This window comes from Ruegeria sp. CG4 (assembly GCF_056537185.1).
The window spans coordinates 621,365-679,035 of sequence record NZ_JBQFRB010000001.1 but is presented as its reverse complement, the minus strand read 5'-3'; the positions used below and the strand labels follow the sequence as shown (position 1 = coordinate 679,035).

Below are 57,671 nucleotides of genomic sequence, written 5' to 3'. Positions count from 1 at the left end.
TCATTGTTTAGGATGCGGTGAATGCAGAGGCAATCGCCCGCGTCAATCTGCCTAAAAATTAGGCATGTGATGATTTTGCAGGCTTGTGGCATGCGGATTTCTTGGTCATATGCGCAGAATTCGATATTAAATGCGCAACTGCCCAAGGAATAAGCACTTTGACCCTGCATCTTGCTGACAAGCCTTTGTACCCGCCGGTTTTGCTGGCGCCGATGGCCGGAATCACCGATCGCCCGTATCGCGATCTGGTGATGCGCTTTGGCGCGGGCATGGTTGTCAGCGAAATGGTCGCCAGCCAGGAAATGGTGCAGGCAAAACCGGGCGTGCGCGAACGGGCCGAGCTTTCGGCGGATGTCGAGAATACCGCCGTTCAGCTTGCCGGGCGCGAAGCACACTGGATGGCGGAAGCCGCGCGGCAGGTCGCTGATCGCGGCGCGCGGGTGATCGACATCAACATGGGCTGCCCGGCCAAGAAGGTGACCAACGGGTATTCGGGTTCGGCCCTGCTGAAAACGCCCGACCATGCCCTGACACTGATCGAGGCGGTGGTGGAGGCGGTGGATGTCCCAGTGACGCTGAAGACCCGGCTTGGTTGGGACGACAGCCTGCTGAACGCGCCGGATGTGGCGCGCAGGGCGCAGGATGCCGGTATTCGGATGGTCACGATCCACGGTCGAACACGGTGTCAGTTCTACAAGGGACACGCAAACTGGCAGGCCATCCGTGCGGTGAAAGAGGCAGTGACCATTCCGGTCATCGCAAACGGTGATATCGTTGACACGCAAACCGCACGGACCGCCTTGGATCACTCGGGCGCCGACGGCGTGATGGTCGGACGTGGGGCGCAGGGAAAGCCCTGGTTGCTGGCGCAGTTATGTCACGACCTGTTTGGTGCCGACGCGCCGGACGTTCCGACAGGGCTTGATCTGAGTGCGATGGTGCAGGAGCACTATCAGGCCATGCTGGACTTCTATGGACCCGACCTTGGTCTGCGCGTCGCGCGCAAGCATCTTGGGTGGTACATGGATGAAGCAGGAACGCCCGTCGGCTTGCGCCGCGCGATACTGACATCGCGTGATACATCCGAAGTTCTGCGTTTGATCGCGGATGCAATCCCGCATCAGGGGGAAGCGGCGGCATGACCTCGGACCAGAGCATTTGGGCCTCATTGCCGGTTCCCGCATTCATCATCGACGGTGACGACCGGATCGCCGACGTCAATTCGGCGGGTGAGGGGTTCCTGAACGCCTCGCGCCGTTCGGTTGTCGGGCATCCGGTGTGGGATCAGATAGCCGTCGACGCACCCCTGGAGGAGGCGTTTCTGAGGGCACGGCAGAATGGTTCGCCGTTGTTCGTCAATGATGTGGATGTTGGATCGGGCAGTCGTGCCCCGCTGCAATGTGCGCTGCAGATCGCGCCGTTGATGGGTCATCCGGGATCAATGATCATGATCCTTTCTCCGCGCGAACTGGCCGGACGGATGACTCGCGGGAACACGGTGAAATCCGCCGCGCAATCGGCTATCGGAATGGCCGAAATGCTGGCGCATGAGATCAAAAACCCGCTGGCTGGCATCACTGGAGCTGCCCAGTTGCTTAGCATGAATATCTCTCAGCAAGATATTGAGTTAACAGACTTAATTGTCGAAGAAAGCCGCCGGATCGTAAAGCTGTTGGAGCAGGTGGAGCAGTTCGGAAACCTGTCGCAGCCGGACTTCCAGCCGGTCAACCTGCATGACGTGCTGGACCGTGCGCGTCGTTCGGCGCTGTTGGGGTTCGGCGCACATATGAAGATCGTCGAGGATTATGATCCGTCGCTGCCGCTGGCTTATGGCGATCAGGACCAGATCCTGCAGGTCATTCTGAACCTTCTGAAAAACGCATCCGAGGCAGCCGGGCCGGAAGGCGGGACCATTCGCCTGCGCACCTATTTCGAACATTCATTTCGTCTGCGGCGCAACGATGGGTCCGGCCATTCCCTACCGCTGCAGATCGAAATCATCGATGACGGCCCCGGCTTGCCCGAAGACATCCTGAGCGACATTTTCGATCCCTTTGTCTCTGGCAGGGAAAACGGCACGGGTCTTGGTCTGGCGCTGGTCAGCAAGATCGTCTCCGACCACGACGGCTGGGTTTCGGCCGAGTCGGTTCCGGGCCGGACGGTTTTTCGCCTGTCACTCAGGCGGGCGCCACGGGACGCGCAATGAAATTGAAACCGGCGGCAAATGGCATAGCAAGGAGAACAGCAGATGGATGGCACAGTTCTGGTCGCAGATGACGACCGCACGATCCGGACGGTTCTGACGCAGGCACTGACCCGTGCGGGATGCAAGGTGCACGCAACTTCTTCTTTGACGACGCTGATGCGCTGGGTCGGAGAGGGCAAAGGCGATGTGGTCATCTCGGACGTGGTCATGCCGGACGGCAACGGGCTTGAGATGCTGCCGAAGATCGCGCAGGACAGGCCGGGATTGCCGGTTATCGTGATCTCGGCCCAGAACACGATCATGACGGCAATTCAGGCGGCTGAGGCCGACGCTTATGACTATCTGCCGAAGCCTTTTGATCTGCCGGATCTGATGAAAAGAACGGCCCGGGCGCTGGATCAGAAGCAACGCCCGCAGTCTGGTGCCCCGGAATTGGTTCGGGATCGCCCGGAAGAATTGCCTCTGGTCGGGCGTACGCCGGTTATGCAGGCGCTGTACCGGCTGGTGGCGCGGGTCATGAACACCGATCTGCCGGTTATGATTTCCGGTGAAAGTGGAACCGGCAAGTCATTGATTGCGAAGGCAATACATGACTTCTCGGATCGTCGGACATTGCCCTTTGTGTCCGTCACCGCGTCTGAGTTGCGGGATCTGGAAGGACCCGCCCGCGTCATGGCGCGGGTTCGGGGCGGCACCCTGCTGATCGACGAAATCGCAGATATCGAAGACGACATTCAGGCCCGGATCGTGCGGATGATGGACAGCCCGGGCGATCATCTGCCGCGCTTCATGGCAACCAGCCAGTCGGACCTGACCGAAGCAATGGAAAGCGGGCGCGTGCGCCAGGATCTGTATTATCGTCTGTGTGGCGCGACGATCCACGTTCCGGCCCTGCGTGAAAGAATGGACGACATTACTTTGCTGGCCGATCACTTTCTGGCACGGGAAGAGCGTGAGACCGGCACGAAACGCTGGCTCAGCGCCGAAGCGGTTGAACTGGTGCGCCGTTATTCGTGGCCCGGGAATGTGCGGCAACTGGAAAACGCGGTGCGCCGCCTTGGGCTGACCAGTCAGGCGGATGAGATATCCAAAACCGAAGTCGAGATGGTTCTGGGCAGCCAGCCTGAGGTCGAACCGGTTCTGGGGGGCGGAGAGCGTGAGAAACTGTCGGCCTCGGTCGCGCGGCATCTGCGGCGGTATTTCGATCTGCACGGCAACATGTTGCCGCCTCCGGGACTGTATCAGCGTATCCTGCGCGAAGTTGAGGCGCCGCTGATCGAAATCGCGTTGGACGCAACCGGCGGAAATCAGGCAAAATGTTCGGATTTACTAGGGATTAACCGAAATACGCTGCGAAAAAAGATCATCGACCTCGATATTGAGGTGACACGCCGTCGCAAACTGATGTAATATCGCCACACAAACCGTGGCATTCGGGTTTCTACCTGGCAAGGACCACGACATATGGCGGTAAGCCGCACAAGCGGCACATCAGGATGAGGGCAGACGGTGGCAACCCGGGCACAGAGCGGGCCAATACCATCGATTAATCGATGGCGAAAATCCCGAAAACTGCGCAATTTCGGCACCTTGGGGCTGGTTCTTCTGGGGCCAGCACTGGCGCTTGCCACCTATCTTGTCATTGGTCCGTTCGATCTGGGTTCGGCCGCGCCGACATTGCGCCTGATCCTGTTGGCCGACCTTGTCTATGTGCTGGTCGTGGCCGCACTTGTACTGAGTCAGGTCGGCAGTCTGATCGCGGCCCGACGCGCCAAGTCAGCAGGTTCCCGTTTGCATTTGCGCCTGATCGGCGCGTTCACGCTGCTGGCGCTGGTGCCGACTGTGACCGTGGCGATTTTTGCCGGACTGACCGTGAATATCGGTCTGGAGGGTTGGTTTTCGGATCGTGTGCGCGAAGTTGTCGGGTCGTCGCTCAGTGCGGCCGAAGCCTATGAACAGGAACACCGTCAGGGCCTGACACAGGACGCGACCGTTCTGGCCCGGTTTTTGGATAATGCTCGGTCTCTGGATTATTATATTTCTGACGCTGAGTTGCGCGAGGTTCTGGCCCAGGGCCAGTCGCAGATTCAGCGTGGCCTGCGTGAAGCTTATGTCATTGACGGTAGCGGCGATATCCGGGCCCGGGGCGACAGGTCTTACCTGTTCAACTACGAAGAACCCACGGCTGAGCAACTGGCGAACGCGACCCACCGGGGCCTGCTGATCATCGCGGACTGGCAAAACAGCGAATTCAGGGCGCTGGTCCCTCTGCGGGCGTATCTGGACCGTTACCTTTATGTCAGCCGTGACGTGGACGGGCAATTGCTGACCCTTTTGGATGACACCAAGGAAACAGCGCAGTTCTATCAGCAGCTTGAAAGCGAACGGGGCAGGGTGCTGTTTGAATTCGGCCTGTTGTATCTGGGTTTCGCGGTGATCCTGATCCTGGCGGCGATGTCGTTGGGCATGTGGTTTGCTGAACGCTTGTCTCGCCCGGTGGGCCGCCTGACCACAGCAGCGCAGCGTGTTGGCGCGGGTGACCTGAGCGTTCAGGTTATTGAAGAGGCCAGCGATGACGAGATCGCGATGCTGGGTCGGTATTTCAACCAGATGACCCGCCAGTTGAAAGGCCAGCGGGACACGCTGTTGGAAAACACTCGCCATATCGAACACCGTCGGCGCCTATTCGATTCAGTGCTCAGTTCTGTAACCTCAGGGGTCGTCGGAGTTGATCCTGACGGGTGCGTTACATTTGTGAACCGATCCGCCCAGCGTCTGCTGGACTGGTCGCGGGGCGAAGAACTTTTGGCGATCGGTATCGCGGTACCCGAGTTCCTGCCTTTGTTCGAGAACCTTAAGGAAAGCGGGCAAGAGGCTGTTCAGGAAGAGATAAAAGTCACCCGCAAGGGCCAGTTGGAGAACCTTCTGGTCCGCATGGCTACTCGGCGCGGTGAGGATGGCGGGTTGGAAGGTTATGTGGTTGCCTTTGACGACGTGACCGACCTGGTCAGCGCGCAGCGGATGGCAGCCTGGGGCGACGTGGCGCGCCGGATCGCGCATGAGATCAAAAACCCTCTGACACCGATTCAGTTGAGCGCCGAGAGGATCAAGCGGAAGTTCTCGCGCAAGCTGGACGAGGAGGACAGCAGCAGCCTGGAATCGATGACGGATGTCATTGTCCGGCAGACGAACGACCTGCGGCGCATTGTTGACGAATTCTCGAAGTTCGCTCGCATGCCTGAACCGGAACGGCGCGAGGAAAACATCGTTGATCTGGTGCGCGAGGCCGTTTTGCTCCAGCAGGCCGGGCAGCCGGATGTGCAGATCGATGCAGATCTGCCCAATCACGCGATTCCGGCGGATGTGGATGCGACGATGTTGAATCAGGCCCTTACCAACCTGATAAAGAACGCGGGCGAAGCTATTGGAACCTTGAAGGAAAAAGGTGCATCTGAAAACCTGAAACCGCAGATCAAGGTTAAGGTGTCGACAGATGATGCTGGGACGCAGATCACCATCGCGGACAACGGGGTCGGACTGCCGGAAGACCGGGCGCGTCTGTTTGAACCCTATGTGACCACCCGCGACGAGGGCACCGGCCTTGGCCTGCCCATCGTGAAGAAGATCATCGAAGAACATGGCGGAGCGCTGACTTTGGAAGACGCGCCCGTATTTGACGGACAGGACCATTTTGGCGCAATGGCCGTGATCCGGTTACCTGGGGGCAGTGATTCCCCGTCAGTCGCGCCACAGAAGCAGGCTATTAAAACCAACAAACTGAAAGCAGGCCAAAGATGAGCGACATTCTGATCGTAGATGACGAACGCGATATTCGCGAGCTGGTGTCCGACATTCTGGAGGACGAAGGCTATTCAACCCGACTTGCTGGCAATTCGGACGATTGCATGGCGTCGATCAACGCTGAACCTCCGGGTCTTTTGATCCTCGACATTTGGCTCAAGGACAGCCGAATGGACGGGATCGACATCCTGAAAGCGGTAAAGCGCGACAACCCGGACGTGCCCGTTGTGATTATTTCCGGTCACGGGAATATCGAGATTGCCGTAGCAGCCATCAAACAGGGCGCTTACGACTTTATCGAAAAGCCATTCAACATTGACCAGTTGATGGTGGTGATCCGGCGCGCGATGGAAACCTCGCGTTTGCGTCGCGAAAACGCGTCGCTCAAGCGCAAGGAAGTCAGCTGCTCGGACATGATCGGCAAATCGGCATCGTTCCGTGCGATGCAGGGCCAGTTGGACAAGGTGACGAAGTCCAATGGCCGCGTGATGCTGAGCGGCCCTGCCGGGTCGGGCAAGGAAATCGCGGCACGCTATATCCACGCACATTCCAATCGTGCCAATGCGCCTTTCGTGACCGTGAATTGCGCCGGGGTCGAGCCCGAGCGGATGGAAGAGGTGCTGTTTGGCCGCGAGACATCGGAACGCGGTGTTGAATCAGGCCTGCTTGAGGAAGCCCATGGCGGCGTGATCTTCTTTGATGAGGTCGCCGATATGCCATTGGGCACGCAGTCCAAGATTCTGCGGGTTCTGGTGGATCAGCAGTTTCAGCGGGTTGGCGGAACCGACAAGGTCCGGGTTGATCTACGCGTCATATCTTCGACCAATCGGGACTTGGAGGAAGAGATCACCGCTGAACGGTTCCGGGAAGAGTTGTATCACCGCCTGAATGTTGTTCCGATTGCGGTGCCGTCTCTAGAAGACCGGCGTGAGGACATTCCGGTATTGGCGCAGCACTTTATCGAAATGTGCAACGAAGCGCAGGGCTTGCCCGTTCGCGAATTGTCGGACGAGGCAATTGCACTGCTGCAGACCATGACATGGCCGGGCAATGTGCGTCAGCTCAAAAACCTGATCGAACGTGTGCTGATCCTGGGGGATGGAACCGGCCCGATCGAGGCGCGGGAACTGCCCAACGACGAGGAAAAGGCCGAAGATTCTGGTCGCGTGGTTCTGTCCGGCGCGCTGGCAACATTGCCGCTGCGCGAGGCGCGCGAGGCGTTCGAGCGGGAGTATCTGCTGACACAGATTAACCGTTTCGGCGGCAATATCAGTCGCACCGCCAGTTTCGTCGGGATGGAGCGCAGTGCGCTGCACCGCAAGCTGAAGTCGCTTGGCGTGGTCACATCGAACAAATCCGGCGCGCGTGTCGCGCAACTGGATGAACCGGAACCGGCGGAATAACCCGCCGGTTCAGCCGGTGTGGCCCGGCGTTATGATCTGAAACGACCCGTCGTCGAACTTCACGAAACAGGACTCGGTGCTTAGCGGCGGCAGGGTTGTCGTACGGGTCAGCGATACCCGGGATTTCACCGCTTGTTTGCAAGGTGGCAGGCTGACCGGGCGAAAACCCTTTTTGGCCATGCATTGCGCCTCGACCGTGTTGCGCAGGTCCTGATTCACATCAACTGTATAGACGCGTCCGGGTTCCCACCATCCGGGTGAACGGTAGCAGTGGCCGCGACCATCGCAATAGGTGCGCCCCGGCCAATAGACGGGTGGGCTTTGGCGGACCTGGTTGGCAACAGGCACTTCATTCAGGGCCTTTACCTGGCATTGCGTGGTCTCCTGCTGCAATCGCGCCACGCTGGCACCTTCGCGGTAATAGAGTGACAGAGGCCCGCAAGAAGACAGCAAGAACAAAGGAATAAAGGCGCGTAGCATTGTTTTCATGCGCATATCTTGCCTCACTCCCTGTTCCATGACAATTCAATTGACCGCTTTGGGGGCATCTGTCATTCAAAGATTTCAGGCAGAAGGGCCAGGAACATGAAGGTCATCATTTGCGGTGCGGGTCAGGTCGGCTGGCAAATTGCACGGCACCTTTCGGGCGAACTGAACGACGTGACAGTGGTGGACAACAATCCTGATCTGGTGCGACGCGCGACCGAAACGCTGGACGTGCAGGGTATCGCAGGCTTCGCCAGCTATCCGGATGTGTTGGAACGGGCCGGGGCCCGCGATGCAGACATGATCATCGCCGCGACCCACTCGGATGAGGTGAACATGGTCACCTGCCAGATGGCGCATTCGGTGTTTTCGATACCGCGAAAAATCGCTCGTCTTCGGTCCAAATCCTATCTGACAGCGATTCATGCGGACCTGTTTCGCCGGGACCATCTTCCCATCGACGTGGTGATCAGCCCGGAACGCGAGGTCGCCGCCGCCGCCATGCGCCGCCTGTCGGCCCCGGCGGCTTTTGACACCGAGATTTTCATGGATGGCAAGGCGCAATTGCTGGGCATCCGAGTGGATGAAGATTGTCCGATCATCAACACGCCGCTCAGACAGCTGACCGACCTGTTTTCGACGCTCAGCTCGATCGTAGTCGGTGTACGCCGGGACGGCACGCTGTTTGCACCGGAATCCGAGGATCAGCTGTTTATAGGTGACGAATGCTATGTCTTCACCAGCGTCAACGACGTCGAGCGCACGATGGAGGTGTTCGGCAAAGCACAAAAGAAACAGGACCGAGTCGTCATTGTGGGTGGCGGCAATGTCGGCCTTGAAGTGGCTCGCACGCTGGAAGAACGCGAAAGCCGCGTGCGCGCCAAGATCATCGAACGCGACCGCCGATGCGCCGAACTGGCCGCAGAAGCGCTGGAGCGGACGATTGTTCTGAACGGCGACGGGCTGGATGCGGCATTGCTGCGGGAGGCTGGCATTGAACGGGCCGACGCGATGCTGGCCGTCACGGATGACGACCGTGCCAATCTGTTGGCCGCGGTACGTGCCAAGGCCGAGGGTTGCGCGATGGCGATCGCGCTGATCAACGATCCCAGCATGGTGGCGCTCATGGGGCCATTAGGGATCGACGCCTATATCAACCCGCGCGCGACCACCGTCAGCTCGATCCTGCGCCATATCCGTCACGGCCGGGTGCGGCAGGTCTATTCCATCGGCGATGCCGAGGCCGAAGTGATCGAGGCCGAAGTGCTGTCAACCTCTCCCATGGCGGGGCAGAGACTGCGCGACATCGATTTCCCCGAAGGCGTTCTGGTCGGCGCGGTGCGCAAGGGCGACGAGTTGCTGCGCCCGACCGGCAGCCTGCGGATTGATGAAAAGGATGTGGTGGCCATCTTTGCCATGGCCAAGGACGTGCCCGAGGTCGAGCGCTTGATGCAGGTTTCGATCGATTTCTTCTGATGGCACACGCGCGGACACAACGGATCGGGCTTTTGCGGCGTTTGCCGCTGTTTCTGTTGATTTGGGGAATAACCGCGTTCTCGATGTGGGTGCCCGCAGTCTACGCGCTGGTATTGGATGACCACGACACGTCGCGATCGTTCTTCTACTCGGGCCTGCTTGGACTGTTTCTTGTGGCGAGCATCGCGCTGGCCTCGTCCAACAGGATACCTCGGCGCGGCACATTGGGGCAGTTGGCCGTTCTGCTGGGCTGTTTTACCGTTCTGCCCGTGTTTTTGGCGATCCCGTTTCACGATGCGCTTGGCAACACCACCTTCCTGAACGCGTATTTTGATATGGTCAGCGCGATGACCACAACCGGCGCCGACCTGTTTCCGAACCCCGACCGCCTGACTGCGCCGCTGCATCTGTGGCGGGCGTTTGTGGGCTGGATGGGTGGTTTGCTGATGTGGATTTCCGCAGCGGCGATTCTGGCGCCGTTGTCCTTGGGCGGGTTTGAGATTACCGCGCAGGGTCAGCCGGGACGACCGGTTTCCGGTGTTGCGCAAAGCGAAAAGGTTGATCCAAGGGGACGCCTGCTGCGTGTGACGCGAACCCTGACACCCGTCTATGCAGGGCTGACTGCGGTGGTCTGGATATTGCTGCTGATTGCCGGTGAGGTTGGCCTGACCGCCGTAAGCCACGCGATGTCGGTCATGGCGACCTCCGGCATTTCCCCGGTGGGCGGGATGGAAGGGGCTCAGGCAGGTTTGACCGGTGAGGCGATCCTGTTCCTGTTCCTGTTCTTTGCATTGTCAAGGCTGACGTTTTCGGCAGATACGGCGACCTCGGGCTACTCCCGGCTGGATAAGGACCCCGAATTCCGCATCGGATTGTTGATCGTGGTTGCCGTAGCAGCCCTGCTATTCTTTCGCGTGTTGGCTGGTGTGAACGAAATCGACGGCCAGATGTCGGTGCTTCAGGGCCTTAAGGTGATATGGGGCATGACATTTACAGCCTTGTCTTTTCTGACAACGGCAGGATTCGAAAGCAGCAACTGGGACGATGCGCAACAGCTTTCGGGGCTGGGAACACCGGGTCTGATCCTGATGGGGCTGGCCCTGATCGGGGGAGGGGTCGCCACCACGGCCGGCGGGGTCAAGCTGTTGCGTGTGTTTGCGCTATACCTCAATGGCGCGCGCGAGATCGACCGGCTGATCTATCCGTCATCGGTCAGCGGCGTTGGCGGCGGGAACCGGCGCATTCAGACCAATGGCGCCTTCATCGCCTGGATCTTCTTGATGATGTTCGCGCTTACGGCGGCGGTGTTCAATCTGTTGCTCGCCGCCATGGGGGCCGGGTTCGAACAGGCAATGGTTCTGACTGTTGCCGCGCTGAGTACGACCGGCCCCTTGATTGAACTGGCAACTGACGTTCCGATCCGGCTGATCGATATGACTGCAGGTGCAAAACTGACGATGTGCGCAGCAATGGTAATCGGCCGGCTTGAAACACTGGCGATCATTGCCTTGATCACCCCGGCCCTCTGGCGGGACTGACGTGGGGTCAGCAAAAGGAATTAGTGCCTGATTTTTAATCTGGAATATCTGTGAACTCCGCTCCATACTCACCCGGAGGGAGCGCGTTGGTCCGCAGCGCGTAGCAAGAACAATGGCGAGATTATAAAAATATGGCTTCGGACAGACAGAATCTTCAGGACGCGTTCCTGAATAATGTACGGAAAGCAAAGGTTCCGGTCACGATTTTCCTGATCAACGGTGTGAAATTGCAGGGTGTGATCACCTGGTTCGACAATTTCTGCGTATTGTTGCGCCGCGACGGACAGTCGCAGCTTGTCTACAAGCACGCGATTTCGACGATCATGCCGTCGCAGCCGATCAGCCTGTATGAGGGCGAAGACGCCTCTTGATGGAACATGAGAGGGCGCGCACCCGGGCCTGGGTGCTGCATCCTGAAATCAAATCAGATGAACAGCGCCGTGTCCCGGGACCGGCGCTGGAAGAAGCGGTGGCACTAGCCGCTGCTTTGCCCGATCTGGATGTGGTCGGGTCGGAAATCGTTCGCCTGCCACGGGCCCAGCCGGGGCTTTTGTTCGGCAGCGGCAAGATCGAAGAACTAGGCGGGCGACTGCACGAGCACGAGGTCGAACTGGTTCTGATCGATGGCCCGGTGACGCCGGTTCAGCAACGCAATCTTGAGAAAGCGTGGAAGGTCAAGATCCTTGACCGGACCGGATTGATCCTGGAGATCTTCAGCGATCGGGCACGTACCCGCGAAGGTGTGTTGCAGGTCGAGATGGCCGCGCTCAGCTACCAGCGGACGCGGCTTGTTCGGGCCTGGACCCACCTGGAACGCCAGCGGGGCGGCCTGGGGTTTGTCGGTGGACCGGGCGAAACCCAGATCGAGGCCGACCGGCGTGCGATTGACGAACAGCTTGTGCGCCTGCGCCGCCAGTTGCAGAAGGTGGTCAAGACCCGCACGCTGCACCGCGCCGCGCGGGCCAAGGTTCCGTATCCGATTGTCGCGCTGGTTGGCTATACCAACGCCGGAAAATCGACCCTGTTCAACCGCCTGACGGGTGCGGAAGTCATGGCCAAGGACATGTTGTTCGCTACGCTGGACCCGACCATGCGGCGGGTCGAGTTGCCCGACGGCCCCGAGGTGATCCTGTCGGATACCGTTGGTTTTATCTCGAACCTGCCCACCGAACTGGTCGCCGCATTTCGCGCCACGCTGGAGGAGGTGCTGGGTGCCGATCTGGTCGTGCATGTCCGCGATATCAGCCACGAGGACACCGAAGCACAGGCACAGGATGTCGAGGCCATTCTAACCTCGCTGGGGGTCGATGATGAACGGCCCCGGCTGGAGGTCTGGAACAAGATCGACCTGATGACTGACGACGAACGTGAGGCCGCTTTGGCGCGTGCGGAACGTGATGCTTCGATCTTTGCCATCTCGGCAGTGACCGGCGAAGGCGTCGAGGCGCTGCTGGCCGAGATTGCAACCAAATTGCAGGGCGTGCGGCATAAGGAAACTTTGACGCTGGGGTTTGCCGATGGCGGCAAGCGCGCGTGGCTGTTTCGGCAGGATGTGGTCCGGTCCGAGCAACAGACCGAAAACGGGTTCGAGATCACGGTGCTTTGGACCGCGAAGCAAGCGGCGCAATTTGCTGCTCTTTGATCCGGGGTCTGGTTTTGACGAAGGAAGACAGCAAGAAGGTCTATTTGAGTGGGCACATCGCTGTGCCTGCCGAAAGGCTTGAACAGGTCCGTGCCGCGCTTTCAGAACATATCGCGCTGACGCGCGCCGAACCCGGTTGTGTCACCTTCGAGGTCGTTGAGGATCCGGGCATCCCCGGTCAGTTCAACGTTCATGAGGTCTTTGAAAACCGGGCTGCGTTCGACGCACATCAGGAACGCATGAAAGCCTCGCGCTGGTTCATGGTTACAGAAGGCATTCCACGCAAGTATTCGATTACCTCGGAATAACCCGGTCTGGACTTGTGCCTATCGCCCGTCGATTTGACGCTGATAGTCATCGGCGTCGAACCAATCCAGTGAAGACTGGACTTCATGATCGGCCGTCAGTTCCCATTCTTCCCAGCCGCGGGTGACGACATGGTTTCCGGTTTGCGCATGGTGCCCTTCCAGCGTCCAGACAAAAATCGCGTGATTTCCGGCCCAACGCAGCATATCGCACCTGACTTCCAGATCGGGAAATTCTGCGAAAAGGCCACGCGCCATTTCAGCAATCGCCGCGCGACCTACGATCGGGTCTCCCCGGTTGATTGAAATCTGTCCGTCTGATGCAAAAAAACTGGCGACGGCATCTGCGTCGCCCGAACTCCATGCAATCGCATAGTCGCGCGCGAGATTGTTCAGCCTGTCCTGAATACTGGCCATCTGTGCCCCCGGTCCCAAATAGTCCGCCCGCAGATCGTAGGCGAAAACACCTGTTTGCGTCCACGTCCGCGCAAAAAAGGGGCAAGGTCTTGCCGACGCGGGGTATTAACGCGGGATCAGGTGGGTGACACCGACGGCCGCAGCACGGGCAAGACCGATGTCCAGGGACATTGGCAGATACTCTCCGCGCCGCCACAGTTGTGCCTGATCGTCGTAATAGCGTGACAGAAAATGGCCTGACTGACCCGTGGCGGTAATAAAGACCGAACTGTCCGGGTCGGCGAAGTCATAGACGCCGCGATAGCCTGCGCCATGTACGTTCTGGAACGGGTCGGGCCCTTCGCCCGAGGTTCGGCCGCGCAGCAGGGTGTTGTCTCCGCCGCTGGTCGATTGACGAATGTTCACGAAATAGCGCAGCACCGGAACCGAACCCAAAACCGGGTGATCATGGGTGGCCTGATGCGCGTCGCCCCAACGCAGGGATTCCAGGGCGCTGCCGTAATTCTCGGCAATCCAGATCAGAGCATCGTCCAGCGCCAGTCTTGCCATGTCGGTGCAGGTCTCAACCGGCGCACTTTGACGGACGTCGCACCAGACCGAGGCCCCGTCGATGTCGCGGTAGACCCTTTCGATAAACAGCGGTTCGACATGTTTGAACTCGCTGGCCAGCGGGCCAAGTTCATCCGCGATCAGCCGGTTCTGCAGCGCGCGCAGCCATGCCGCATAGATGAGCGGTTCCGGCAGATGCTCGTTCATCTCGCCGTTCCACTCTGCCAGCAGGGCCAGGGCGATCTGACGCTGACGCTCCGCTGTGCCGACAGGAGCGGATTCGCCGGTGAACCACAGGTCGGCACCGATCAGGGGCAACAGAGACCGGGCGGTGAAACTTACGGTGTCGAGCTGCGCCTCGATAAAGCTGTCGCGGGTGTGCACCTCGCGTGACTGCATCAGGCGTTCCCAGCGATGGACACGCTGGGTGTCGCCCCATTCATACGACACGTGCTGAGGGAAGGGGCGGTCTATGATCTTGTTGTTGGTGTTACCCAGAACGCCACCCCTTGGGGCCACGAACTCTGGGTTGTCGGCATAAGGCATGCGGCCTTGCCAGCGGTTCTCGGCCAGCCAGCCGGGGGTCGGAATGCGGCCCTTGCTTTGGTTGCGCAGGTCGCGTTGTGGCATGGCGCCGATCAGCTTCATGGCGATCGTGTCCCTGTCCACCAGTGACAGGTTTTGCGAGGGCGAGATGAAATCTTCGGCGGCCGTGATGGCCTGCTGCACCGTATCCGCATTCATCAGCGCCATCGAAGCGGTCATCGACGTGTCGCGCGGGCTAAGCGCCGTCCACGCAAGCGAGGCCACATGTCCCGTTGGTGTGATCGTTTCCAGATCGTAGTGAGTGCCGGGCAGCACCGGGCCGTTTTCCGTCCAGCGCAGGGTCAGAGTGATGGGCGGCTGGTCTTTGATCTCGATGATCGACGGGCGGGTCTGGAATGTTTTGTATCCGTCCGGTGTCAGGTATTCTTCGGGGTTTTCCGGGTTCAGTTGTTCGATATGGACATCCTGATCGTCCAGATAAGATGAGGTCAGGCCCCAGCCCAACCGGTCGCTGCGCCCGGTCATGATGGCGGGAATGCCGGGAATACTCGCGCCGATCACGCCGCCTTTGGCCAGCCCCAGCCGTGCCAGATACCACACGCCGGGTGCGGTAAAGCCAAGATGTGGGTCGTTCGCAAGCAGGGTTCCGCCACTGGCAGACCGCGATGGCGCGGCGCTCCAGGCATTCGACGCACCGGCAAGGCCGCGTTTTGGAAAGGGCGAAAGCGGGGTGTCAGGCATCGGCGTTCCCCGCGCGTATCGGGGCAGGCCGGGGAACAGGCTGGCATATTCGGGCAATGCGGCGATCCCCGGGCCGGGGACGTCGGGCAGTATGTCCGCCAGTCGGTCCGGGTTATTCAGCATCAGTGATGTACGTGCGCGCAGCACCTCGTCCTGCAAATGGCCCGACAGTTGCAGGCCCATCAGTTTGATTACGGCGATGCTGTCCCCCGGTTGCCAGGGGGAGACCGGGGCGTTGAACAGGAACATCTCGGGTGCGCCGCGCCCAAGGGCCTTGTCGTTGATTTCATTCAGCCGGGCGTTCACGCCAGCGGCGTAGGCTTTCAGCGCTGCTTTGGTGTAGTCGTCCTGAACCTCGACAGAACGATGGGCCAGTCCATAAAGGTCGAGACGGCGCAGCAGCTTGTCGATATTGACAGTTCGGGCACCGAAAATTTCCGACAGACGCCCCTGCGAGGTGCGGCGCATAACGGTCATCTGCCAAAGACGATCCTGCGCATGCACATATCCGAGTCCGAAGAACACATCCGGGTCACTTTCGGCCAGAATATGCGGCACGTTTGATGTGTCGCGCACGATCTCGACCGGGCTGGTCAGGCCATTGACCTTTAGGGTCTGATTGTATTCGGGCAGGGACTGGCTGGCGAGGAAATAGACCAGTGCAACCGCGGCAACCGCCAGCAGGACAAGACCCGACGTGATGCGCACCAGCCAGCGAAATACAAGACCCATCCTTGCCCCACAGTTTATTGGTATTCGTTTGCGGCGAGAGTAGTGGAAGGCGATCCCAACCGAAAGAGGAGCCGAGCAACAATTTCCGTGTCGTCAACGCAAAAAACGTAAGCCCCGCCACTGCTGAACGACACGTGGCGGGGCTCCGCAGGAGGGGGAGTGGTAACCCGGTGTTACGGAATGATACGCGTGTATTTGATGCCTTCGACGGTCGCCCCGAACAGCAGGCCCGCCTGACCAAAGACCGCCGCGATCACAGGCGTGCGCAATGTCGTGGTGCTGGCCCCGACGCTGCTGCCGGTTGCATCGACCACATAGCCGATGTCTGCGCCTGCGGTCCAACCGTTGGAGCGGCGGAAGTCGTTCAGCGCGTCTTCGGTCATGAAGAACAGAACATGCGCGTATTGCTGCGCGCCGATCTGCAGCCCGGCTGAGCCTTTTACGGCGGAATAATAGTCGACTGTCGCGCCCTGAACTCGCAATGCGCCCTGGCCAAAACCGCCGCCGAAGATGAACCCTGCTTCGGTGATCAGAGGCATGACAAGCATACCGTTCGCCTTGCTGGCGATCTCGATCGTGTTGGGGTACTTGCTGTACATTTCGTTCAGCGTCGCATCGACACGGGCGTCGATGGTCGCTGCGTTGGTGTTGCCGACGCCGTTCCCGCAGGCGGCGGTAAATGTCAGCCCTGCCATGCCAAGTGCAAAGCCGCGACGACCCAGTCGGGGGGAATTGGAACTGCTCATGTTTCCTGTCTCTGTAATAAGTGCCTGATATGTCGGGTGTTCCCGATCTTGTGTGCAAGAATACGCCGATTGCGCCCGGCTGTCACGGGAAAGCTGCGGGTCAGGGGCCTTCAATCGGCGAAAAATTGCGACAGGGCGGGGTTTTAGCCTTGCAGAAGACGCGCTACTTCGGGCGCGAAATAGGTCAGAACTCCGTCACAGCCCGCGCGTTTGAACGCCATCAGACTTTCCAGCATCACCTTTTCGCCATCGATCCATCCGTTCTGGGCGGCCGCCCGGATCATCGCAAACTCGCCCGACACCTGGTAGGCATAGGTCGGCGCGCCAAACGTGTCTTTAACCTGACGGCAGATGTCAAGATAAGGCATGCCCGGCTTGATCATCACCATATCGGCGCCTTCGGTCAGGTCGCGTTCGATCAGACGCAGCGCCTCGTTCGAATTGGCCGGGTCCATCTGATAGGTTTTCTTGTCGCCGGTCAGTGCGCCCGATGCGCCAACCGCATCGCGGAACGGCCCGTAAAACGCGCTGGCATACTTGGCGGCGTAGCTGAGAATCATGACGTTGTGATGCCCCGCAGACTCGAGCGCGTGGCGCATCGCACCGATACGTCCATCCATCATGTCCGACGGGCCGATGATATCCGCGCCGGCATCCGCCTGCGCCAGCGTCATTTTCACCAGTGCTTCGACCGTGCGGTCATTTACGATCTCGCCATCGACGACATACCCGTCATGGCCGTTGATGTTGTACGGATCCAGCGCCACATCGGTCATGACGGCGATATCGGGGGCAGCATCCTTGATGGCACGAATGGCCCGGTTCGACAGGTTGTCAGGATTCCACGCTTCGGCGCAGTCTTCGGTTTTCAGGGCGCTGTCGGTATAGGGGAAAATACAGATTGCTGGGATGCCAAGCGCCTGCGCCTCGACGGCGGCGTGGGCGATCAGATCGACCGATCGGCGCACGACGCCCGGCATTGACGGCACCGGTTCCTCGACCCCTTCGCCGTCGCGCACGAACACCGGCCAGATCAGGTCATCCGGCGTCAGCGTATTCTCGCGGACCAGCCCCCGGATCGCCGCAGACTGGCGGGCCCGGCGGAAACGGGCGAGCGGATAGGGGGCGATGGTCGGTTTCATGGCGCGTTCTCCTTGAACAATCGTGCTTTGGGTGGCATGAAAACGCGTAGGTCTCAAGGGTAACAATCGACGCGGCATTGTGACAAAACCCCGTAAGACAATGTTTAAGGGGTTATGGCTTGGACTTATACTCTTCGATTACCGAAGTCATTGATTTGCGAAGCTTCTCGAACCTGTGGTTCTGGATCGCACTGGCTGTCATGTGGTCATCGGTGAGCCATTGGGTCCTTGGCGTGCCCTATGATCTGATCGTGCGCGCGCGACGCTCGGGCGGGCAGGCCGAAACGGACCTGATGGATATCGTCCGGATCAACACGAACCGCATGCTGTACATCATGGACATGTCCGGTGCCATTTTGTTTGCGATTTCGTGTTTTGTGCTGACCGGGCTTGCGATATCGGGCTTTTATTATGGGGTGGAGTTCGCGCAGGCTGTTTTCCTGCTGATGTTTCCGATGTCGATCGTGGTCATGTTGTATGTGGCGACCGCGCGTCGGCTGCAGCAGATCCCCAAACCTGACTTGGTCATCCGGACCCTGATGCGATGCAGGCTGTACACCCAGTTGATCGGCATGTTTTCGATACTGGTCACGGCCTTCTGGGGCATGTATCAGAACTTTTCTCTGGGACCACTGGGATAGACAAGTCGGAAAGGCGAGGCGATGAAGGCTGCGGACCACGTAACAGTTGGCGGAGCCCCCGAAGGGTTTGACGCGCAGCTTGTTCTGAAAGAGATTTCGCGGACCGGCGGTCCGGTGGCCCATGTCGCACGTGATGACAAGCGGATGGAGGCGATGCGGGCCGCGCTGGCCTTTTTTGCGCCGGAAATGCCGGTCTTTGTGTTTCCCGGCTGGGATTGCCTGCCTTACGATCGGGTTTCGCCCAACGCCGATATTTCGGCCACACGGGTGGCGACCCTGGCGGCGCTGGTGCATCAGATGCCGCAGCAATTCGTGCTGTTGACGACCCTGAATGCCGCAACCCAGCGCGTGCCGGCCCGTGAGGTCCTGCGTGAAGCGGCCTTTACCGCGCGGGTCGGGCATCGCATTGACGAAGACGCATTGCGCAATTTTCTGGTTCGCATGGGGTTCACCCAAAGCCCCACTGTAATGGAGCCCGGCGACTATGCCGTCCGGGGCGGGATCATCGACATATTCCCACCCGGTGAATCCGGCCCCGTTCGTCTGGACCTGTTTGGCGATGTGCTGGACGGTGCCCGCCGGTTCGACCCGGTATCGCAACGCACCACCGAGAAACTGCAAATTGTCGAACTGGCCCCGGTATCTGAAGTCATTCTGGACGAGGCCGCGATCACCCGGTTCCGTCAGAACTATCGTATTGAGTTCGGCGCCGCAGGTACGGACGACCCGCTTTACGAAGCGGTCAGCGCCGGGCGCAAGCATCAGGGGATGGAGCACTGGTTGCCTTTCTTCCATGACCGGCTGGAGACACTGTTCGATTATCTGTCCGGTGCGACGATCCTGCTGGATGATCAGGTAACGCCCGCGCGGCTGGCCCGGTGGGACAGTATTGCTGATCAGTATGAAACCCGCAGGCTGGCGCTGGAAAACCGGTCGCGCATGGACACGGTCTACAAGCCAACTCCGCCAGCCTTGCTGTACTTGGATGACGGGGCCTGGGAACAGGCTGTTGCAGACCGGCGCGTGATGCAGTTCAGCCCGTTGCCGCAGGCAAGCGGACCGGGCGTGATCGACGCAGGTGGCCGGATCGGGCGCAATTTCGCCCCCGAACGACAGCAGGAGAACATCAGCCTGTTTGGCGCACTGGCCAGTCACATCACCGACAAACTGGCCAAGGGGCCAGTTCTGATCGCGTCCTATTCCGAAGGTGCCCGCGAACGCCTGACCGGTCTGATCGAGGATGAAGGTCTGGCCGAGGCGATCCCGGTGAAGGACGGCACTCGCATCGGCAAGCGCGGGTTGTACCTGGCTGTCTGGGCGCTGGAGCACGGGTTCGAAACCCCCGGTTTGACGGTGATTGCAGAACAGGATGTTCTGGGCGACCGCTTGATCCGGCAGCCAAGAAAACGCCGCAAGGCCGAGAATTTCCTGACCGAGACCCAATCGCTCAGCCCCGGTGATCTTGTTGTTCATGTCGACCATGGCATCGGTCGCTACATGGGGATGGAAGTGGTGACGGCAGCTGGGGCCGCGCACGAATGCCTTCTGCTGGAATACGCGGAACAGTCCAAACTGTATCTGCCGGTTGAAAACATTGAGTTGCTGTCAAAATACGGTCACGAAGAAGGTCTGCTGGACCGTTTGGGCGGTGGCGCCTGGCAGGCCAAGAAAGCCAAACTGAAAGAGCGCATTCGCGAAATGGCGGACAAGCTGATCCGTATCGCCGCCGAACGCGCCCTGCGCAAGGCTCCGGTCATGGACCCGCCGCCGCATGCGTGGGAGGAGTTCAGCGCCCGTTTCCCCTATCAGGAAACCGACGACCAGTTGCGCGCCATTGCCGAGGTGATGGAGGACATGCATTCAGGCGCGCCGATGGACCGCCTAATCTGCGGCGATGTGGGTTTTGGCAAGACCGAGGTTGCCATGCGCGCGGCATTTGTCGCTGCCATGTCCGGTGTTCAGGTGGCGGTTGTTGCGCCCACGACGCTGCTGGCCCGCCAGCACGCTGCCAGCTTCAGGGACCGTTTCAGAGGGTTCCCCCTGGAGGTCCGGCAGCTCTCACGCTTTGTTTCGGCCAAAGAGGCGCAGCAGACCCGGGACGGACTGGCGCGGGGAACGATTGATATCGTGGTCGGTACCCATGCGTTGCTGGCCAAGGGTATTCGGTTCAACAATCTGGGCCTCCTGATTATCGACGAGGAACAGCATTTCGGAGTGGCGCATAAAGAGCGTCTGAAACAATTGCGCTCGGATATTCACGTGCTGACCCTGACAGCCACGCCGATCCCGCGTACTTTGCAACTGTCGCTGACGGGCGTACGCGATCTTTCGATCATCGGCACCCCACCTATCGACCGTCTGGCCATCCGTACCTATGTCAGCGAATTCGATGCGGTCACTGTCCGCGAGGCGCTGTTGCGCGAACATTATCGGGGTGGGCAGAGCTTCTATGTGGTGCCGCGAATATCCGATCTACGCGAGATCGAGGAATTCCTGAAAGAACAGCTGCCGGAACTGACTTATGTCATCGCTCATGGCCAAATGGCGGCTGGCGAGCTCGATGACCGGATGAATGCGTTCTATGACGGCAAATACGATGTGCTGTTGGCCACGACGATTGTGGAAAGCGGTCTGGATATTCCGACCGCAAACACCATGGTCGTGCACCGCGCGGATATGTTCGGCCTTTCGCAGTTGTATCAGATACGCGGCCGGGTCGGGCGTTCGAAGGCCCGCGCCTATGCTTATCTGACCACCAAGCCACGCCAGAAGCTGACCGCCACGGCTGAAAAACGCCTGCGCGTTCTGGGTTCGCTGGATACGCTTGGCGCAGGTTTCACCCTTGCCAGCCAGGATCTGGACATTCGTGGTGCAGGCAACCTGCTGGGCGAGGAGCAGTCCGGCCAGATGCGCGATGTGGGCTATGAACTGTATCAGTCGATGCTGGAAGAGGCGATTGCCAAGATCAAGGCGGGCGAGATGGAAGGACTGTCGGATGCCGACGATCAATGGGCTCCGCAGATCAATCTGGGTGTGCCGGTCCTGATCCCCGAAGAATACGTGCCGGATCTGGATGTACGGCTGGGCTTGTATCGCCGCCTCTCGTCGCTCTCGACCAAGGTCGAGTTGGAAGGGTTTGCAGCCGAACTGATCGACCGCTTTGGCACTCTCCCGAAAGAGGTGAACACCCTGATGCTGGTCGTGCGCATCAAGGCGATGTGCAAGCGGGCGGGGATCGCCAAACTGGATGGCGGACCGAAGGGCGCGACGATCCAGTTCCACAACGACAAGTTCGCCTCGCCTCAGGGATTGGTCGATTTCATTCAGAACCAGCGCGGACTGGCGAAGGTCAAGGACAACAAGATTGTTGTGCGCAGGGATTGGAAGAAAGACAGCGACAAGATTAAGGGCGCGTTTGCCATTGCCCGCGATCTGGCCGAGAAGGTGGTTGCCGTGAAGAACAAGGCCAAGGTCTGAGCGTCGCGCTCAGTCACCGCCCACGAAGGTGCACAACTGCCATTTCCCCTGGTCGGATTTTACCAGCGCCGCGCGATGACCGGTCATAGGCCAGAGGTAGTCGCGGTGCATGAAGCCTCGCGCGCCGTCGGTCAGCATGACCTTCTGGTATTCGGCGTCAGGATCGTATTCGCTAATCAGCACGACCTCATGGCTGATCAGATCGACGATGTCAGCGGTCCGGTCTGCGCCCACCCGCAGTGACACCCCGGAGCCATTCACAAAATAGGCGTTGAACGGGTCGACGGATGCAGGCAGGCCGATCTTCCACTGATACGGCATCCAGAATTCGCCCAGATCGTCAAAATAACCGGGCGCGGCGAGGGTTTCCTCGAGGGCGGACCAGTAGGCTTCGCGCATCTCGTCGGCCTGATCTCGGTATTCCTCGGCCAGGGTGTCGGCAGGAAGTGTCAGGTTTTCCCTGAGTTCCCGGGGGCCGCCATTGCCGCCGTGGCTGAGATAGATGTCCGGGCAGGCCACCGCCACAACCGCTTCGGTATCGCGGGCTGCGATGTTGGCCAGCAGGTTGGCGCGGAACGTCACCAATGTCGGGTCACGTTCGGCCTGGTCGACCGGGGTAAACGTCATGCGTTCGGCCTGAACGGGAAGACCGGCGGCCAAAAGCATCAGGGCAGGGAGCAGTCTCATTCGGCGGCTTTCATTGCGGACTGGGCGCAGAAGCACGAAGCGGCGACCGCGCGGTCTGCACGGGCCAGAGCCAGATCCAGTCTTTGTTTGATCTGCCTGATTTCAATGGAGTCACCTCGGGATTTCAGGCAATCGTATAGCCCCCTTAGGCTCCAGACATTGTCGGGATGGATCGACGCACGGCTGAGCGAGCCGCCCAGTCCTAGATCCTCGCGGTAGACAGCTTCGGCCTCGGCAACGTGGCCCTGTTCAAACAGCAAGGCCCCGAGCGCGTGGCGGGTTGGCTGCATCCAGCCCCAGGGTTCGTCATAAGGCAAAGTGTCATCCAATTCGACCGAGCGGCGCAGGTGTGCATAGGCCGTGTCGTAGTTTCCCTTACGGTATTCGATTTCGCCCCGCAGCATCTCAGCTGCAATATCCAGCAGGTCGACGACACGATTATTGTGCAGTCGCCGGGTTTCGGGGACGCGGCCCCGGGCGGCAAGAAACCTCTGTTCTTCCGCTTCGGCCTCGGCCACCTGATCCGTCGCTGCAAATGCGATGGCACGGGCGTAGTGCGTGGTCGCGGTCAATGTGCAGTAGAGATCCGGGTCTTCGGGCAGTTCCAGAGCCTTGGCTTCGTCCCAACGGCCAAAACGGATAAGGATATGCGGCCCCATGGACATGTAGCTTTCGAAATAGTCCGCCATCGGCGGGCTTTCGATGCGCAGCATTTCCTCGGGCGTGGTGTCCCAGATGCCCTGATTGGCACGCAGGGCCGGTTCCATCTGGCCCATAAACAGCGCGCCGTAGATGGTGAAGTGATAGTTGTGCTGACGGTAACCGGTGTAGATGTTGAACGGACCTTCGCGTTCGTAATACTTCAAATCTGCTTCGGTGGCTTTTTCGTTCCAATGGGTGACGTTCTGGTAGTGGCCGCACTGGACATCGATATGGGTGGGCATGTGCACCAGATGACCTGCGTCCGGCACCAGAGTGCGCAACACGTCCCCGGCTTTCAGTGCTTTTTCAGGAGTGGGCGACATCTCCATCAGGTGCACATACAAGTGCAAAAGCCCCGGATGCGACATGGCGGCCGGGTCGTTCCCCATGGCCCATTCCAGGGTATTCTGCGCTTCAAGGGTGGCGGCGCCGTCGGCGGGTTTTCCGGTTTCCAGATCCCACATTTTCCAGGGGGTCAGGTTCAGCAACGCCTCGACAAATATGGTGCGCAGATCAAGGTGATCGGGAAAAGCCGCAAAAACCGCGCGCATCGCGTCCGCAAAATCGTGGTCCCAGTCGTGCATATCCGCGATCGGCTCGCGCTGAGGATAGCGGGCGGGCAGGGCGCGGATGAGCGCCTTTTCAACCGGAGTGCACCATTCAGCCAGCGCCAGTGCTTTTTGGGTGGCGTCATAAGCCTCGGCCAATGCCTTCTCTTGTCCCTGATCGTCCAGCAATTCCCACGGCAGGTTGTAGTTTGGTCCGGCTGCGTAAGCCACGCCCCAATGCGCCATGGCGCAGTCCGGATCATGTTCCGCCGCGCGCTGGAAACAGGCCAGGGCCTCTGTATGGTTGTAGCCGTAGGTCCAGATCAGACCTCGGTCGAACCACAGCTGCGCCTTTTCCGATGATGTGGTGACGGGGCAAGAGTATGTGCCCAGATCATAGTAATCACTCATAGAAAACTCCCCCGAAAATCGCGGAAAGCTTAACGTGATTCAGGGCATTTGCACAGGCTCAGGCCAGTAATCTGTTTTCGACGCGACCCATGTGAACCATCACGCCGAAAGCCATGACGCACATGGCAAGGATGCCCGTTGTCAGCGGTGTCACTGAGCCATCGAACAAGAGGCCCACAGGCGCTGCGATGGCTGCGGCCAGAACGGTCGAGATCGACCCGATCACAGATGCCGCCATGCCTGCGATGTGGCCCATCGGTTCCATCGCGATGGCATTCAAATTGCCCAAAGTGACGCCAGCCATGAAGAAGATGGTGGTCTGCCAGAAAACAAACACCGCGAATGAGGCGGCGGGCGTCAGGTTCGCCATATTCAGAAATATGACGCAGGACGTGATCAGAATCTGTGCCCCAAGCGCCCATGTCACCACGCGCCGCATACCAACGCGGACGACAATCGCGGCGTTCAACAGGCTGGCCGAACCAGACATCAGCGCGACAAACCCGAACCAGAATGGGAAACTGTCCGCACTGTCATGGATCACGTCATAGACCGGCTGCACCATGGTCAGCATGGTGAACAGAATGCCCATGCACAGGGTCTGAACCAATATCGAAAGGCGCACCGTTGGGTGTGACATCATCTCGTGCGTGGCCGCTACCAGCAGCGGCATTCGAAACGGGCGACGGTCTTCGCGGGCCAACGATTCTGGCAACCGTTTTCCCATCCACGTCACAACAATCAGGGCGAACAGGATGAAGGATACGAAAATCCCGCGCCAGCCGAAAAGGGCTATAACGCCTGCGCCCAGCATCGGCGCAATCGCGGGAACAAGCGTAAATATCATCATCGCGATCGAAATGATCCGGGCCATCTCCCGCCCGGAATAGAGGTCGCGGATAATGGCCATGGCCACCACGCGGGGACCGGCGGCACCAAGTCCCTGAAGAACACGCGCGGCCAGAACCAGTTCAAGCGAGGAACTTGCCCAGGCAACAGCGGACGCCACGATATAAAGCACTGCACCGCCAAAGATGACGGGCTTGCGCCCCAGCGCGTCCGAGATCGGGCCGGTGAAAAATGTGCCAAGCCCCATGCCCAGAACGAAGGATGTCAGGATCAGTTGCGCCCGGTTCACATCATCAGGGCTGAGCTCTGCGCCGATTTCGGGCAGGGCAGGCAGCATCGAGTCGATAGAGAACGCGATCGTGGCGAACATCATTGCTATCAACGCAATGAACTCGCCCCGCGACATGCGATTGGTCATGGGGAACTCCTTACCTGCTTGCGCTATCACGGCAAATCAGGCGGCGCTATAGCGCAAACGCACAGGACTATGTGCTAATTTGCAGGGGAAGCCTCAAGTTGAGACATGATTTCGCGGATGACTTTTTCCCACATTTCCGGCTGCTGGGCGCCAGGAACTGCGTGTTTGTTGGCCACGATGAAGGTCGGTACTGACCCAACACCCATTTCCCGTGAGTGCGTATCGCGGTTGCGGATATCGTCCCGGTCCGCGTCGGATTTCAGCAGTTTCATAACAACGGCCGCGTCCATACCCTGACTGTCGGCGATGTCGGCAAGCACCTCATGGTCGCCGATATCGCGTGCCTGCACAAAATAAGCATCGAACAAGGCGTCGACCACCGAGTCCTGCTTGCCTTCAATCCCGGCCCAATGGATCAGCCGGTGCGCATCAAGTGTGTTGGGCGTGCGTTTCATGCCCTCGAAATCGATTTTCAGGCCAGCATTTTCGGCGTGTTCGACCACGGGCGCATAGGCCTGCACGGCACCATCCTTGCCGCCAAACTTGCGCTCAAGGTATTCTCGGCGGTCCATTCCCGCGTCCGGCATGTCGGGGTTCAGTTGAAACGGATGCCATTCGATCACGAAAGGATGGTCCGGTATGGCGGCCAGCGCTTTGTCCAGATGGGTTTTGCCAATATAGCACCACGGGCAGATCGGATCGGACAGAATATCAAGCTTGACGGATTGGGTCATGAGTTCGGTGCCTTGAAATAGGCCGGCAATGCGCGACGCAGGAGTTTCCCATTGCCGCCTGCGGGAAGCGCCGGCAGATGTATGAAAGCGCGGGGCTGTTTGTAACGCGCAAGGTTGTCCTGGACATAGGCACGCAAGGCCGTCTCGTCCAGAGTTTCGGGGCCGGTGTAAAAGGCAGCTATCACAAATGTGTCCTGCTTGACCTCGACCGCCGCGGCACCGACCTGTGTGATCCCGGGGTATTTTGACAAGACCGCCTCGACCTCGACCGGCGAAACCCGATAGCCGCCCGCATTCATCATATCATCGTCGCGACCCAGGTAGGTGATTTGCCCGTCGACCGCCATGGCGCCCTGATCTCCGGTCAGGAACCAGTCACCTTGCATGCGGGCCTGAGCCTCATCCGGGGCGTTCAGATAGGTCAGCATCAGGCCGGGGTCGGACCGGTGGATCGCGATTGTGCCTTCCTGTCCCTGCGGAACAGGGCCGTCGGGTCCCAGAATGGCGATCTTGCGACCGGGTTGCGGCTGGCCCAACGCCTCGCCCCGGGCCGGGTTTTCAGGGCTGGAGGAAATGAAGGTCGAGCATTCGGACATGCCGTAGGCTTCGTAAAGTTCGGTTCCCGTCACCTCGGTCCAGCGTTCGTGCAGGTGGCGCGACAGTTTTTCGCCTGCGCACAGTCCGTGGCGCAGGTGGGGCAGGCTGAGCCGGTCTGTCTGTTGAATCATCTTTCGGTACACGCCGGGTGCTGCGGCAAAGATTGTGGCCCCGTGACGCCGCAACAACTCGGGCAATGCTGCCGGATCGGTTCCCGGTTCGGGGATCAGCGCCGTCGCCCCGATGGTCCACGGATCCATCAGGCCAGTGCCCAGCGTGTAGGTCCAGTTGAACGCACCGGCATGACACAGCCGATCCTCGGGGCGCAGCCCATACCATCCGTCCACCATCATTTGCCGTGCCCAGATCGCGCGATGCGCATGCGCAACCGCACGCGGCTTGCCCGATGTCCCCGAGGTATAGACCACATAAGCCAGCCGATCCGGATTACCGAGATCAAAGGTGGCGGGCGGCAGATCACGGATGGCACGCAACGTTGCCAGATCGATCTGCCGGGGGTGCGGGGCACAGGCAACATCCGGTGCCTTCAGCATGGCGGCCGGAGACAGGTCGTCAATCATGCGGGCCGTTTCAGGCGCCGTCAGTTGCGATGACGTCGGAACAGGAACGACACCGACGGCAATCGCCCCCAAGTAGGCTATCGGGAAATCGACGGTATTCCCAAGGCGCATCAGAACGATGTCGCCGGGTTTCAACCCGGCCTGCAACAACCCTGTACCGGTGCCCAAAACGGCAGACAGCAGTTGCCGATAGCTCCAGTCCTCGGTCGCCGTTTCATTCAGAACGGAGAGCGCGGTTTTTTCCGGAATCCGCTCTGCGTGGCGCAGAACGTGCGCTGCGAGATTAAACGGGGCGGGGCAAGGGGCAGGCGGACCCTGATCAAAAATGGACAGCATGTCGTCTGGCTAACGCGGGGCAAGGCGCGTTGCAAGCGGCGCGGCCCGGCCCTATAGAAGTGCCATGAGAACGCAGGACCCGAAATCCCTGATCCGTATCGCCCGCGATGCCGGTGAAAATGTCGAACCCGAGCCATTGGATCTGGGCGCGCGCGTGCGCGAATTGCGCAAGGCCCGCAAATGGACGCTGGAACAGGCGGCGACCCAGGCCGGTCTGGCGCGCTCAACGCTCAGCAAGATCGAAAACGGTCAGATGTCGCCGACCTATGATGCCCTGAAGAAACTCGCGACGGGGCTGGGGATTTCAGTGCCTCAACTGTTCACGCCACCCCAGCGCGATCAGGTCATTGGACGCATGTCCGTCACACGGATGGGGGAAGGTGCGGCCCATGCCACGACGACATACGAGCATGAGTTGCTGGCCGAAACGCTGACGAAGAAACAAATGCTGCCTTACCGGGCCCGCGTACGCGCCCGCTCGATGGACGAGTTCGACGGCTGGGTTCGTCATGATGGTGAGGAATTCCTGTACGTTCTGACAGGCGTCGTGCGGCTCTATACCGAGTATTATGAACCTGTCGAAATGCGCCGCGGCGACAGCGCCTATTACGACGGAAGCATGGGTCACAACGTCGTCTCGGTCAGTGACGAAGACGCGTTGATCCTGTGGGTTACGTCACTTGCGTAACGTCTGATCGAATTCGCGATTCAGGCTTTCGGTGAACAGGAAATCCTCCAGTTCTTCCCGGGCTTCGTTCACGGTCAGGTGGTGCCGTTCCGCTAGGTAAGCCTCGAACTGTTTTCTGTCTTGCCGGAAATGCGCGACATCCTGATCACGCAGGTTCGGAAAGCGCCGTTTAGCGCGCGCCAAGGATCCGTTCCAGTCCTGCGTCAGTTCTGTCCATTTCATAATCATCAGCGAGCTTTCCGTTTCTTGTGCTACAGGACTGCCCGGCCCCCAGATATCAGGTTACGTAGGGGCGGGGTATATACATGCATGACAAAATGTCGCACCCGGGGATGTGGTGACCGGAATGGAAAATGCCCGCTGCGGAACGTCCGCAACGGGCCACGGACCTGCGTTTCGGAGTGAGTGGCGGCCGGTCCGTGAACCACCAGGGCAGGGCGAACCGCCCGCAACTATATCACCGAAACTCAACAACTTTTGCACGGTTCACTGAGGTTCGATTTGATGACACGTTACATGCCCGGCACCCGATCCGTAAAGGTTCTTGTGTCCATTGGAGCAATTTTCGCTGAAATTTGAACGTCCAACAACATATTGCGGCGAACGTCGCGTAAGCAGTCATATGCTGCGGTGTTTTGACATGTGCCACTTTCCGCCGAAGTATTCCCTGACAACCGCCATCCGAGAAGACCGGGGCAGCACACGTTAGACGAGCGTTACGAGGCGTTGGTAAAGCGGGTTTCGCCGCACAAATGCGGCCGAAGCGGCGTACACCCACTGCAGATTATTCCTGATACCACCAGACCTCGGGCATGTATTGAGGGCCATCGCCGTAAATGGGCAGGTTTGGCGCGTACTTAAGCTCTTTCACATGCGCGATACGGCCGACATCGAAGTTCCAGATGGGAATGACATACCGGCCAGCGGTCAGGGTGCGGTCAAGCGCGCGGGTGGCCGCGACAAAGTCTTCCCGCGTTTCCGAAGCCAGCATCGCATCGATCATCGCGTCGACCGCGGGTGAAGTGACACCCATCAGGTTCCGGGTCCCGGGCGTGTTCGCGCCATCGCTGCCCCAATAGAGGCGCTGCTCGTTTCCGGGGGACAGGGACATGGCCCTTCGGAATGGCGTCATATCGAAATCGTGTTCCGAGATGCGACCGGTGTATTGCGCGTTGTCTACCGTTTCGGTTGTCACCTGAATGCCAAGGCGTTCCAGTGCACGGGAATAGATTTCGACTGCGGTGGCCATATCGCTGTCGCCTTGCTGCAGCAAGACGGTCATGGCGAAAGCATCGCCATTCTGGTTGCGCAGCACACCGTCCTGAATGGTCCAGCCCGCTTCGGACAGCAGGTTCGCGGCCTTTCGGATATTGGCGCGGTTGCGCGCCGAGCCATCGCCTTGTGGTGGGCTGTAGCCTTCAATCGTTCCGGGTAGAAGGTCATCGGCAAACGGTTGCAGCAACTCGGCGACCCGGCCTGTCGCCGGCCCGGGTTGCATCGCCAGGTCCGAGCCCGAGAAATACGAGGTGATCCGGGGCTGGGCACCGCCGGTGATAGTGTCGTTGATGAATTCGAAGTTGAACGCCAGCGTCAGCGCCTCGCGCACGCGCCAGTCATCGAATGGCGCCTTTCGCGTGTTCATCACAAAGCCGGTCATGCCCGACGGTTTGCCATGCGGGATTTCCGTTTTGACTACGTCTCCGCGCTGCGCGGCGGGGAAACTGTATTGCGTGTCCCACTTGTCGGCGTTGAATTCCCGAATGGCGGAGAGTTCCCCAGCCTTGAACGCTTCGAACAACACGGTCTGATCGCCGTAGAACTCGATCCTCATTTCATCGAGGTTCATGGTGCCACGGCGGAATGGAACATCGCTGCCCCAGTAGTCCTGGTTACGGCGCAGGTTTACGAAGCGCCCGGCCTCATAGTCCTCGACGACATAAGGTCCCGAGCCGATTGGAACATCGTGCAACTGTGCGTCGGCAAAATCCTTGCCGTCCCATTGCGCCTTCTGAAGGATCGGGCGCAGGCCCGCAATCAGGGCCAGTTCGCGGTCGGGTTCGTTGAATGTGATCCTGACCGAGCGTGGACCGGTCTGTTCGATGCTGCCGATCTTGGACCACAACCCGCGATACCGGAGATGCCCTTCGGTCCCCAGAGTTTCATAGGACCACATCACGTCGTCCACGGTGACTGGGCTGCCGTCCGAGAATCGGGCGTTCTCGCGCAGCGTGAATTCCACCCAGGATCGGTCCTCGGCCGTCTCAACTGATTCGGCTAACAACCCGTAAAGAGTGAAAGGTTCGTCCCAGGATCGGCCCATCAGGCTCTCATGGGTCCAGAATCTCAGTTGCCAGGGTGACGTGCCTTTTTGCACAAACGGGTTCAAACTGTTATAGCCGCCGGTATTCCCGAAAACGACCTTTCCGCCTTTTGGTGCATCCGGGTTCACGTAAGGCAGAGACACAAAATCCGGTGGTAGGGCGGGATCGCCATACATAGCTATGCCATGAGACGAATCTGCATGGGCAAATGTGGTCGCAAAAATGCCGGTGATTCCCACCAGTATTGAACGAAGGGAGGGTGAAAAATCGGGGCTCATTTTGGAAACAATCCTGCTCTGGCCTTATTTTGTTGGGATTCACCGTAGCCATGATTTTTCTTATTATCAAACTTTTAGCTTGGACGAAGGCGCAGAATTGCTTATAAAGGATGCACTGCTCGATAGGTTTCTTGCCTGTATGAAACCTGCCTCAATAACTTAACGCCCGCTTCGTGCGGGCGTTTTTTTGTGATGAGGATGCCAGTGCGCGAGGAGTTGCATTGGCCCCAGCTTTCCCCGTTTTCTTTGCACGTGCAGCATGGCACTGTGTCGGAAATTCTGACTCAGCAGGAGAGCGGCGATGAGCGTTTCGGGAAAGACGGCAATTATCACGGGATCGAATTCGGGGATCGGGCTGGGCGTTGCGCGCGAACTGGCCAGGGCGGGCGCCAACGTGGTTTTGAATTCGTTCACCGATCGGGATGAGGACCATGCACTGGCTGCTGAAATCTCGAACGAGACCGGAACCCACGCGCGATATATTCAGGCCGACATGTCCAAGGGGGATGATTGCCGGGCCCTGATCGAAAAGGCCGGGGCTTGCGACATTCTTGTCAATAATGCGGGCATTCAGCACGTCGCGCCGATCGACCAGTTCCCGGTCGACAAATGGGATGCGATCATCGCGATCAACATGAACTCGGCCTTTCACACGATGGCGGCAGCTTTGCCAATGATGCGAAAGGCCGGGTGGGGGCGCATCGTCAATATCGCGTCGGCCCATGGTCTGACGGCGTCGCCCTACAAGGCGGCCTATGTGTCGGCCAAACATGGTGTGGTCGGCATGACCAAGTCAGTTGCGCTGGAAACGGCGCAGGAGCCGATCACCTGCAACGCCATTTGCCCGGGCTATGTTCTGACACCGCTGGTCGAGGCGCAAATCCCCGACACGATGAAAGAATACAACATGAGCCGCGAGGACGTGATCAAGAACGTGATGCTGGAACGCCAGCCCTCGAAAGAGTTTGCCTCGGTCGAGCAACTTGGCGGGACGGCTTTGTTTTTGTGCTCGGATGCGGCGGCGCAGATTACCGGGACGACGATTTCCGTCGATGGCGGTTGGACTGCCCTGTAGTGTTTCATGGGGGCGCGGCCCCTATACCCCCGGAGTATTTCGGAAAAGATGAAGGGGCGGGCTTTTGAAACGGATCAATCTGGCTTTGCAGGGCGGCGGCGCACATGGCGCCTTTACCTGGGGTGTACTGGACCGGTTGCTGGATGAAGAGGATATTGAGGTTGCCGCGATTACCGGCACATCCGCAGGGGCGTTAAACGGGGCGGCTTTCAAGTCCGGGATGGTGCGGGCCGGGCGCGAAGGCGCGCGCGAGTGTCTGAACGGATTATGGGAGCGCATGGGGGCGGTTGGCGACATGCGGATTGCCAACTGGATGCAGGCGCTGGAGCCTGCCCAGATCGCGCAGGCCATGGAGTATTCGCTTCCGTATTCGATTGGCGACGCGTGGTCGCGCATGGTTTCGCCTTATGCCTACGGTCCGTTTTACCAGAACCCGTTGAAGTCCGTCGTTGATCGTTTTGACTTCGGCGAGATTTGCGCGAACGAAGGCCCGCAGCTGTTTGTCTGTGCGACCTGCGTGCGCAGTGGCAAGATCCGGGTGTTCACGGGCGAAGATGTATCGACGGATGCCATACTCGCCTCGGCCTGCCTGCCGACGCTGTTCAAGGCCGTAGAGATATTCGATCCGAAAACGGGGCGAACCGAGGCCTATTGGGACGGAGGTTTTACGGGAAATCCTGCGCTGTTTCCTTTGTTCAATGACGAGTTGCCGGATGATGTGGTCATCGTGAACATCAACCCGCTTGAGCGGGACGAGGTTCCGAAGACACCACAGCAGATTCAGAACCGGATCAACGAGATCAGCTTCAATTCATCCCTGTTTCGCGAACTCAGGGCGATTGACTTTGTGCAGCGCTTGTTGCGTGAGGGCAAACTGAAGGCGGGTGAGATGAGCCGGGTTCTGGTTCACATGATCGCAGACAATGAGTTGATGAACAGTCTGTCGGTTGCCACGAAGACCGTTCCCAACCCGGTGATCCTGCACAAGCTGAAAAAGGCGGGCCGGGCAGCCGCGGACGGCTTTCTGTCAGCCCACAAAACCGATCTGGGTGCGCGTAGCACAGTAGATCTGCGTGCGATGTTTGGCTGATCACTCTGGCGGGCGGGTCGGGTCTTTTTCGTTTGGATAGACAAGACCTGCCGAGATCACCAGTTTCGCGGCATCCTCGATCGTCATGTCCAGCAGGATGACGTCTTCGGCCGGAAAAAACAGCAGAAACCCGGATGTGGGGTTCGGGGTCGTCGGAACAAACACGCTGAGCAGTTCGCCGCCGGTCTCCGCAAGGCGGCTGACCTCGCCTTTGGCGGTGGTGGACACGAACCCGATCGCCCAGATACCACGGCGCGGATACTGGATAAGGCAAGCCTTTTCGAACGAGCGGTCTGTTTGGGCAAAAACCGTTTCGGAAATTTGCTTGATCCCGGAATAGACCGAGCGGACGACAGGCATCCGATCAACAACGCGTTCTGCAAAAAGGATCAGCGAACGTCCCAGTATGCCCTTGGCCACCCAGCCCACGATCACCGTGAAGATCAGGAAGATGATGACCCCGACGCCGCGCAGGTTGATGCCGACATATTCCTGCGGCTGAAACCTTTGCGGCACCAGCGGCAGGACCGCACTGTCGATCCAGCCCACCACGGACCAGATCAGCCAGATTGTAAGCCAGACCGGCGCAATGACGACAATCCCCGTCAGAAACGACGCCCGCAGGCCTGCAAACAGGCCGGGGCGGCGATGCGGTTCTTCGTCAAACGGTGTATTCATCTTAGTTCCGAGCGGTTTGCAGACTGCAATTAAGCAGTCTGGCGTGATGGTGCAATAGGGACGGTGTCAGGCGGTGTTGCGGGTCAAAGCCTTTGCGATGCCGGCGGCAAGGCGGGCGTTGTTGCGAACAAGCGCGATATTGGCCGTCAGGGATCGGCCCTTGGTCTGCTCGAATATACGCTGCAGAAGATAAGGGGTGACGCCTTTTCCCGTGATCCGGTGTGTCTCGGCGTCGGATTGGGCTGATGCGATGATCGGTGCCAGTTCATCGGCCGGAATCTGGTCGGTCTCGGGGATCGGGTTTGCAACAAGTTGTCCCCCGGGCAGGCCAAGGGCGCGGCGGGTTGAGTGGGCCTTTGCGATCTCTTCCGGGCTGTCCATGCGCAAAGGCGCGGCATAGGGTGATTTGGCTGACCAGAAGGCCGGGAATTCATCCTGACCATGCGCAATCACCGGAACGCCCAGTGTTTCCAGAACCTCGAGCGTTTTGGCCAGATCCAGAATGGCCTTGGCACCTGCGGCCACGACCGTCACCGGTGTCTGGGCAAGCTCATGCAGGTCGGCGGAAATATCGAACGAGGTTTCAGCCCCCTGATGCACGCCACCGATGCCGCCGGTGGCAAAAACCTCGATCCCCGCGTAATGAGCGGCGATCATCGTCGCAGCAACGGTTGTCGCGCCGGTGCCGCCGGTCGAGATACAGGCGGCCATGTCGGCGCGCGAGATTTTGGCGACGCCCTGCGCCTTGCCCAGATTCTGCAACTGGTCAGGTTCAAGCCCGACATGCAGTTTGCCCCTGATCACCGCCATGGTGGCGGGAACCGCCCCTGCGTCGCGAATATCCTGCTCGACCTGCGCGGCGACCTCGATGTTCTGCGGGTAGGGCATTCCGTGGGTGATGATTGTGCTTTCAAGCGCAACGATGGGCTGGCCTGCGTCTTTGGCGGCGCGGACCTCGGCTGAGTATTGGATGTCGATCACAGTGGGGTTTCTCCGGAGACATAAGTTGCGGCGGCGTGCAGAGCGCGGGTCAGAGCCGCGTCGCTATCTGCGCCATTTGCTTCAGCGGCAATATGGGCCGCCATGAAAGTATCACCCGCGCCGGTCACGCGCGTGACCAAAACGGATGGGGGTTTCTGGGTCTGGATGCCATCGGCCGAGCCGACAGTGGCCGAGTTGCCGCCATCCGTTACCAAAACCCGTAGCGCGCCCCGATCCAGCAGGCCCTGGGCAGCGCTTTCGGAATCCCCGAACTCGCGCTGACACAGCAGACCGGCCTCTTCGAGGTTGACGTAAAGCGTCGCGCGGGCGTGTTTGAGGAAAGGTATAAGGCGCTCGGCCTTGCCGGGTGAAGCCGGGGCAACGCGCAGATCAGCGCGCGAGAACGCCGGACTTTGCGCGATCTCCTCCAGCAGGTCTTGCGTCAGGTTCCCGTCCAGCGCAACCGGACCTTCGAACGGCGTATTTTCGTACCCCAATGGCCCGTGCATCAGTGGCCGGAGGATCTTGGCCCCGGCGGCTTCGAGAGAGTGGGCATCCGCGATTGCGGCAATCAGACCGTTTGCACCTTCGACCGCCATGTACCGGTCTGTCGGCAAATCCTGCGAGCGGTAGATATGGTCTGTCACCATGCCAAGGCGGGCACAGGCGTGCACAAGCTCGTCACCTTCGGGATCACGGCCAACGGCGGTCAACAGGGTTGGGGTCATACCAAAGCGGACCAGCGTCATTGCGATGTTCATCGCCACGCCACCAGGCAGTCGGGTAATCCGCCCCGGAACGTCCGAGCCCTGACGCATGACGCTGGCGGATCGTCCGATCACGTCCCACAGGACGGACCCGATACACAAAATTTCACTGGTCTGAGTCATGCCGTTGTCATGCCGCAGCCCCGTGATCCGTGCAAGTCAGAACGTTAACGCCAACGGGAATTCCTGCCACGGCCTGCCGTTTTGGCTTGCCATCGCGCGTTATCGGCAGAACAATCGAAGGATATGTTGTCGGTATTCATGTTCATGTTGGATTGCAGCAAATGAGCCGCATTGTCAGAGCGTTATTCAAAACCCGCCCTGTACTTCTTCTTCTTGTTGTTCCTTTGGTTTTCTGGATTGCAGTCGGCAACGCATCAGCTCAGACGGCGAAACCGACAGTGGTGGATTTTCGGATCAATCAGGGCACATTGTTTCTGGAAATCAGCATGAATGCCGAGGCATTCGTCGCCGGGATTAACCCTTCGGCGGATCCGTCGCCCGTTTCAGGTGAGTACAGAAGACTTCGCCGCTTGGCGTCTTCGGAACTTGAGCCGCACATAAAGCAGTTCATTAAAGGCTGGTCGCCGACCATGAACGTGTTGGCAGGTGGACCCGTCACGCTGTCCTACGAAGGTTCCCGCGTTCCTGTGGCCGGAGACCCTGAGGTGCCAAGGATTTCACGGGTTCTGCTGGCCGGGGCTTTACCGCCCGGCGCGTCCAGCCTGCAGCTGACCTGGCCGGAAGGTCACGGGCCGATGGTCCTCAGGCAGCAGGGGGTGGATGCGCCTTATACCGGGTACCTTGTGGCGGGCGAGGCAAGCCCTCTGATTCCGCTGCGGGGTGGGGCCGGTCTGGACCCGGGTCAAACCCTGAAGGCCTATTTCTCCAACGGAATCGTGTATGCCACGACAGTGGGGCTGCCGGTTATCCTGATTGCGTTGCTGCTGGTGCTGCACGCCCTTTGGGTGTCGGCGGCCTTGTGGCAGCTTTCTGCTTTCGCGCTGGCCACATCGATTGGTCTGGGATTGGGCACGCTACAGCTTGTCACGATGCCCTCAGCATGGTTGCCGTATCTCATGCCCGCAGCAACCGTGGTGCTGGGTGTGTGGAACGTTACAGTCCGGCGACCGGGCTTTCTGCGTTTGCTGACCGTTGCTCTGGTGGGTGGTCTGATCGGTTTGAGCCAGGCATTCGCTTTGACGGCGATCGGAGTACCGCCGGATCGGCTGGCACCGGCGGTTCTGGGCTTTGGTCTGGGTGCGTTGACCGTGCCGGTCTTGGCCGCTGCCGTGGTGTTTGCATTGGCACTGGCGATTTCCCGCAGATCGATCCGGCTCAGGCTTCGAATTTCGGTTCTGCTATCCCTCGTGATTGCCGGCTTCGGGGCATTTACCTTTGTTCGGCCCTTCCTGCCTTTCTAGGAAAGTGGCGCCAACAAAGTGGTCAGCGCTGCGACAGGATCATCACCCGCCCAGATTTCGTCGCCGATCCCAAAAAAGTCGGTGCATGGGGCCAGACTGCCAATCAGCTCAGCCGTCAGACCGCCTTCGGCCACTACCGGGACTTCGATCATCTCGGACCACCACTGAAACAGATCTTGTTCGGCGCGCGTGCCGTCGCCAAGCTTGTCTGTTCCAACCGGCCCGAAGGCGACATAGTCCGCCCCGGCTTCACCGGCGGTCATGCCGTCATGGCTGGAAGCTCCGCAAAAGCTGCCGACGATCGCATCTGCCCCCAGTTCCTTACGGGCGGACCGCACGGAACGGGCGGCGTCATCCAGATGCACCCCGTCCAGACCCAAACGTTGCGCCAGCAGAACGTGGTTTGAAATCACCAGCGCCACGTCCCGCGCATGGGCCACTTCACGGCAGGCATCGGCCGCGCGTGCGATTGCATCTTCGTCATTGCCCGCCAGCGCCAAGCGGATGCACGCGATTTCTGTGCTGTCCAGAACGCGCGCCAGTTTTTCAGGGAATCGGCTCAGTTCGATGGCCGGCGGTGTGATCAGGTAGATCTGCGGCTGCTCGGGGGTGTCCATTGGCGCGTCCTTCGGATTTCTGTCTTTGGCGGGGTTTAGCGGATTGAGCGGGGGAAGCAAACTTTTATGCCTGCCGAGCGGGTATTTGAGAGCAGAACAAGGTGATTGGCTTGCCTCGTCGGTGACAGGGTATTAGAGCGGGCGGAACTTTCGGAGTAAGCCATGCCCAGCGACAAATCCCAGCCCTCATTCGTGCTTGTGCGCCCGCAGATGGGTGAAAACATCGGCGCAGCCGCGCGCGCGATGTGGAATTTCGGTCTGGATCGGATGCGTATCGTGGCTCCCCGGGACGGCTGGCCCAACCCCAAGGCAGTGGCCATGTCCAGCGGCGCGGGGCGGCTGCTGGATGAGGCGCAGCTGTTCGACGACCTGGCCGGAGCGCTTGAGGACAGCACCTTTGTCTTTGCCACCACGGCCCGTCAGCGCGGGTTGACCAAACCGGTTTACAGCCCCGAGCGCGCCATGCAACTGGCCGCCGAAAAAGTTGCGGCCGGTCAAAAGGTTGCGGTTCTGTTCGGACCGGAACGCGCAGGGCTTGAGAATGAGGATATTGCGAAGGCAAACGCCATCATTTCGGTTCCTGTGAACCCTGAGTACGCCTCGCTGAACCTCGGTCAGTGCGTGCTGCTGACCGCTTACGAGTGGATGCGCCAGACAGGAGACGTGGTGCACGAGACCACCGATCTGGGCAAGGGCGACTGGGCGACAGGGATCGAGGTTGAGAAACTGGCCGAACATTTCGAAGACCGGCTTGAGACCGCGGGTTTCTTTTATCCGCCTGAGAAGGCCGATGGGATGAAGGTGAACCTGCGCAATCTTTGGTCGCGGATGAACATGACACGGGCAGATGTGCAGATGTTGCACGGTGTCATGCGGCAGATGGTCCGCTGGAAGGAAAAGGGCTGAGGCTGGACCTTACACTCCGGTAGCCCTAGCTTGCGTGAAAATCAAAGGCATGAGGACGGCATGAGCGGCAAGCGCAGCATCTTCGAAGAAGTCTCGGACACCGAAAAACAAAAGGCGGTGCAGCCGGGGATGATCGACCGGGGCCGGGGCGGTGCGCGCGGGGCCATTCGTGTCTGGTTGATGAGCCTGTTTGCCCTGGTCGTGATCATGATCGCCGTAGGCGGGTTGACGCGGCTGACCGACAGCGGATTGTCGATCACCGAATGGCGCCCTGTTACCGGAGCCATCCCGCCGATGTCCGAGGCCGACTGGCAGGCCGAGTTCGACAAATACAAGCAGATCGATCAATGGCGCATTCAAAACCAGTGGATGGAGCTGGGTGATTTCAAGTCGATCTACTGGTGGGAATGGGGTCATCGGCAGTTGGGCCGCGTGATCGGTCTGGTCTGGGCACTCGGGTTCCTGGGCTTCCTCGTGACGCGCAAGATACCGACCGGCTGGACCGGACGATTGCTGATCCCCGGCGCATTGGGTGGCGTTCAGGGTGCAGTTGGCTGGTGGATGGTCGCCTCGGGCGTGACCCAGGGCGAGGGAATGACAGCCGTCGCCAGCTATCGCCTGGCAACACATCTGGGGCTGGCCTTCGTGATTCTCGGGTTCCTCGCCTGGTACATCCTTCTGCTTGGCCGGGAGGAGCGCGACCTGATGCAGGCCCGCCGCGCGAAAGAGGCAAAGCTGTTCTCTCTCTCAACCGGCCTGATGCATTTCGCCTTTTTGCAAATACTCATTGGCGCTCTGGTTGCGGGGATCGACGCCGGTCGTTCTTATACCGACTGGCCTTTGATCGGCGGGCAGCTTCTGCCGCCTGATGCAACAATGTTGGAACCGATCTGGCGGAACTTCTTCGAAAGCCCGGGTCTAGTGCAGTTCATCCATCGCTGCGCCGGTTATCTTCTGTTCGCGTTTGCGGTTGTCGTCTGGCGTCGTGGCGGAACCAGCGCGCATCCCCAGACCCGATTTGCATTCAACGCGGCCTTTGCCGCCCTGTCGCTGCAAGTGGTCGTGGGAATCCTGACGGTGGTCTACGGGGCGCCATGGCAGATCGCCATATTCCATCAGTTCATTGCCGTTGTGGTTTGGACGCTGATCCTGCGTGCGCGTTTCCTGACGGCCTATCCCATCGCAACTTCACTACGCGGAGCGTGACTTATATGACTGCATTCAATGACCTGATGGCTTTTCAGCGCGAAACCTCGGCCCTGGGACAGATTGCCGGGCGTTTGGGTTGGGATCAGGAAACAGTCATGCCGCGTGGGGCTGCCCCTCAACGGGCCGAGGAAATGGCGGCGATCGAGGCGGTTCTGCATGCCCGTCGGTCTGACCCGCGGGTGGCCGATTGGCTGGATCAGGCCGCGCCTCAGGACGAGATCGGCAAGGCCCAGTTGCGCGAAATTCGCCGTGCTTATGAACGGGCGGTCAAGGTGCCGGCTGATCTGGCGACGGCTATTGCCCGTGTGACATCCGCGGCGCAGGGGAAATGGGCGCAGGCTCGTGCTGATGAAGATGTATCGGCCTTTCTTCCGGTTCTGGCTGAGGTCGTCTCGCTGAAACGTCAGGAAGGTGAGGCCCTTGCGCAGGGCGGCGCCATCTATGACGCGATGGTCGAGGATTATGAGCCATATACGACGGGTGCCCAGATCGCCGCGATCTTTGATGAGATGCGCCCGCGGCTGGTTGCCCTGCGTGCTGCGGTTCTGGACCGGACGGAACCGGCTGCGCTGAGCGGAAGATTTGATGAAGCGTCGCAGATGAAACTGTCGCAACAGTTGGCTGTAGTCTTCGGCTATGACCTGAACAACGGCCGCGTGGACAAGGCGGTACATCCGTTCAGCTCGGGCTCTGGTCTGGATGTGCGGATTACGACGCGGACCAGCGAGACCGACCCGTTCAATTGTTTCTACTCAACGATTCACGAGGTTGGCCACGCCGCGTATGAACAGGGCATTGACAGTGCCTATCTGCTGACCCCGCTGGGCAGCGGTGTGTCCATGGGCGTGCATGAGAGCCAAAGCCGGATATACGAGAACCAGCTGGGCCGCTCGCGCGCCTTCACGGGCTGGCTGTTCGGTCAGATGGTCGAGGTTTTCGGCGGTTTTGGAATCCCCGATGCGGAGGCGTTTTATGCAACCGTCAACCGCGTCCACAACGGGTACATTCGGACCGAAGCGGATGAGGTGCAGTACAATCTGCACATCATGCTGCGCTTTGATCTGGAACGTGCGCTGATGGCAGGTGATCTGCAGGTGAGTGACTTGGAGGCTGCCTGGAACGACCGGTTCAAGGCCGATTTCGGTTACGCGGTCGACAAGCCCTCGAACGGATGTTTGCAGGACGTGCACTGGTCGGTCGGGCTGTTTGGGTACTTCCCGACCTATTCGCTGGGCAATGTCTATGCAGGGTGTCTGCATCTGGCCTTGCGCGCCGCAGTTCCGGGTTTGGATGCGCAGCTTGCCAAGGGCGATACATCGGGTGCAACCGGATGGCTGCGCGAAAATGTGCAGCGTCATGGCGGGCTGTATGCGCCGCGGGAAATCATCGCCCGCGCCAGTGGTTTGGAGCCGGGTCCAGAGCCGCTGTTGACTTATCTGGAAGAAAAGTTCGGATCGATTTACGGATTGTGTTGAAAGAACTGCGCCCGGGGTTTCGCAGCCGGGCCGCAGTTCAACCCCACGTCACCGGGTCCAGACGAAACAGTTTGGACAACTGTTCGTATACATCCGGCACCTCGTGTTTCAGAGCTTGGGGCCGTTCGAAAAACACCTCGACTGAAACTGCGAAGAATTCTTCGTGCCCTGTGGCGCCATAAGGGTCGATAACGGTGCGACGCCCGGCCTCGACCGCGTGAACATGGGCGTCAAAAGCGGTAAGGAAGACGCGTTCCCACTCGGCAAAGCTCTGACCTTCGCTCAGGACTGGAACGCCGTTTGTGCCGCCTGACAGGTCGTCTATCTGGTGGGCGAATTCGTGCAATACGACATTCTGCCCGTCACGGTCATCCATCGCGCCCTGACGGCTATGCGCCCAGGACAGGATAACCGGCCCGCGGTCCCAGCTTTCACCGGTGCGGACGATTTCTTTTTCGGTCACGACGTAACCGCTGCGTCGGCTCTGACGGGATTTGAAAGCGCTGGGATAGATCAGGATCGTGGTCAGATTGTCATACCAAAGATCACTGTTCACCACGAGCAGACAGGCCTGCGTCGCGATCGAAAGCTGCATCTCCTCGGTCACGTCCAGCCCGTCACAGCCACAAAACTCGACCTGATCGAGGAACAGGTTGACCTTGCCCTCCAGCGTGGTCCGAAACCGGGCCGGGAGCCGTCTGATCATCGGAACCTGATCGGCGATCACGGCACGCTCGTGACCGGACAAAGGAGTCGCCAGCAGAGAGTTCCGCGTTTGCCTTTTGGACCAGTAGCGATAGCCGAGGAAACCGGTGACAAGCAGCAGGCAGGCGATCAGGATGAACATGGCGTCACTCTAGTCGGAAGATACCGAGACAGAAACGCTTTTTGCTGCCGGGCCGCGCAGAGAATGACTGCGCGGCCCGGTAGAATTTACTCTTCAGTCTCTTCGTCGCCCTGATCGGCGATCCAGGCAACGCTGACGACTTCTTCGCCTTTCCCGGTGTTGAACACCTTCACGCCACCTGCCGAACGCGAGCGGAAGGAAATGCCATCGACCGGCACCCGGATCGACTGGCCCTTGGATGTGGCCAGCATGATCTGATCGTCGATTTCAACCGGGAACGAAGCCACCAGTTCGCCACCGCGCATGGCTTTGTCCATGGCCGCAACGCCCATGCCACCGCGCCCGCGAACCGGATAATCATGGCTGGAGCTCAGCTTGCCCGAACCGCCTGTCGTGATGGTCAGGATCAGGTTTTCGGCCGCCGACATCTCGGCATACCGCTCCTGAGGCAGAACGCTGTCGGCGTTGCCTTCATCCTCGTCGGCCTCGGCCTCATCGGTCACACCGGCCATCAGGCGACGCATTTTGAGGTAAGCGGCACGCTCGTCCGAGGTCGCCTCGAAATGGCGGATGACCGACATTGAAACGACCCGGTCGCCGTTGGTCAGCTTGATGCCGCGTACACCCGTCGACTTGCGGCCCTTGAAAACCCGGACAGCCGTGGTCTGGAACCGGATCGCGCGGCCGGAATTGGTGACAAGCATCACGTCGTCATCTTCCGAACAGATGCGCGCATTCACCAGTTCCACGCCTTCCGGCAGGTCCATCGCAATTTTACCGTTGCGCTTGACGTTGGTGAAATCGCTCAGCGCATTGCGGCGTACATCCCCGGCGCTGGTGGCGAATACGATCTGCAGGTTTTCCCATTCTTCATCTGGGACATCCACCGGCATGATAGCCGCGATGGAGATGCCGGTCGGGATCGGCAGGATGTTGACGATAGCCTTGCCCTTGCCGGTGCGCCCGGACTGCGGCAAACGCCAGGTCTTGAGCTTGTAGACCATCCCGTCGGTGGTGAAGAACAGCAGCTGCGTGTGGGTATTCGCCACGAAGAGGGTGGTAACCACGTCCTCTTCCTTGGTCTGCATACCCGAAAGACCCTTGCCGCCGCGTTTCTGGGCGCGGAAATCGGCCAGCGGCGTGCGTTTGATGTACCCGCCCGAAGTGACGGTCACGACCATGTCTTCACGCTCGATCAGGTCTTCGTCTTCCATGTCGCCGGACCAGTCGACGATCTCGGTACGGCGTGGAACGGCGAACTGGTCACGCACTTCGCGCAACTCATCGCCGATGATGCCCATGATGCGCTCGCGCGAGGACAGAATATCCAGGTATTCCTTGATCTTGGCGGCCAGTTGCTCCAGCTCGTCCGTGACCTCTTTGACGCCCAGTTGAGTCAGACGCTGCAAGCGCAGTTCGAGGATGGCACGGGCCTGAACTTCGGTCAGGTTATAGGTGCCGTCGTCGTTCATTCTTGACAGAGGGTCGTCGATCAGGCGCAGGTAGCCCTCGATTTCGGCAGCGGGCCAGCGGCGGGTCATCAGCTTCTCGCGCGCCTCGGCGGCGTCGGCGGATGAGCGGATCGTGGCGACCACCTCGTCCACGTTCGAAACGGCCACTGCCAGACCACACAGGATATGGCTGCGTTCGCGGGCCTTGCGCAGGTCGTATGCCGTGCGGCGGGCGACAACATCTTCGCGGAAGTCGATGAACGAGGTCAGGAAGCGGCGCAGGGTCAACTGCTCGGGGCGGCCACCGTTCAGCGCCAGCATGTTGCAGCCGAACGAGGTTTGCATCGGCGAGAACCGGTAAAGCTGGTTCAGAACCACTTCAGGCGTTGCATCGCGCTTCAGCTCGACCACCACGCGTACACCGTTGCGGTCGGACTCGTCCTGTACATGAGCAACGCCTTCTATGCGTTTCTCACGCACGGCTTCGGCGATCTTTTCGATCATCGCAGCTTTGTTCACCTGATAGGGAATCTCGTCCACGACAATGGCGTAACGGTCTTTGCGGATCTCCTCGACGCGGGTCTTGGCGCGTATGATGACGCTGCCGCGGCCTTCCAGATAGGCTTTGCGCGCACCGGAGCGGCCCAGCATCACGCCGCCGGTCGGGAAATCGGGACCGGGGACGTATTCGATAAGTTGCTCGGAGGTCAGGTCCGGATCGTCGATCAGCGCCAGCGTGGCATCGACCACTTCGCCCAGATTATGTGGCGGGATGTTGGTCGCCATACCAACGGCAATACCGCCGGCACCGTTGACCAGCATGTTCGGGAAGCGCGCGGGCAGGACAGTCGGTTCCTTGTCCTTGCCGTCGTAGTTGTCCTGAAAATCGACCGTCTCTTTTTCGATATCGGCCAGCAGCGACGCAGCAGGTTTGTCCATTCGGACTTCGGTGTACCGCATGGCCGCCGGGTTGTCGCCGTCCATCGATCCAAAGTTGCCCTGACCATCCAGAAGCGGCAGCGACATCGAAAAATCCTGCGCCATCCGCACCAGCGCGTCATAGATCGCGCTGTCACCGTGCGGGTGGTACTTACCCATCACATCGCCAACAGGACGCGCGGACTTGCGGTATGCCTTGTCGTGCGTGTTCCCCGTCTCGTGCATCGCATAGAGGATACGCCGGTGGACCGGTTTCAGCCCGTCGCGCAGATCGGGGATTGCGCGGCTGACGATGACGGACATCGCATAATCGAGGTACGAGGTGCGCATCTCGGATTCGATGGACACCGTCGGGCCGTCATAAGCGGGGCGTACCGGTGGGGTTTCGTCCATATTTTCAGGGGTTTCTGGCGTATCGCTCACGTAAACTGCCCGTTCTTTGTGCGGAGTCTATATCTTGTGGATGCACCTTATCAGACCCGGCACATAAGGTGCAAGCAACCTGCGTAATCGCGCAAGAATAACCTCGGTAACATCAGAGTAACATATTGTTAAGTAAGGATTAGGTGGTTTGCGTGCTATGCTGAAGAGACCTTGACAGAAATCGGAGGTCTGCATGGAGCGAAGTGAAACGGAGCTGATGTTAAAGGGGTACGGGCTGACAACAGCGGAATTCTTCTATCACATGCCCGACTACATTCATGTCCTGAATACGTTCATCTGGCAGGATTACGATCTTGCGCCGGATCACCCGAAGCTGTTTGATTTCATCGACTTTTGGCAGCGTGAAATCGAAGGACCGCTTCATTCCGTCCGGTTCACGCACCGCAAGATGATCGCACCGGGTGAATGGCGTAACATGGTGGGTGAATTTCGGGTGAACTGAAAACGGACCTGAATGGCAGCTGTTGATGTTGCCTGTGTCATTTTCTGTTGTATCGGTTAAGGTGCGCTTCAGACTTCGGATCACACACGGAATAGCCTGATGCAGAGAGTAATGATTGCGGTTGCCGCCTGTTTGACGTTTTTCGGGCCGGCATCGTCCGAAGGAGTTTTGGACAAGTTAAAAAAGGGTGCTGAAAGCACGGCGGACGCCATCGGTCAGGGGGCCGAAGCCGTCGGCGGGACACTCAAGAAGGGCGCAGGCGCGGTTGATGAGACGCTCAATTCAACCGCCGATCTGGTGTCTAACGAAGCCACCCCGGAAGAAACACGCGCCAAGCTGGATGCTATGGCGGAAACGGTATTGACCCAGTTGCTGGCGGAAAACCCGGATGCGGCGTTTCTTTATGAAATCAGTGCGGGCTATGCGGTGTTTGATTCCCGAAAAGTCACGGTTTTTCCTGTTTCCGCAGGATATGGCCGAGGTGTGGCAGTATCAAAAGAAACAGGTCAGCACACTTACATGAATATGGGAACAGGTGGGGTAGGTGCAGCTATCGGCATTGGCGGTTTTGAAACCAAGTTCGTCATCCTGTTCGAGACCCCCGCAGATCTGGAACACTTTATCGCCTACGGATACGACGCGACGGCTGAATCCGGTGCCATGTACGGCGATGACAGCAAAAGCGAGACGGTCCGGTTCACCGAGGGGCGTTCGTTCTTTGTGCTCAGCAAAAAGGGCTGGCGCGTCTCTGCCGGGGCGTCAGGAACCAAATACTGGAAATCCCCGGAACTGAACTGAGGTTCAGGCGGAACAGCTTGCGCCGCCCAGGACGCAGAATTTGGCGCAATGGGGGTGGTTCAGGTGTACGTCCGCCTCGGCGTCCGCAAGTGTCGGCCCCATCTCGAACTCAGCCTCATAGGGTAGCAAGGTGCAGGCCAGAACCGCCGGACGATCCGCGCCTTTGCGTTTGACCACCATGCGGGACGAGGCGCACATTACGCTTTCGGGGGATTTGTCCAGTATACCCCAACAAGCGGTCGTGATTTCAGGCACTTCTACGGTTTCGTCCATCTCGGGAAACAGGACAGTTTGACCAGGGTTGTGCGCGTCGATGTCAAAGCCATGCTCTGCAAAAAACGCCGCATAGCCGGCGCGGCTTTCTGTGTCGGTATCCCCCCAGACCGTACGACCGGCAACCGCCATTTTGATCCCGTTGTCGCGCAGCCATTCCATCCCGGTCTGGGTTTTTCCAAAGCTTCCTGTGCCGCGTTCCTTGTCGTGCAGTTCGGGCAGGAAGTGATCGACCGAGACCCGCAATGTCAGCTTGTCGCCAAAGTCACGTTGCAGACCTAAAAGGCCCTCGCGCATCTTGCGGCGCATCATCGGTTTCATGGCGTTGGTCAGGATCAGGACCTCAAACCCGTGTTCCAAGGCGGCCCGGGTCATGTCGATCATCTCGGGGTTCATGAACGGCTCGCCCCCAGTGAATCCAATTTCGCGGACCGGCCAGTTTCTGGATTTGATTTGCTTCAGAAAATCAGTCACCTCCGCCGCCGTGATATAGACCAGAGCATCGTTGGTTGGACTGCTGGCAATATAACAGTTCACGCATTCGATATTGCATAGGGTTCCGGTGTTGAACCAAAGCGTTTCGGGATTGCTCAGCTTTACCGAGGCGCGAATCTGACCGTCTGCTGTCATCAGTTTGTCCTGAAATTTTCCAGCATTGGCGATTTGGGCAGCGTTGTCTTTCATTCCCGTATCCGGTTCCTTGCAGTCGTCAGAATGACTTAACCTTTCGGGACAGCAGAGTTAAGTATGACGCGGCGGTCCTGACAGAGTTTTGATGACCTGCGAGAATTGACGATTGATTGCGCTAACATTGGACATGCCGTCAGGGGCAAGGTAAGGAAAACCCATGGTTTCTCGTGTCATACCTGTGGACCCGTTCGATCTGGTCATTTTCGGCGCAACCGGCGATCTGGCAAAGCGCAAGATTCTTCCTGCGTTGTTCCGGAGGTTCTGTGCAAGGCAATGGCCCGACGATGTTCAGATCATCGGCGCGGCACGAGGGGATCATGACTGCCAGGGGTTCCGCGATATCGTGGCCGAATCTCTGCGTCAGCACGCGTCCCGGCATTGTCAGGACGAAGCGGCGCTGGAAAGCTTCCTTCAACGTGTCGATTATGTCGCTCTGGACGGCCTGTCGACAGTGGGATGGGACCGGCTGGCGGAAAAACTGACAATCGACCGCATCCGCGCCTTTTACTTTTCGGTTGGTCCAAGGTTGTTTGGACCGTTGGCGGAGCGGATCAAATCCAACGATCTGGCGACCTCGCAAACGCGGATCGTGGTTGAAAAACCTTTTGGGCATGATTTGGACAGTGCGCGGGCCCTGAATGCGACATTGGCGGCGCATTTCGAAGAAGGGCAGATCTATCGGATTGATCACTACCTGGGCAAGGAAACGGTTCAGAACCTGATGGCCGTCCGCTTTGGGAACATGCTGTTCGAACCGTTGTGGAACAGCCAGTATGTCGATCACATCCAGATCACCGTTGCCGAGACCGTCGGCATAGACGGCCGCGAGGAGTATTATGACCGCGCAGGTGCAATGCGTGATATGATGCAGAACCATCTGATGCAGCTTCTGTGCCTGATCGCGATGGAACCGCCGGCCAAGTTCGACCCGGACGCGGTGCGGGATGAAAAACTGAAAGTCATTCGTGCACTGGACCCGGTTGAGCCGCACCACATCGTGCGCGGTCAATTTGCGGCAGGCGGCGGCATGCCCGGCTATCGTGACATTGTGGGCAACCCGCGTTCGACCACGGAAAGCTACGTGGCCTTGCGGGCCCATATCAGCAATTGGCGGTGGGCGGGGACCCCGTTCTACATGCGTACAGGCAAGCGGCTGGTGGCGCGGTCCTCGGTGATCAATGTGCAGTTCAAGGATGCGCCGCACTCGATCTTTGGTGAGGAATCCGGGCGGCATGCCAATGCGCTATCCATCCGGCTGCAGCCAAATGAGGGCATCACGCTCAAGGTCACGATCAAGGAACCGGGACAAGGGGGGATGCGTCTGATCGACGTGCCGCTGGACATGAGCTTTGCCGTTGCTCTGGGCCCCGAAAATCAGGACCCGCCGGACGCTTATGAACGGCTTGTCATGGACGTGATCCGGGGCAACCAGACCCTGTTCATGCGCGGGGACGAGGTCGAGGCCGCGTGGGCCTGGACCGACCCGATCATTGCCGGGTGGAAGGCGCGGGGTGACGTGCCGAAACCCTATGATACAGGCAGCACCGGTCCGGGCGACGCCGAGCAGCTGATGAAAAGAGATGGTCGCCACTGGCAAGGGATAAAGCCATGAATATTCAGGAATATGCAGACCGCGACATGCTGGCCATCGATGTGGCAAACGCGTTGGCCGGGGATCTTGAGGCGGCCTTGCTGCACCATGACGTAGTGTCTTTGGCTGTTCCGGGGGGCACGACACCGGGGCCGATCTTCGATGGGCTTTGCGCCGCCGATCTTGAGTGGGATCGGGTATGTGTCCTGCCGACGGATGAACGCTGCGTTCCGGGGGATCACGACCGCTCGAACGAACGTCTCATTCGCGAGCGTTTGCTGACCAGCCGGGCCTCGGTCGCGCAATATCTTCCGCTTTATGTTCCCGGCAAGGCGCCCGAAGAGATTTTACCCGAGATTGAAAGCCTTCTTGCCCCGGTTCTGCCTTTGTCGGTTCTGGTGCTGGGCATGGGAGAAGACATGCACACGGCATCTTTGTTTCCCGGTATGGACGGGCTCGAGGCAGCCCTGAGCAGCCACGCACCTACGTTGGCGGTGGCTCGCACCGAAGTTCAGCCCGAAGCGCGCATCACCCTGACCGCGCCGGTACTGGATGGGGCGCTGTCCAAACATCTGGTCATCTATGGCGCATCCAAGCGCGAGGCGCTGGAACGCGCAATGTCACTGCCGCCGGAAGAAGCGCCGATCGCCGCGGTTCTGAGCGGTTTGACGGTTCACTGGGCGGAGTGATGGCAATGCAGTTGGACACTCTCAAATCGCTGGCAACATCTGCGAAGGATCACAGCATTCTGGACCTGTTCGACAGCGACGCTGACCGGGCGCACCAGTTTTCGGCATCTGCCGGAGATCTGCTGTTCGACTACTCCAAAACCCTGATCAACTCCGAAATCCGTGATGCCTTGACCGGGCTTTGCGATTCTGCGGGTCTGGCCGACAAGCGTACCGCCATGTTCGGCGGAGAAAAAATAAATCAGACCGAAGGGCGCGCGGTCCTTCACACCGCGCTGCGAAATCTGGATGGCGGGCCGGTTGAGGTCGATGGTCAGGATGTGATGCCAGAGGTTCTGGACACATTGCAGCGGATGCGCGTTTTTGCGGAAGAAGTACGCGGAGGCTCGATCGTTGGGGCAGGCGGTAGCTTTACGGATGTAGTGAATATCGGGATCGGCGGATCCGACCTGGGGCCCGTCATGGCCACCCATGCGCTTTCGCCATACCATGACGGTCCAAGGCTGCACTATGTCTCGAACGTGGATGGTGCGCATATTGCGGATACTTTGCGCCAGCTGGATCCCACGCGAACGCTGGTCATAGTCGCCTCCAAGACGTTCACGACCATCGAAACAATGACCAATGCCCGGACAGCGCGCGCCTGGATGCTGGACGGCGGCGGTGACCCGGCACGTCAATTTGCCGCCGTGTCAAGCGCGCTTGACAAGACGCAGGCCTTTGGCATCCCGGAAGACCGCGTATTTGGTTTCGCCGACTGGGTCGGCGGGCGCTATTCCGTCTGGGGGCCAGTTGGCCTGCCGGTGATGATCGCCGTCGGGTCCAACGCCTTTGACGCGTTCCTGCGCGGCGGTCAGGCAATGGACCTGCATTTCCGGTCCGCTGAGTGGTCCGAGAATATGCCGGTGATGCTGGCGCTTGTCGGTGTCTGGCACCGTCAGGTACTGGGCTATCCCAGCCGCGCCGTTCTGCCCTATGATCAGCGTTTGCTGCGTCTTCCGGCTTATTTCCAACAGCTTGAAATGGAATCGAACGGCAAGTCGGTCGCCATGGATGGCAGCCCGTTGACCGTGCCGTCTGGCCCGGTTGTCTGGGGAGAGCCGGGAACAAACGGACAGCACGCCTTTTACCAGCTGATCCACCAGGGCACCGATATCATACCGTGCGAGTTCATGGTGGCCGCGGAAGGACACGAACCTGAACTGGCGCATCACCACCGCCTTTTGCTGGCCAATTGCCTTGCCCAATCCGAAGCGCTTATGCGCGGGCGTTCGCTGGAGGAAGCGCGGTCGCGGATGGCAGACAAGGGGTTGAAGGGCGATGAACTGGAGCGGCAGGCGCGTCACCGCGTGTTTCCGGGAAACCGTCCATCCTCGACGCTGATCTATCCAAAGCTGACCCCGTTTGTGCTGGGCCAGATCATTGCGCTCTATGAACATCGGGTTTTCGTGGAGGGCATTCTGCTGGGCCTCAACTCGTTCGACCAATGGGGCGTTGAGCTGGGTAAAGAGCTGGCCACATCTCTGGGACCAATCGTCGACGGCGACGAAAAGGCTGCGGAAAAGGACGGTTCGACCGCTGCCTTGGTAGACTACGCCCTGCGTCACAGAGCCTGAATTCCCTAATAACACCGACTCCCTTAGCGCGGTTTTGTACAATCTTTTATTGTCAGACAATTAAATGATTGGCAGGATTTGTCGGGGGAGACGCTCTGATCAGACCGCCGAGACTTGGTCCGGTGCAGATTGATGATCAGGGATCAGCGCCGCGGGCCTCTTGCGGCGCAGCCAAAGGGAGGATGCCCATGCTGGGACAGATGATGACGCAGCCATTGCTGATTTCGGCACTGATTGATCATGCGGAACGCTACCACGGACAGACCGAGATTCATTCGGTAGAAACCGATGGAACCGTCACACAGACCAACTGGTCCGAGATTGCCCGAAATGCGCGCCGGCTTGCGTCCGCACTTACGCAACTGGGCCTGCAGCCGCAGGACCGGATTGGTACGCTTGCATGGAACAACCGCCGCCATCTGGAAATCTACTACGCAACCTCGGGTGCCGGGTATGTCTGCCATACTGTGAACCCGCGCCTGTTTCCCGAACAGCTTACATATATCATCAACCACGCAAAGGATCGGGTCCTGTTCTTTGACGCGACCTTCATCCCCTTGGTCGCGGCGCTGCGCGACAAACTGACCGAAGTACAGCACTACGTAATGATGGGACCGAGAAATCAGGATGCCCTGTGGCAGATCCCAGGATTGCAGTTCTATGACGAGCTACTGGAAACCGGCAAGGCGGACTTTGATTGGCCCAGCTTTGATGAAAATACCGCCGCGGGCCTGTGCTACACGTCCGGAACCACCGGGAACCCAAAGGGGGTTCTGTATTCCCATCGTTCGACGGTGCTGCACAGCTTTGCGTCGAACGCTACGGATGTCATCGGGTTTTCGGCGGTTGACGTGGTCCTGCCGGTGGTTCCGATGTTTCACGTCAATGCCTGGGGGTCGCCCTATGCCTGTGCCATGTCCGGATCACGCATGGTTCTGCCTGGCCCTGATCTGCACGGGGAGGCGCTGGTCAAGCTGATCGACAAATATGGCGTTACGCTGGCCATGGGTGTGCCGACGATCTGGCAGGGTTTGCTGGCCTATGCCGAACAGTCCGGCAGCAAACTGGCCAGTCTGAACCGTACGGTGATCGGTGGTGCCGCATGCCCGCCATCAATGATCGAAACGTTCAGGGAATCCTATGGTGTCGACACTGTGCACGCCTGGGGCATGAGCGAGATGAGCCCCCTGGGCACCGCAAATGTTGCTTTGGCAAAACACCGCGACCTTCCGCTGGAAGAACAGCACAAGTTGCGCGAAAATCAAGGTCGCCCGCCGTTTGGCGTCGAGCTGAAAATCGTGGATGACATAGGCAACGATCTGCCGCACGACGGACAGACGCAGGGCGATCTGTTGGTGCGCGGGCATTGGGTGCTGGACAGCTATTTCCGGATGCAGGACGAGGACCTATTGCAGGATGGCTGGTTTGCGACCGGAGACGTCGCCACGCTGGACGCGGACGGATACATGACGATCCGCGACCGGTCCAAGGACATCATCAAGTCGGGTGGCGAATGGATCAGTTCGGTAGAACTGGAGAACATTGCCGTTGCGCATCCTCAACTGGCCACGGCCGCCGTCGTCGGCGTACCACACGCCAAATGGGGCGAACGCCCGCTGCTGGTGGCGGTCCGGGCCGCGGGGCAGGATCCGGCGCCGGACGAGATATTGTCGTTCTTTGATGGGAAAATCGCCTCGTGGCAAATCCCGGACAGGGTCGTCTTTGTCGACGCCCTTCCACTGAGTGCAACCGGCAAGGTGATGAAACGCATTTTGCGTTCCGATCACGCGAATGCGCTGACCGGTTAAGCTCTTGGTTTTCTGGAAATTTGGCTCCGGCGGTAGGGATCGAACCTACGACCAATTGATTAACAGTCAACTGCTCTACCGCTGAGCTACGCCGGAACTGAGCTGCGTGTATCAACAGGCAAAGCGGAGGTCCAGATGCAATTACGATTTTTTGAGGGGTGAAGTACAAGCTCTCTGATCTGATCCGGCCGCAACTCAAGGCGGGCTTTCTTCTACAACGCTGCCGACGGCCTCATTGAGCCCAAAGCAGACTATCGTTTCGCCATACCCAATGACGCGGCGAGATAGTTAGTTGTTGGTCACTCAGACTGAATAGGTCTAACCCCTCCCGTGCGGGCCATCATAGCTTTCGCATAATCACGTTTTACAGTTGCACTGCCCTCGAAGCGAGCATGCACTACGCAATAGAACAGGGCACCGTCATCTAAACCGCTTCGAGGTGTAAACCAATCGAAAGAGTCGGCCGGCTCTACCGATGCAACCTGATTGGTTGGTGGCGCGGCAGGTGCGACATTGGCTTCACTATTTGTGATATCATCGAGCAGTGTTGGACGGGCAGTGCCGGTATCTGGTGTGAGAATACCCATGATCTGCTCGCGACCAGCCGGAGTGAAACGCCCTTGTTCCTCGACGGGAAACCGGATCGGCTGCCCTGCAAAGGTATCTCGCTGCACTTCACTGTTCTTTACGACAATGGTTCCGTTGACGAGCACGTACGGAATGCCTTCTGACGGAATTCCTTGCTGGCCTAACGTATAGTTCGCCTTTTCGGTCACAGTTTCCGGATCAAAAATCGTGATGTCCGCAACCATGCCTTCTTGCATACGCCCACGCACCTGCATTGCCCGCAAGCCCGTGTCACCTAATCGCTTGGCGTGGATGTAGCTTAGCTGAGTCAGTGTAAGCATTAGCGGTACATTCGCTTCGCGAGCCAGTCTCAAGACAAGCGCGTGGCTGCCTGCTGACCGAGGATGCCCGGCATAGTCTTCGTAAGGAGCATCCCAACTCATCAAGTTGCCCTCGATGTCTAGCCCGGCCATACCGTCGCCCGAGATGCCATAGCCTGCGATGGTGATCCAATCATTCAGCCATTGCTCTCTTGGAGGGCTAAAAACAATGGCCGTCCGTCCTGGCTCATTCTCAGCGAAACCCAAGAACTCGTCTTTGGTCACAAAGCGATCAAGTTGGGGGTCAAAGATGGTGTCTTCGTATTTGTACCCCATCGAGCCTTCCCAGTTTTCGGGGGCGATGATCGAAGCTCCGTAGTTTCCCGACCCTGCGGTCCAAGGATAGTAGCTGGACCAAACGTTGTAGCCTTGGTCGCGGGCCATCTGGAGCTTTTCCTGATTTTCCCACCAGCCATAGTCATTGTCATGATGTATGTGGAGCGGTGCGTCGAGCACCATCGCGTTGACCAAGATTTCGTTCACACCCGTCTGTGTTTCTGTCGGTGTCGAAGCACTGGGATGAAATCGGTGATGGACGGAGGTCAATCTTCCGTAACGCGCCGCAGCCCGCTGCGCTTCGAACATCTCATATGTCGTTATGCCTTCGCGAGCATATCCAATCGTCGACCCTACACCGAGCGCACCTAAACGCAGCCCCTCATCAAGTTGCGCAGTGATTTCGTTCATTTGCTCACGGTTACTTGGGACCGAAGACCATCCCTCGACGCCGTCTTCCACGGATTGTGCCCTCAGTGCGAAGAAATTTCGGAAGTCTATATCCCCGCCTTCAAGCACGAGGCCGTCATGAACCCGCATCCGCGCGAATTCTTGTCCAACAACTGTGCCATAGTTTGCCTGCGTTGCACCCTTTCGTGCTTCGTACCATTCATCGATGTTCGCGGCTCCGACCTCAAAATCCATTTGGGTTGTGACGCCATCACGAAGGTTTACCTTGATACCCCACGGGTCCAACCCATGCTGCTCGAGGTCAATAAACCCAGGAGCTACAACGTGACCTGTCGCATCGATGGTCTCGCTGCCATCAATTTCTTCGTCAGTGATCGCGGTGATCCAACCATTGCTGACTCCGACGTTTGAGATCTGATCGAACCCGGTTTCCGGGTCCATTACCCGACCGTTGAGAATGACGACGTCGTAAGTCTGCGCGGTGCATAGTGTCGAAAGAACAGACAACGTGCCCGCCAGAAACAAGGTGCGCATAGATAGATCCTCCCGTTGACTATCAGAATATCGGAAAGCGGTTTCAGATCAACAAAATGGCATGTTTTGATATCTAGTGGCGGTAGGTTGAATGGTCGTTTGTCCGCAGAGCACACATTCGTGCCATTTGAGTCTCGGCATCAAAAGGGCATCGCGACCCTATATCCCTTTGCCGAAACATGAGGGCTTTAAGTGCGTGTCGGAATTATCTGGAGAATTTTGGCTCCGGCGGTAGGGATCGAACCTACGACCAATTGATTAACAGTCAACTGCTCTACCGCTGAGCTACGCCGGAACTGAGGGCCGTATAGCAACCTCGGATTTCGCCGTCCAGAGCAGAACGACCGGAAGAACGAAAATTCTTTTCGGCTTATTCTACCCTGTGAAAACAAGCGTCGGTCGACAACTTTCCTGACGGACGGACGTGCGATTTTCCCCAAAGATCAACGAGATGCGCGAAAACATTCCGCTCGGCTGCGGGCAAAAGTGCTTCTGGTGTGTCGGTGTAAATTCGTGCGGCAAGCTCACGGGCGGTGCCGGGGTTATGGCTGAGCGTCTGCAGTATCTGGGCTTCACGGCTTCTTCTGTGGCTGATCAGCCAGTCCAGCCGGGCGGCGGGATCGGCAATGGGTGCACCATGTCCCGCATGAAAGACAGACCAGTCACGGGCACGAAGACGCTCACATGCGACCATGAAGTCGGTCAGATCCCCGTCCGGCGGAGACACCAGAGAACTGGCCCAGCCCATCACGTGATCCGCTGTAAAGCACACATCACCCCAGGCGAGCGCGATGTGGTTTCCCAGATGGCCCGGCGTATGAATAACCTCGACCTGCCAGCCGTCGCCGTCAACGGTTTCGCCGTCTGCCAGTTCGACATGCGGGCGAAAATCCCCGTCTATTCCTTCACCACCGCCAACAAGACCGTTTTCCGCAAGTTCGCGCATTACGTTGCTGCGCCCGGCCTCGGGGCCGCCAAAAGCCAGAATCGGCGCACCGGTGCGGGCGGACAAAGGGGCAGCGAGGGGAGAATGGTCCAGATGGCTGTGGGTGACAAAGATGTGGCTGATCTTCTGCCCAGCGTTCAGCGCGCCCAGAATGGCGTCGAGATGCGGTTCGCTGAGGGGGCCTGGATCGATAACCGCGATGTCGCCTGAGCCCAGCAGATAAGTATTGGTCCCGCGATACGTCATCGGAGACGGGTTTGGAGCCACGATGCGTCTGAGGCCGTGTTGCAATTGCTCGGCCTGTCCTGTCGGCGGGTCGAAATCGTCGGGGGCTTGCATGGGCGATGTGCTCTTTCTCTTGCCGGTGCGGCTCGCTAGGTTTAGCGCATGTCAACGCATTGGCTCAAACCATATATGCCGCGCAGCCTGTACGCCCGGGCTGCCCTGATCATTGTTCTGCCGGTGGCTGTCCTGCTGCTGGTGGTGGGAATCGCGTTTCTGCAAAAACACCTGGAGGATGTCACCGCGCAGATGACGCGCGCGACGTCGCGCGAAGTGATGCTGGTGACCGAGGCCGTTGAACACGCGGAAACGCAGCAGCAGGTGTTGGCTGCGATACGGCCCGAACTGGCCACGCTCGAAATGCAGCTTCGGTTTCTTGACCTGAACGAACAGCCCGATGTCGGCAGGCGGCGCTGGTACGATTTCATCGCGCCTCAGGTGGAAGCGGAATTGCGAGCGTTGATTCCGAATCTGACGGCTGTGGCCCTTCCCAGCGGTCACGAAGCCCGGCTGTACCTGGATACGGACCTGGGACTGCTACAACTGACATTCGATCGTCGCCGCCTGTCACCTACAACACCGCATCAGTTGATTGTGACGATGGTGTTCTTCGCCATAGTGATGACAACGATATCGTTTCTGTACATGCGCAATCAGTTGCGACCGATCACCCGGCTGGCATACGCGGCCCAGGCCTTCGGGCGGGGCAGGGTCGTGCCGTATTCACCCGGAGGTGCCACCGAAGTCCGCGCGGCAGGAAGCGCCTTTCTGGACATGCGCGCGCGGATCGAACGTCAGATGGAACAGCGTACCCTGATGTTGTCCGGGGTCAGCCACGACCTGAGAACGCCGTTGACGCGTCTGAAACTGGGTCTGTCGATGTTGCCCGAGGATGAAGCAGCGCCCCTGTTGCAGGACGTGAATGAGATGCAATCGCTGCTGGATGCATTTCTGGAGTTTTCGCGGGGTGCCGCCGAGGGCGCACCGGAAGAAGTGAACCCGGAAATCCTGCTGCAGCAGATTGTGGACGACGCACAACGCGCCGGGCTAGCGGTTGAACTGGTTTCAGTCGAAGGCGGAGGAACCGTCATGTTGCGCTCGACGGCATTTCGGCGCGCCGTTGAAAACCTGATCGGTAATGCGGTTCGCTATGGCGACAGGGCAGAGGTCAGTCTGACCCTGACGCAGAAGTCGTTGCGGGTCAGGGTCGAAGATGACGGACCCGGCATCCCTGCGGAACAGCGCACCGAGGCGGTCAAGCCCTTCACCCGGCTTGATCCGTCCCGGAATCAAAACAAGGGCAGCGGCGTGGGATTGGGGCTGGCGATTGTGGCCGACATAGCCCGCGCGCACGGCGGCGTTTTGCGGCTGGCCGAAAGCAGCCGACTGGGCGGACTGTGTGCGGATATCATTATTGGACGGTAACGGCAGTTCCGGCGCGAATCGCGGCTACGATTGCGGAGGGCT

Annotated in this window: 47 protein-coding genes and 2 tRNA genes; 26 read left to right on the top strand and 23 right to left on the bottom strand. The window is 59.2% G+C overall.

Annotated features, from left to right (window positions below; all coding sequences use genetic code 11):
- The first annotated feature begins 158 nt into the window (after window positions 1-158).
- From dusB to ntrX, 5 genes are all read left to right on the top strand, one after another.
- On the top strand, window positions 159-1,142 hold the full coding sequence (gene dusB, locus ACR0J2_RS03315; RefSeq protein ID WP_480811655.1) for a tRNA dihydrouridine synthase DusB: 984 nt from the start codon (window positions 159-161) through the stop codon (window positions 1,140-1,142).
- Window positions 1,139-2,206, top strand: a complete 1,068-nt coding sequence (locus ACR0J2_RS03310; protein WP_170610739.1) for an ATP-binding protein — start codon at window positions 1,139-1,141, stop codon at window positions 2,204-2,206. Before dusB ends, ACR0J2_RS03310 begins: the two co-directional genes overlap by 4 nt.
- Window positions 2,207-2,248: 42 nt before the next feature.
- A complete protein-coding gene (locus ACR0J2_RS03305) occupies window positions 2,249-3,616 on the top strand; it encodes a response regulator (protein WP_480811654.1) in 1,368 nt (455 codons plus the stop codon).
- A gap of 99 nt (window positions 3,617-3,715) precedes the next feature.
- Window positions 3,716-6,004 (top strand): sensor histidine kinase NtrY-like, encoded by a 2,289-nt coding sequence (locus ACR0J2_RS03300; protein ID WP_480811653.1) that lies wholly within the window; start codon window positions 3,716-3,718, stop codon window positions 6,002-6,004.
- On the top strand, window positions 6,001-7,410 hold the full coding sequence (gene ntrX / locus ACR0J2_RS03295) for a nitrogen assimilation response regulator NtrX (protein WP_170610749.1): 1,410 nt from the start codon (window positions 6,001-6,003) through the stop codon (window positions 7,408-7,410). The genes ACR0J2_RS03300 and ntrX overlap by 4 nt, the downstream gene beginning before the upstream one ends.
- Window positions 7,411-7,419: 9 nt before the next feature.
- Here ntrX and ACR0J2_RS03290 read toward each other — a convergent pair whose 3' ends face one another.
- Complete coding sequence (locus ACR0J2_RS03290) at window positions 7,420-7,899, bottom strand: hypothetical protein (protein WP_170619163.1); 480 nt, start codon at window positions 7,897-7,899, stop codon at window positions 7,420-7,422.
- A 96-nt stretch (window positions 7,900-7,995) separates the two neighbouring features.
- Between ACR0J2_RS03290 and trkA the strand changes: the two genes are divergently transcribed.
- The 5 genes from trkA (at window position 7,996) to ACR0J2_RS03265 (ending at window position 12,860) form a co-directional block, all read left to right on the top strand.
- Window positions 7,996-9,372: a Trk system potassium transporter TrkA gene (trkA, locus tag ACR0J2_RS03285; RefSeq protein WP_170805600.1), complete on the top strand. Its 1,377-nt coding sequence runs from the start codon at window positions 7,996-7,998 to the stop codon at window positions 9,370-9,372.
- Window positions 9,372-10,910, top strand: a complete 1,539-nt coding sequence (locus tag ACR0J2_RS03280; protein WP_480811652.1) for a TrkH family potassium uptake protein — start codon at window positions 9,372-9,374, stop codon at window positions 10,908-10,910. The genes trkA and ACR0J2_RS03280 overlap by 1 nt, the downstream gene beginning before the upstream one ends.
- A gap of 131 nt (window positions 10,911-11,041) precedes the next feature.
- Complete coding sequence (hfq, locus tag ACR0J2_RS03275; RefSeq protein WP_010440340.1) at window positions 11,042-11,281, top strand: RNA chaperone Hfq; 240 nt, start codon at window positions 11,042-11,044, stop codon at window positions 11,279-11,281.
- Window positions 11,281-12,552, top strand: coding sequence for a GTPase HflX (gene hflX, locus ACR0J2_RS03270; RefSeq protein WP_480811651.1), 1,272 nt, complete (start codon window positions 11,281-11,283; stop codon window positions 12,550-12,552). The genes hfq and hflX overlap by 1 nt, the downstream gene beginning before the upstream one ends.
- A 14-nt stretch (window positions 12,553-12,566) precedes the next feature.
- Complete coding sequence (locus ACR0J2_RS03265; protein ID WP_170805602.1) at window positions 12,567-12,860, top strand: putative quinol monooxygenase; 294 nt, start codon at window positions 12,567-12,569, stop codon at window positions 12,858-12,860.
- Window positions 12,861-12,878: 18 nt separating this feature from the next.
- Here ACR0J2_RS03265 and ACR0J2_RS03260 read toward each other — a convergent pair whose 3' ends face one another.
- The 4 genes from ACR0J2_RS03260 to hemB all read right to left on the bottom strand — a co-directional run bounded on the left by ACR0J2_RS03260 (window position 12,879) and on the right by hemB (window position 17,730).
- Window positions 12,879-13,274 (bottom strand): nuclear transport factor 2 family protein, encoded by a 396-nt coding sequence (locus ACR0J2_RS03260; protein ID WP_170677354.1) that lies wholly within the window; start codon window positions 13,272-13,274, stop codon window positions 12,879-12,881.
- 105 nt (window positions 13,275-13,379) lie between these two features.
- Window positions 13,380-15,842, bottom strand: a complete 2,463-nt coding sequence (locus ACR0J2_RS03255; protein ID WP_480811650.1) for a penicillin acylase family protein — start codon at window positions 15,840-15,842, stop codon at window positions 13,380-13,382.
- 173 nt (window positions 15,843-16,015) lie between these two features.
- Entirely contained in the window at window positions 16,016-16,588 is a 573-nt protein-coding gene (locus tag ACR0J2_RS03250) for a lipid-binding SYLF domain-containing protein (protein WP_170610771.1), read from the bottom strand.
- 143 nt (window positions 16,589-16,731) lie between these two features.
- Window positions 16,732-17,730: a porphobilinogen synthase gene (gene hemB / locus ACR0J2_RS03245; RefSeq protein WP_170619164.1), complete on the bottom strand. Its 999-nt coding sequence runs from the start codon at window positions 17,728-17,730 to the stop codon at window positions 16,732-16,734.
- Between the two features lie 119 nt (window positions 17,731-17,849).
- Between hemB and ACR0J2_RS03240 the strand changes: the two genes are divergently transcribed.
- Both ACR0J2_RS03240 and mfd read left to right on the top strand, forming a co-directional pair.
- Window positions 17,850-18,371: a component of SufBCD complex gene (locus tag ACR0J2_RS03240; protein ID WP_170610777.1), complete on the top strand. Its 522-nt coding sequence runs from the start codon at window positions 17,850-17,852 to the stop codon at window positions 18,369-18,371.
- A gap of 21 nt (window positions 18,372-18,392) precedes the next feature.
- Window positions 18,393-21,848 (top strand): transcription-repair coupling factor, encoded by a 3,456-nt coding sequence (gene mfd, locus ACR0J2_RS03235; RefSeq protein WP_480811649.1) that lies wholly within the window; start codon window positions 18,393-18,395, stop codon window positions 21,846-21,848.
- Window positions 21,849-21,857: 9 nt separating this feature from the next.
- On the opposite strand, the gene ACR0J2_RS03230 is transcribed toward mfd, so the two are convergent.
- From ACR0J2_RS03230 to ACR0J2_RS03210, 5 genes are all read right to left on the bottom strand, one after another.
- Window positions 21,858-22,535, bottom strand: a complete 678-nt coding sequence (locus ACR0J2_RS03230) for an SH3 domain-containing protein (protein ID WP_480811648.1) — start codon at window positions 22,533-22,535, stop codon at window positions 21,858-21,860.
- On the bottom strand, window positions 22,532-24,196 hold the full coding sequence (locus ACR0J2_RS03225) for a tetratricopeptide repeat protein (RefSeq protein ID WP_480811647.1): 1,665 nt from the start codon (window positions 24,194-24,196) through the stop codon (window positions 22,532-22,534). The genes ACR0J2_RS03230 and ACR0J2_RS03225 overlap by 4 nt, the downstream gene beginning before the upstream one ends.
- 58 nt (window positions 24,197-24,254) lie before the next feature.
- Window positions 24,255-25,463, bottom strand: a complete 1,209-nt coding sequence (locus ACR0J2_RS03220) for an MFS transporter (RefSeq protein ID WP_480811646.1) — start codon at window positions 25,461-25,463, stop codon at window positions 24,255-24,257.
- A gap of 74 nt (window positions 25,464-25,537) precedes the next feature.
- Window positions 25,538-26,197, bottom strand: coding sequence for a DsbA family oxidoreductase (locus tag ACR0J2_RS03215; protein WP_480811645.1), 660 nt, complete (start codon window positions 26,195-26,197; stop codon window positions 25,538-25,540).
- Window positions 26,194-27,711 carry a class I adenylate-forming enzyme family protein gene (locus ACR0J2_RS03210; protein ID WP_480811644.1) on the bottom strand — a complete coding sequence of 506 codons (1,518 nt, stop codon included), beginning with the start codon at window positions 27,709-27,711 and terminating at the stop codon, window positions 26,194-26,196. The genes ACR0J2_RS03215 and ACR0J2_RS03210 overlap by 4 nt, the downstream gene beginning before the upstream one ends.
- 64 nt (window positions 27,712-27,775) lie before the next feature.
- On the opposite strand from ACR0J2_RS03210, the gene ACR0J2_RS03205 reads away from it, so the two are divergent.
- Window positions 27,776-28,399 (top strand): XRE family transcriptional regulator, encoded by a 624-nt coding sequence (locus tag ACR0J2_RS03205; protein WP_170610796.1) that lies wholly within the window; start codon window positions 27,776-27,778, stop codon window positions 28,397-28,399.
- Here ACR0J2_RS03205 and ACR0J2_RS03200 read toward each other — a convergent pair.
- The gene (locus tag ACR0J2_RS03200) at window positions 28,388-28,621 is read right to left on the bottom strand and encodes a hypothetical protein (protein WP_321252695.1); all 234 of its coding nucleotides are present in this window, start codon (window positions 28,619-28,621) and stop codon (window positions 28,388-28,390) included. The two genes, ACR0J2_RS03205 and ACR0J2_RS03200, sit on opposite strands and share 12 nt — an antisense overlap.
- Before the next feature lie 562 nt (window positions 28,622-29,183).
- Window positions 29,184-30,998, bottom strand: coding sequence for an extracellular solute-binding protein (locus tag ACR0J2_RS03195; protein ID WP_480811643.1), 1,815 nt, complete (start codon window positions 30,996-30,998; stop codon window positions 29,184-29,186).
- A gap of 301 nt (window positions 30,999-31,299) precedes the next feature.
- Between ACR0J2_RS03195 and ACR0J2_RS03190 the strand changes: the two genes are divergently transcribed.
- Window positions 31,300-32,073 (top strand): 3-hydroxybutyrate dehydrogenase, encoded by a 774-nt coding sequence (locus ACR0J2_RS03190; RefSeq protein WP_480811642.1) that lies wholly within the window; start codon window positions 31,300-31,302, stop codon window positions 32,071-32,073.
- Between the two features lie 64 nt (window positions 32,074-32,137).
- The gene (locus tag ACR0J2_RS03185) at window positions 32,138-33,163 is read left to right on the top strand and encodes a patatin-like phospholipase family protein (RefSeq protein WP_480811641.1); all 1,026 of its coding nucleotides are present in this window, start codon (window positions 32,138-32,140) and stop codon (window positions 33,161-33,163) included.
- On the opposite strand, the gene ACR0J2_RS03180 is transcribed toward ACR0J2_RS03185, so the two are convergent.
- From ACR0J2_RS03180 to ACR0J2_RS03170, 3 genes are all read right to left on the bottom strand, one after another.
- Window positions 33,164-33,841 carry a DUF502 domain-containing protein gene (locus ACR0J2_RS03180; protein WP_170610807.1) on the bottom strand — a complete coding sequence of 226 codons (678 nt, stop codon included), beginning with the start codon at window positions 33,839-33,841 and terminating at the stop codon, window positions 33,164-33,166.
- Window positions 33,842-33,907: 66 nt separating this feature from the next.
- On the bottom strand, window positions 33,908-34,822 hold the full coding sequence (locus tag ACR0J2_RS03175) for a pseudouridine-5'-phosphate glycosidase (RefSeq protein WP_480811640.1): 915 nt from the start codon (window positions 34,820-34,822) through the stop codon (window positions 33,908-33,910).
- Window positions 34,819-35,712: a PfkB family carbohydrate kinase gene (locus ACR0J2_RS03170; RefSeq protein WP_480811639.1), complete on the bottom strand. Its 894-nt coding sequence runs from the start codon at window positions 35,710-35,712 to the stop codon at window positions 34,819-34,821. Before ACR0J2_RS03170 ends, ACR0J2_RS03175 begins: the two co-directional genes overlap by 4 nt.
- 161 nt (window positions 35,713-35,873) lie before the next feature.
- Here ACR0J2_RS03170 and ACR0J2_RS03165 point away from each other — a divergent pair, with 161 nt between their 5' ends.
- Window positions 35,874-37,013 (top strand): HupE/UreJ family protein, encoded by a 1,140-nt coding sequence (locus ACR0J2_RS03165; RefSeq protein ID WP_480811638.1) that lies wholly within the window; start codon window positions 35,874-35,876, stop codon window positions 37,011-37,013.
- Here ACR0J2_RS03165 and ACR0J2_RS03160 read toward each other — a convergent pair.
- A complete protein-coding gene (locus ACR0J2_RS03160) occupies window positions 37,010-37,630 on the bottom strand; it encodes a thiamine phosphate synthase (RefSeq protein ID WP_170610818.1) in 621 nt (206 codons plus the stop codon). The genes ACR0J2_RS03165 and ACR0J2_RS03160 overlap by 4 nt on opposite strands.
- 162 nt (window positions 37,631-37,792) lie before the next feature.
- Here ACR0J2_RS03160 and ACR0J2_RS03155 point away from each other — a divergent pair, with 162 nt between their 5' ends.
- Genes ACR0J2_RS03155 through ACR0J2_RS03145 form a run of 3 tightly spaced genes read left to right on the top strand, consistent with a single transcriptional unit; the run spans window position 37,793 to window position 41,220 of the window.
- Window positions 37,793-38,536 carry an RNA methyltransferase gene (locus ACR0J2_RS03155; protein ID WP_170610821.1) on the top strand — a complete coding sequence of 248 codons (744 nt, stop codon included), beginning with the start codon at window positions 37,793-37,795 and terminating at the stop codon, window positions 38,534-38,536.
- Between the two features lie 60 nt (window positions 38,537-38,596).
- Entirely contained in the window at window positions 38,597-39,742 is a 1,146-nt protein-coding gene (ctaA, locus tag ACR0J2_RS03150; protein ID WP_480811637.1) for a heme A synthase, read from the top strand.
- Window positions 39,743-39,747: 5 nt separating this feature from the next.
- The gene (locus ACR0J2_RS03145; protein ID WP_480811636.1) at window positions 39,748-41,220 is read left to right on the top strand and encodes a carboxypeptidase M32; all 1,473 of its coding nucleotides are present in this window, start codon (window positions 39,748-39,750) and stop codon (window positions 41,218-41,220) included.
- 37 nt (window positions 41,221-41,257) lie between these two features.
- On the opposite strand, the gene ACR0J2_RS03140 is transcribed toward ACR0J2_RS03145, so the two are convergent.
- Together ACR0J2_RS03140 and gyrA are read right to left on the bottom strand one after the other, a co-directional pair.
- Window positions 41,258-42,067, bottom strand: coding sequence for a M90 family metallopeptidase (locus ACR0J2_RS03140; protein WP_480811635.1), 810 nt, complete (start codon window positions 42,065-42,067; stop codon window positions 41,258-41,260).
- Between the two features lie 86 nt (window positions 42,068-42,153).
- Complete coding sequence (gene gyrA / locus ACR0J2_RS03135; RefSeq protein ID WP_480811634.1) at window positions 42,154-44,850, bottom strand: DNA gyrase subunit A; 2,697 nt, start codon at window positions 44,848-44,850, stop codon at window positions 42,154-42,156.
- Window positions 44,851-45,073: 223 nt separating this feature from the next.
- Here gyrA and ACR0J2_RS03130 point away from each other — a divergent pair, with 223 nt between their 5' ends.
- On the top strand, window positions 45,074-45,343 hold the full coding sequence (locus tag ACR0J2_RS03130) for an usg protein (protein ID WP_170610835.1): 270 nt from the start codon (window positions 45,074-45,076) through the stop codon (window positions 45,341-45,343).
- Between the two features lie 99 nt (window positions 45,344-45,442).
- A complete protein-coding gene (locus ACR0J2_RS03125) occupies window positions 45,443-46,141 on the top strand; it encodes a lipid-binding SYLF domain-containing protein (RefSeq protein WP_480811633.1) in 699 nt (232 codons plus the stop codon).
- A gap of 3 nt (window positions 46,142-46,144) precedes the next feature.
- Here ACR0J2_RS03125 and ACR0J2_RS03120 read toward each other — a convergent pair whose 3' ends face one another.
- The gene (locus tag ACR0J2_RS03120; RefSeq protein ID WP_480811632.1) at window positions 46,145-47,098 is read right to left on the bottom strand and encodes a radical SAM protein; all 954 of its coding nucleotides are present in this window, start codon (window positions 47,096-47,098) and stop codon (window positions 46,145-46,147) included.
- A 163-nt stretch (window positions 47,099-47,261) separates the two neighbouring features.
- Between ACR0J2_RS03120 and zwf the strand changes: the two genes are divergently transcribed.
- From zwf to ACR0J2_RS03100, 4 genes are all read left to right on the top strand, one after another.
- The gene (zwf, locus tag ACR0J2_RS03115; protein WP_480811631.1) at window positions 47,262-48,716 is read left to right on the top strand and encodes a glucose-6-phosphate dehydrogenase; all 1,455 of its coding nucleotides are present in this window, start codon (window positions 47,262-47,264) and stop codon (window positions 48,714-48,716) included.
- Window positions 48,713-49,384, top strand: coding sequence for a 6-phosphogluconolactonase (gene pgl, locus ACR0J2_RS03110; RefSeq protein ID WP_321252732.1), 672 nt, complete (start codon window positions 48,713-48,715; stop codon window positions 49,382-49,384). The genes zwf and pgl overlap by 4 nt, the downstream gene beginning before the upstream one ends.
- A 5-nt stretch (window positions 49,385-49,389) precedes the next feature.
- The gene (gene pgi / locus ACR0J2_RS03105) at window positions 49,390-51,000 is read left to right on the top strand and encodes a glucose-6-phosphate isomerase (RefSeq protein WP_480811630.1); all 1,611 of its coding nucleotides are present in this window, start codon (window positions 49,390-49,392) and stop codon (window positions 50,998-51,000) included.
- A gap of 188 nt (window positions 51,001-51,188) precedes the next feature.
- Complete coding sequence (locus tag ACR0J2_RS03100) at window positions 51,189-52,808, top strand: long-chain-fatty-acid--CoA ligase (RefSeq protein ID WP_480811629.1); 1,620 nt, start codon at window positions 51,189-51,191, stop codon at window positions 52,806-52,808.
- Window positions 52,809-52,829: 21 nt separating this feature from the next.
- On the opposite strand, the gene ACR0J2_RS03095 is transcribed toward ACR0J2_RS03100, so the two are convergent.
- The 4 genes from ACR0J2_RS03095 to ACR0J2_RS03080 all read right to left on the bottom strand — a co-directional run bounded on the left by ACR0J2_RS03095 (window position 52,830) and on the right by ACR0J2_RS03080 (window position 56,261).
- Window positions 52,830-52,904 (bottom strand) — tRNA-Asn (locus ACR0J2_RS03095).
- A gap of 203 nt (window positions 52,905-53,107) precedes the next feature.
- Window positions 53,108-54,976 carry an amidohydrolase family protein gene (locus ACR0J2_RS03090; RefSeq protein ID WP_480811628.1) on the bottom strand — a complete coding sequence of 623 codons (1,869 nt, stop codon included), beginning with the start codon at window positions 54,974-54,976 and terminating at the stop codon, window positions 53,108-53,110.
- 220 nt (window positions 54,977-55,196) lie between these two features.
- Window positions 55,197-55,271: transfer RNA gene (locus tag ACR0J2_RS03085), tRNA-Asn, on the bottom strand.
- Window positions 55,272-55,346: 75 nt separating this feature from the next.
- On the bottom strand, window positions 55,347-56,261 hold the full coding sequence (locus ACR0J2_RS03080; RefSeq protein WP_480811627.1) for an MBL fold metallo-hydrolase: 915 nt from the start codon (window positions 56,259-56,261) through the stop codon (window positions 55,347-55,349).
- A 48-nt stretch (window positions 56,262-56,309) separates the two neighbouring features.
- Here ACR0J2_RS03080 and ACR0J2_RS03075 point away from each other — a divergent pair, with 48 nt between their 5' ends.
- The gene (locus tag ACR0J2_RS03075; protein WP_480811626.1) at window positions 56,310-57,629 is read left to right on the top strand and encodes an ATP-binding protein; all 1,320 of its coding nucleotides are present in this window, start codon (window positions 56,310-56,312) and stop codon (window positions 57,627-57,629) included.
- Window positions 57,630-57,671 lie beyond the last annotated feature (42 nt).

Coding starts and splice junctions, on each gene's coding strand:
- ACR0J2_RS03310 (WP_170610739.1), top strand. CDS start 1,139: ATGACCTCGGACCAGAGCATTTGGGCCTCATTGCCGGTTCCCGCATTC.
- ACR0J2_RS03305 (WP_480811654.1), top strand. CDS start 2,249: ATGGATGGCACAGTTCTGGTCGCAGATGACGACCGCACGATCCGGACG.
- ntrX (WP_170610749.1), top strand. CDS start 6,001: ATGAGCGACATTCTGATCGTAGATGACGAACGCGATATTCGCGAGCTG.
- ACR0J2_RS03290 (WP_170619163.1), bottom strand. CDS start 7,899: ATGAAAACAATGCTACGCGCCTTTATTCCTTTGTTCTTGCTGTCTTCT.
- trkA (WP_170805600.1), top strand. CDS start 7,996: ATGAAGGTCATCATTTGCGGTGCGGGTCAGGTCGGCTGGCAAATTGCA.
- ACR0J2_RS03280 (WP_480811652.1), top strand. CDS start 9,372: ATGGCACACGCGCGGACACAACGGATCGGGCTTTTGCGGCGTTTGCCG.
- hfq (WP_010440340.1), top strand. CDS start 11,042: ATGGCTTCGGACAGACAGAATCTTCAGGACGCGTTCCTGAATAATGTA.
- hflX (WP_480811651.1), top strand. CDS start 11,281: ATGGAACATGAGAGGGCGCGCACCCGGGCCTGGGTGCTGCATCCTGAA.
- ACR0J2_RS03260 (WP_170677354.1), bottom strand. CDS start 13,274: ATGGCCAGTATTCAGGACAGGCTGAACAATCTCGCGCGCGACTATGCG.
- ACR0J2_RS03255 (WP_480811650.1), bottom strand. CDS start 15,842: ATGGGTCTTGTATTTCGCTGGCTGGTGCGCATCACGTCGGGTCTTGTC.
- ACR0J2_RS03250 (WP_170610771.1), bottom strand. CDS start 16,588: ATGAGCAGTTCCAATTCCCCCCGACTGGGTCGTCGCGGCTTTGCACTT.
- hemB (WP_170619164.1), bottom strand. CDS start 17,730: ATGAAACCGACCATCGCCCCCTATCCGCTCGCCCGTTTCCGCCGGGCC.
- mfd (WP_480811649.1), top strand. CDS start 18,393: ATGAAGGCTGCGGACCACGTAACAGTTGGCGGAGCCCCCGAAGGGTTT.
- ACR0J2_RS03230 (WP_480811648.1), bottom strand. CDS start 22,535: ATGAGACTGCTCCCTGCCCTGATGCTTTTGGCCGCCGGTCTTCCCGTT.
- ACR0J2_RS03225 (WP_480811647.1), bottom strand. CDS start 24,196: ATGAGTGATTACTATGATCTGGGCACATACTCTTGCCCCGTCACCACA.
- ACR0J2_RS03220 (WP_480811646.1), bottom strand. CDS start 25,463: ATGACCAATCGCATGTCGCGGGGCGAGTTCATTGCGTTGATAGCAATG.
- ACR0J2_RS03215 (WP_480811645.1), bottom strand. CDS start 26,197: ATGACCCAATCCGTCAAGCTTGATATTCTGTCCGATCCGATCTGCCCG.
- ACR0J2_RS03210 (WP_480811644.1), bottom strand. CDS start 27,711: ATGCTGTCCATTTTTGATCAGGGTCCGCCTGCCCCTTGCCCCGCCCCG.
- ACR0J2_RS03205 (WP_170610796.1), top strand. CDS start 27,776: ATGAGAACGCAGGACCCGAAATCCCTGATCCGTATCGCCCGCGATGCC.
- ACR0J2_RS03200 (WP_321252695.1), bottom strand. CDS start 28,621: ATGAAATGGACAGAACTGACGCAGGACTGGAACGGATCCTTGGCGCGC.
- ACR0J2_RS03195 (WP_480811643.1), bottom strand. CDS start 30,998: ATGAGCCCCGATTTTTCACCCTCCCTTCGTTCAATACTGGTGGGAATC.
- ACR0J2_RS03190 (WP_480811642.1), top strand. CDS start 31,300: ATGAGCGTTTCGGGAAAGACGGCAATTATCACGGGATCGAATTCGGGG.
- ACR0J2_RS03180 (WP_170610807.1), bottom strand. CDS start 33,841: ATGAATACACCGTTTGACGAAGAACCGCATCGCCGCCCCGGCCTGTTT.
- ACR0J2_RS03170 (WP_480811639.1), bottom strand. CDS start 35,712: ATGACTCAGACCAGTGAAATTTTGTGTATCGGGTCCGTCCTGTGGGAC.
- ACR0J2_RS03165 (WP_480811638.1), top strand. CDS start 35,874: ATGAGCCGCATTGTCAGAGCGTTATTCAAAACCCGCCCTGTACTTCTT.
- ACR0J2_RS03160 (WP_170610818.1), bottom strand. CDS start 37,630: ATGGACACCCCCGAGCAGCCGCAGATCTACCTGATCACACCGCCGGCC.
- ACR0J2_RS03155 (WP_170610821.1), top strand. CDS start 37,793: ATGCCCAGCGACAAATCCCAGCCCTCATTCGTGCTTGTGCGCCCGCAG.
- ctaA (WP_480811637.1), top strand. CDS start 38,597: ATGAGCGGCAAGCGCAGCATCTTCGAAGAAGTCTCGGACACCGAAAAA.
- ACR0J2_RS03145 (WP_480811636.1), top strand. CDS start 39,748: ATGACTGCATTCAATGACCTGATGGCTTTTCAGCGCGAAACCTCGGCC.
- ACR0J2_RS03140 (WP_480811635.1), bottom strand. CDS start 42,067: ATGTTCATCCTGATCGCCTGCCTGCTGCTTGTCACCGGTTTCCTCGGC.
- gyrA (WP_480811634.1), bottom strand. CDS start 44,850: ATGGACGAAACCCCACCGGTACGCCCCGCTTATGACGGCCCGACGGTG.
- ACR0J2_RS03130 (WP_170610835.1), top strand. CDS start 45,074: ATGGAGCGAAGTGAAACGGAGCTGATGTTAAAGGGGTACGGGCTGACA.
- ACR0J2_RS03125 (WP_480811633.1), top strand. CDS start 45,443: ATGCAGAGAGTAATGATTGCGGTTGCCGCCTGTTTGACGTTTTTCGGG.
- ACR0J2_RS03120 (WP_480811632.1), bottom strand. CDS start 47,098: ATGAAAGACAACGCTGCCCAAATCGCCAATGCTGGAAAATTTCAGGAC.
- zwf (WP_480811631.1), top strand. CDS start 47,262: ATGGTTTCTCGTGTCATACCTGTGGACCCGTTCGATCTGGTCATTTTC.
- pgl (WP_321252732.1), top strand. CDS start 48,713: ATGAATATTCAGGAATATGCAGACCGCGACATGCTGGCCATCGATGTG.
- pgi (WP_480811630.1), top strand. CDS start 49,390: ATGCAGTTGGACACTCTCAAATCGCTGGCAACATCTGCGAAGGATCAC.
- ACR0J2_RS03100 (WP_480811629.1), top strand. CDS start 51,189: ATGCTGGGACAGATGATGACGCAGCCATTGCTGATTTCGGCACTGATT.
- ACR0J2_RS03090 (WP_480811628.1), bottom strand. CDS start 54,976: ATGCGCACCTTGTTTCTGGCGGGCACGTTGTCTGTTCTTTCGACACTA.
- ACR0J2_RS03080 (WP_480811627.1), bottom strand. CDS start 56,261: ATGCAAGCCCCCGACGATTTCGACCCGCCGACAGGACAGGCCGAGCAA.
- ACR0J2_RS03075 (WP_480811626.1), top strand. CDS start 56,310: ATGTCAACGCATTGGCTCAAACCATATATGCCGCGCAGCCTGTACGCC.